Annotated in this window: 62 protein-coding genes, 1 tRNA gene and 1 pseudogene (2 of these 64 running past the window's edge); 37 read left to right on the top strand and 27 right to left on the bottom strand. The window is 66.9% G+C overall.

Annotated elements, in window-relative coordinates:
• Positions 1–506, top strand: partial view of a transcription-repair coupling factor gene (mfd, locus tag EL337_RS22370; RefSeq protein WP_048632878.1) — the 3' end only. The gene continues 3,151 nt to the left of window position 1, outside the view; only the last 506 of its 3,657 coding nucleotides appear in the window; the start codon falls outside the window, past its left edge; the stop codon is at positions 504–506.
• Between the two features lie 19 nt (positions 507–525).
• Positions 526–1,578: a nucleoside triphosphate pyrophosphohydrolase gene (locus tag EL337_RS22365; protein ID WP_048632879.1), complete on the top strand. Its 1,053-nt coding sequence runs from the start codon at positions 526–528 to the stop codon at positions 1,576–1,578.
• An 84-nt stretch (positions 1,579–1,662) separates the two neighbouring features.
• On the opposite strand, the gene efeB is transcribed toward EL337_RS22365, so the two are convergent.
• The 3 genes from efeB to efeU are packed head-to-tail and all read right to left on the bottom strand — an operon-like array spanning position 1,663 to position 5,073.
• Positions 1,663–3,009 (bottom strand): iron uptake transporter deferrochelatase/peroxidase subunit, encoded by a 1,347-nt coding sequence (efeB, locus tag EL337_RS22360; RefSeq protein WP_083443096.1) that lies wholly within the window; start codon positions 3,007–3,009, stop codon positions 1,663–1,665.
• Positions 2,990–4,153 (bottom strand): iron uptake system protein EfeO, encoded by a 1,164-nt coding sequence (gene efeO, locus EL337_RS22355; protein ID WP_048632881.1) that lies wholly within the window; start codon positions 4,151–4,153, stop codon positions 2,990–2,992. Before efeO ends, efeB begins: the two co-directional genes overlap by 20 nt.
• Positions 4,150–5,073 carry an iron uptake transporter permease EfeU gene (gene efeU / locus EL337_RS22350; RefSeq protein ID WP_048632980.1) on the bottom strand — a complete coding sequence of 308 codons (924 nt, stop codon included), beginning with the start codon at positions 5,071–5,073 and terminating at the stop codon, positions 4,150–4,152. The genes efeO and efeU overlap by 4 nt, the downstream gene beginning before the upstream one ends.
• A 184-nt stretch (positions 5,074–5,257) precedes the next feature.
• On the opposite strand from efeU, the gene EL337_RS22345 reads away from it, so the two are divergent.
• The 5 genes from EL337_RS22345 (at position 5,258) to EL337_RS22325 (ending at position 9,565) form a co-directional block, all read left to right on the top strand.
• Positions 5,258–6,007, top strand: coding sequence for a lytic transglycosylase domain-containing protein (locus tag EL337_RS22345; RefSeq protein WP_048632882.1), 750 nt, complete (start codon positions 5,258–5,260; stop codon positions 6,005–6,007).
• 75 nt (positions 6,008–6,082) lie between these two features.
• Positions 6,083–7,372: a phosphopyruvate hydratase gene (gene eno / locus EL337_RS22340; RefSeq protein WP_048632883.1), complete on the top strand. Its 1,290-nt coding sequence runs from the start codon at positions 6,083–6,085 to the stop codon at positions 7,370–7,372.
• Positions 7,373–7,375: 3 nt separating this feature from the next.
• Positions 7,376–8,143, top strand: coding sequence for an FtsB family cell division protein (locus EL337_RS22335; protein ID WP_048632884.1), 768 nt, complete (start codon positions 7,376–7,378; stop codon positions 8,141–8,143).
• Positions 8,136–8,630 (top strand): DUF501 domain-containing protein, encoded by a 495-nt coding sequence (locus EL337_RS22330; RefSeq protein ID WP_048632981.1) that lies wholly within the window; start codon positions 8,136–8,138, stop codon positions 8,628–8,630. Before EL337_RS22335 ends, EL337_RS22330 begins: the two co-directional genes overlap by 8 nt.
• The gene (locus EL337_RS22325; RefSeq protein WP_048632885.1) at positions 8,627–9,565 is read left to right on the top strand and encodes a Ppx/GppA phosphatase family protein; all 939 of its coding nucleotides are present in this window, start codon (positions 8,627–8,629) and stop codon (positions 9,563–9,565) included. Before EL337_RS22330 ends, EL337_RS22325 begins: the two co-directional genes overlap by 4 nt.
• Positions 9,566–9,583: 18 nt before the next feature.
• Here the strand turns inward: EL337_RS22325 and EL337_RS22320 are convergent, their stop codons facing one another.
• Positions 9,584–10,051, bottom strand: coding sequence for a DUF4383 domain-containing protein (locus EL337_RS22320; protein ID WP_048632886.1), 468 nt, complete (start codon positions 10,049–10,051; stop codon positions 9,584–9,586).
• 102 nt (positions 10,052–10,153) lie between these two features.
• On the bottom strand, positions 10,154–12,037 hold the full coding sequence (locus EL337_RS22315) for a propionyl-CoA synthetase (protein WP_048632887.1): 1,884 nt from the start codon (positions 12,035–12,037) through the stop codon (positions 10,154–10,156).
• A gap of 37 nt (positions 12,038–12,074) precedes the next feature.
• On the opposite strand from EL337_RS22315, the gene EL337_RS22310 reads away from it, so the two are divergent.
• The gene (locus EL337_RS22310) at positions 12,075–12,944 is read left to right on the top strand and encodes an alpha/beta fold hydrolase (protein ID WP_048632888.1); all 870 of its coding nucleotides are present in this window, start codon (positions 12,075–12,077) and stop codon (positions 12,942–12,944) included.
• An 81-nt stretch (positions 12,945–13,025) separates the two neighbouring features.
• Here EL337_RS22310 and EL337_RS22305 read toward each other — a convergent pair whose 3' ends face one another.
• From EL337_RS22305 to EL337_RS29200, 7 genes are read right to left on the bottom strand one after another with little or no spacing between them, the layout of a single operon-like run.
• The gene (locus EL337_RS22305; protein ID WP_048632889.1) at positions 13,026–13,724 is read right to left on the bottom strand and encodes a response regulator; all 699 of its coding nucleotides are present in this window, start codon (positions 13,722–13,724) and stop codon (positions 13,026–13,028) included.
• Positions 13,721–16,237, bottom strand: coding sequence for a DUF4118 domain-containing protein (locus tag EL337_RS22300; protein ID WP_126316650.1), 2,517 nt, complete (start codon positions 16,235–16,237; stop codon positions 13,721–13,723). The genes EL337_RS22305 and EL337_RS22300 overlap by 4 nt, the downstream gene beginning before the upstream one ends.
• 7 nt (positions 16,238–16,244) lie before the next feature.
• Positions 16,245–17,111 (bottom strand): potassium-transporting ATPase subunit C, encoded by an 867-nt coding sequence (locus EL337_RS22295; protein WP_048632891.1) that lies wholly within the window; start codon positions 17,109–17,111, stop codon positions 16,245–16,247.
• 1 nt (position 17,112) lies between these two features.
• Positions 17,113–19,257: a potassium-transporting ATPase subunit KdpB gene (kdpB, locus tag EL337_RS22290; RefSeq protein WP_048632892.1), complete on the bottom strand. Its 2,145-nt coding sequence runs from the start codon at positions 19,255–19,257 to the stop codon at positions 17,113–17,115.
• Positions 19,254–20,936: a potassium-transporting ATPase subunit KdpA gene (gene kdpA, locus EL337_RS22285; RefSeq protein WP_048632893.1), complete on the bottom strand. Its 1,683-nt coding sequence runs from the start codon at positions 20,934–20,936 to the stop codon at positions 19,254–19,256. The genes kdpB and kdpA overlap by 4 nt, the downstream gene beginning before the upstream one ends.
• Positions 20,936–21,037 (bottom strand): potassium-transporting ATPase subunit F, encoded by a 102-nt coding sequence (locus EL337_RS22280; protein WP_109860124.1) that lies wholly within the window; start codon positions 21,035–21,037, stop codon positions 20,936–20,938. Before EL337_RS22280 ends, kdpA begins: the two co-directional genes overlap by 1 nt.
• On the bottom strand, positions 21,019–21,114 hold the full coding sequence (locus tag EL337_RS29200) for a potassium-transporting ATPase (RefSeq protein WP_170216901.1): 96 nt from the start codon (positions 21,112–21,114) through the stop codon (positions 21,019–21,021). The genes EL337_RS22280 and EL337_RS29200 overlap by 19 nt, the downstream gene beginning before the upstream one ends.
• Before the next feature lie 223 nt (positions 21,115–21,337).
• Between EL337_RS29200 and EL337_RS22275 the strand changes: the two genes are divergently transcribed.
• Entirely contained in the window at positions 21,338–22,009 is a 672-nt protein-coding gene (locus EL337_RS22275; RefSeq protein ID WP_048632894.1) for a type III PLP-dependent enzyme domain-containing protein, read from the top strand.
• 13 nt (positions 22,010–22,022) lie between these two features.
• Here EL337_RS22275 and EL337_RS22270 read toward each other — a convergent pair whose 3' ends face one another.
• Together EL337_RS22270 and EL337_RS22265 are read right to left on the bottom strand one after the other, a co-directional pair.
• Positions 22,023–22,283, bottom strand: coding sequence for a hypothetical protein (locus EL337_RS22270; RefSeq protein ID WP_048632895.1), 261 nt, complete (start codon positions 22,281–22,283; stop codon positions 22,023–22,025).
• Positions 22,284–22,358: 75 nt separating this feature from the next.
• Entirely contained in the window at positions 22,359–22,634 is a 276-nt protein-coding gene (locus EL337_RS22265) for a DUF4235 domain-containing protein (RefSeq protein ID WP_048632896.1), read from the bottom strand.
• Positions 22,635–22,741: 107 nt separating this feature from the next.
• Between EL337_RS22265 and EL337_RS22260 the strand changes: the two genes are divergently transcribed.
• Both EL337_RS22260 and EL337_RS22255 read left to right on the top strand, forming a co-directional pair.
• Positions 22,742–23,257 carry a DUF6328 family protein gene (locus EL337_RS22260; RefSeq protein ID WP_048632897.1) on the top strand — a complete coding sequence of 172 codons (516 nt, stop codon included), beginning with the start codon at positions 22,742–22,744 and terminating at the stop codon, positions 23,255–23,257.
• A 33-nt stretch (positions 23,258–23,290) separates the two neighbouring features.
• Positions 23,291–24,145, top strand: coding sequence for an SDR family oxidoreductase (locus EL337_RS22255; RefSeq protein ID WP_048632898.1), 855 nt, complete (start codon positions 23,291–23,293; stop codon positions 24,143–24,145).
• 6 nt (positions 24,146–24,151) lie between these two features.
• On the opposite strand, the gene EL337_RS22250 is transcribed toward EL337_RS22255, so the two are convergent.
• Both EL337_RS22250 and EL337_RS22245 read right to left on the bottom strand, forming a co-directional pair.
• Positions 24,152–24,853, bottom strand: a complete 702-nt coding sequence (locus EL337_RS22250) for a pyrimidine reductase family protein (protein WP_048632899.1) — start codon at positions 24,851–24,853, stop codon at positions 24,152–24,154.
• Complete coding sequence (locus EL337_RS22245) at positions 24,850–25,359, bottom strand: flavin reductase family protein (protein ID WP_048632900.1); 510 nt, start codon at positions 25,357–25,359, stop codon at positions 24,850–24,852. Before EL337_RS22245 ends, EL337_RS22250 begins: the two co-directional genes overlap by 4 nt.
• Positions 25,360–25,608: 249 nt before the next feature.
• Here EL337_RS22245 and EL337_RS22240 point away from each other — a divergent pair, with 249 nt between their 5' ends.
• The 3 genes from EL337_RS22240 (at position 25,609) to EL337_RS22230 (ending at position 28,189) form a co-directional block, all read left to right on the top strand.
• Positions 25,609–26,790, top strand: coding sequence for a zinc-dependent alcohol dehydrogenase (locus tag EL337_RS22240; RefSeq protein ID WP_048632901.1), 1,182 nt, complete (start codon positions 25,609–25,611; stop codon positions 26,788–26,790).
• A gap of 48 nt (positions 26,791–26,838) precedes the next feature.
• Entirely contained in the window at positions 26,839–27,861 is a 1,023-nt protein-coding gene (locus EL337_RS22235; protein ID WP_048632902.1) for a DNA topoisomerase IB, read from the top strand.
• 70 nt (positions 27,862–27,931) lie between these two features.
• On the top strand, positions 27,932–28,189 hold the full coding sequence (locus EL337_RS22230) for a DUF7218 family protein (RefSeq protein ID WP_048632903.1): 258 nt from the start codon (positions 27,932–27,934) through the stop codon (positions 28,187–28,189).
• Between the two features lie 94 nt (positions 28,190–28,283).
• Here the strand turns inward: EL337_RS22230 and EL337_RS22225 are convergent, their stop codons facing one another.
• Positions 28,284–28,472, bottom strand: coding sequence for a hypothetical protein (locus tag EL337_RS22225; protein ID WP_048632904.1), 189 nt, complete (start codon positions 28,470–28,472; stop codon positions 28,284–28,286).
• Positions 28,473–28,725: 253 nt separating this feature from the next.
• Here EL337_RS22225 and EL337_RS22220 point away from each other — a divergent pair, with 253 nt between their 5' ends.
• The 9 genes from EL337_RS22220 (at position 28,726) to EL337_RS22180 (ending at position 37,845) form a co-directional block, all read left to right on the top strand.
• Entirely contained in the window at positions 28,726–29,037 is a 312-nt protein-coding gene (locus EL337_RS22220; RefSeq protein ID WP_048632905.1) for a hypothetical protein, read from the top strand.
• Positions 29,038–29,288: 251 nt separating this feature from the next.
• Positions 29,289–29,362: transfer RNA gene (locus EL337_RS22215), tRNA-Leu, on the top strand.
• Positions 29,363–29,483: 121 nt separating this feature from the next.
• Positions 29,484–29,879: a nitroreductase family deazaflavin-dependent oxidoreductase gene (locus EL337_RS22210; RefSeq protein WP_048632906.1), complete on the top strand. Its 396-nt coding sequence runs from the start codon at positions 29,484–29,486 to the stop codon at positions 29,877–29,879.
• Positions 29,880–30,343: 464 nt separating this feature from the next.
• Positions 30,344–30,655, top strand: a complete 312-nt coding sequence (locus EL337_RS22205; protein ID WP_048632983.1) for a DUF3303 domain-containing protein — start codon at positions 30,344–30,346, stop codon at positions 30,653–30,655.
• A gap of 105 nt (positions 30,656–30,760) precedes the next feature.
• Complete coding sequence (locus tag EL337_RS22200) at positions 30,761–32,287, top strand: HNH endonuclease signature motif containing protein (RefSeq protein ID WP_048632907.1); 1,527 nt, start codon at positions 30,761–30,763, stop codon at positions 32,285–32,287.
• Between the two features lie 545 nt (positions 32,288–32,832).
• Entirely contained in the window at positions 32,833–34,650 is a 1,818-nt protein-coding gene (locus EL337_RS22195; protein WP_048632908.1) for an amino acid permease, read from the top strand.
• Positions 34,651–34,652: 2 nt separating this feature from the next.
• Complete coding sequence (locus EL337_RS22190; RefSeq protein WP_048632909.1) at positions 34,653–35,540, top strand: universal stress protein; 888 nt, start codon at positions 34,653–34,655, stop codon at positions 35,538–35,540.
• A gap of 81 nt (positions 35,541–35,621) precedes the next feature.
• The gene (locus EL337_RS22185; RefSeq protein ID WP_048632910.1) at positions 35,622–35,918 is read left to right on the top strand and encodes a hypothetical protein; all 297 of its coding nucleotides are present in this window, start codon (positions 35,622–35,624) and stop codon (positions 35,916–35,918) included.
• A gap of 151 nt (positions 35,919–36,069) precedes the next feature.
• Entirely contained in the window at positions 36,070–37,845 is a 1,776-nt protein-coding gene (locus EL337_RS22180) for a hypothetical protein (RefSeq protein WP_048632911.1), read from the top strand.
• 82 nt (positions 37,846–37,927) lie between these two features.
• Here the strand turns inward: EL337_RS22180 and EL337_RS22175 are convergent, their stop codons facing one another.
• Together EL337_RS22175 and EL337_RS22170 are read right to left on the bottom strand one after the other, a co-directional pair.
• Positions 37,928–38,782, bottom strand: a complete 855-nt coding sequence (locus EL337_RS22175; RefSeq protein ID WP_048632912.1) for an SDR family oxidoreductase — start codon at positions 38,780–38,782, stop codon at positions 37,928–37,930.
• Between the two features lie 37 nt (positions 38,783–38,819).
• Positions 38,820–40,235 (bottom strand): annotated as a pseudogene (locus EL337_RS22170) (wax ester/triacylglycerol synthase family O-acyltransferase).
• A gap of 145 nt (positions 40,236–40,380) precedes the next feature.
• On the opposite strand from EL337_RS22170, the gene EL337_RS22165 reads away from it, so the two are divergent.
• From EL337_RS22165 to EL337_RS22135, 7 genes are all read left to right on the top strand, one after another.
• Positions 40,381–41,604 (top strand): alpha/beta hydrolase family protein, encoded by a 1,224-nt coding sequence (locus EL337_RS22165; protein ID WP_048632913.1) that lies wholly within the window; start codon positions 40,381–40,383, stop codon positions 41,602–41,604.
• 209 nt (positions 41,605–41,813) lie between these two features.
• On the top strand, positions 41,814–42,104 hold the full coding sequence (locus tag EL337_RS22160) for a hypothetical protein (RefSeq protein WP_048632914.1): 291 nt from the start codon (positions 41,814–41,816) through the stop codon (positions 42,102–42,104).
• A gap of 209 nt (positions 42,105–42,313) precedes the next feature.
• Positions 42,314–43,072 carry a hypothetical protein gene (locus EL337_RS22155; RefSeq protein WP_048632915.1) on the top strand — a complete coding sequence of 253 codons (759 nt, stop codon included), beginning with the start codon at positions 42,314–42,316 and terminating at the stop codon, positions 43,070–43,072.
• The gene (locus EL337_RS22150; protein ID WP_048632916.1) at positions 43,069–43,452 is read left to right on the top strand and encodes a hypothetical protein; all 384 of its coding nucleotides are present in this window, start codon (positions 43,069–43,071) and stop codon (positions 43,450–43,452) included. Before EL337_RS22155 ends, EL337_RS22150 begins: the two co-directional genes overlap by 4 nt.
• A gap of 67 nt (positions 43,453–43,519) precedes the next feature.
• A complete protein-coding gene (locus tag EL337_RS22145) occupies positions 43,520–44,374 on the top strand; it encodes a DUF4436 domain-containing protein (protein WP_048632917.1) in 855 nt (284 codons plus the stop codon).
• 11 nt (positions 44,375–44,385) lie between these two features.
• The gene (locus EL337_RS22140; protein WP_232786812.1) at positions 44,386–44,847 is read left to right on the top strand and encodes a GNAT family N-acetyltransferase; all 462 of its coding nucleotides are present in this window, start codon (positions 44,386–44,388) and stop codon (positions 44,845–44,847) included.
• 20 nt (positions 44,848–44,867) lie between these two features.
• Positions 44,868–45,179: a GNAT family N-acetyltransferase gene (locus tag EL337_RS22135; RefSeq protein WP_048632918.1), complete on the top strand. Its 312-nt coding sequence runs from the start codon at positions 44,868–44,870 to the stop codon at positions 45,177–45,179.
• Between the two features lie 3 nt (positions 45,180–45,182).
• On the opposite strand, the gene EL337_RS22130 is transcribed toward EL337_RS22135, so the two are convergent.
• Complete coding sequence (locus EL337_RS22130) at positions 45,183–45,923, bottom strand: DUF427 domain-containing protein (RefSeq protein ID WP_048632985.1); 741 nt, start codon at positions 45,921–45,923, stop codon at positions 45,183–45,185.
• 260 nt (positions 45,924–46,183) lie between these two features.
• Here EL337_RS22130 and EL337_RS22125 point away from each other — a divergent pair, with 260 nt between their 5' ends.
• The 4 genes from EL337_RS22125 to EL337_RS22110 all read left to right on the top strand — a co-directional run bounded on the left by EL337_RS22125 (position 46,184) and on the right by EL337_RS22110 (position 48,478).
• Positions 46,184–47,053: a formate/nitrite transporter family protein gene (locus EL337_RS22125; protein WP_048632919.1), complete on the top strand. Its 870-nt coding sequence runs from the start codon at positions 46,184–46,186 to the stop codon at positions 47,051–47,053.
• A complete protein-coding gene (gene cynS / locus EL337_RS22120; RefSeq protein WP_048632920.1) occupies positions 47,050–47,499 on the top strand; it encodes a cyanase in 450 nt (149 codons plus the stop codon). Before EL337_RS22125 ends, cynS begins: the two co-directional genes overlap by 4 nt.
• Positions 47,500–47,702: 203 nt before the next feature.
• Positions 47,703–48,050 (top strand): CD225/dispanin family protein, encoded by a 348-nt coding sequence (locus EL337_RS22115; RefSeq protein ID WP_048632921.1) that lies wholly within the window; start codon positions 47,703–47,705, stop codon positions 48,048–48,050.
• Positions 48,051–48,100: 50 nt separating this feature from the next.
• Positions 48,101–48,478, top strand: coding sequence for a DUF2752 domain-containing protein (locus tag EL337_RS22110; RefSeq protein WP_048632986.1), 378 nt, complete (start codon positions 48,101–48,103; stop codon positions 48,476–48,478).
• A 66-nt stretch (positions 48,479–48,544) separates the two neighbouring features.
• Here EL337_RS22110 and EL337_RS22105 read toward each other — a convergent pair whose 3' ends face one another.
• From EL337_RS22105 to EL337_RS22100, 3 genes are all read right to left on the bottom strand, one after another.
• Positions 48,545–48,841, bottom strand: coding sequence for a DUF732 domain-containing protein (locus tag EL337_RS22105; RefSeq protein WP_048632922.1), 297 nt, complete (start codon positions 48,839–48,841; stop codon positions 48,545–48,547).
• Positions 48,842–49,321: 480 nt separating this feature from the next.
• On the bottom strand, positions 49,322–49,480 hold the full coding sequence (locus EL337_RS28790) for a hypothetical protein (RefSeq protein WP_170216931.1): 159 nt from the start codon (positions 49,478–49,480) through the stop codon (positions 49,322–49,324).
• A gap of 93 nt (positions 49,481–49,573) precedes the next feature.
• Positions 49,574–50,002, bottom strand: a complete 429-nt coding sequence (locus EL337_RS22100; RefSeq protein ID WP_048632923.1) for a hypothetical protein — start codon at positions 50,000–50,002, stop codon at positions 49,574–49,576.
• 284 nt (positions 50,003–50,286) lie between these two features.
• On the opposite strand from EL337_RS22100, the gene EL337_RS22095 reads away from it, so the two are divergent.
• Positions 50,287–51,642, top strand: coding sequence for an acetamidase/formamidase family protein (locus EL337_RS22095; protein ID WP_048632924.1), 1,356 nt, complete (start codon positions 50,287–50,289; stop codon positions 51,640–51,642).
• On the opposite strand, the gene EL337_RS22090 is transcribed toward EL337_RS22095, so the two are convergent.
• Positions 51,615–52,487, bottom strand: coding sequence for a sigma-70 family RNA polymerase sigma factor (locus EL337_RS22090; protein ID WP_048632925.1), 873 nt, complete (start codon positions 52,485–52,487; stop codon positions 51,615–51,617). The two genes, EL337_RS22095 and EL337_RS22090, sit on opposite strands and share 28 nt — an antisense overlap.
• A 112-nt stretch (positions 52,488–52,599) precedes the next feature.
• Between EL337_RS22090 and EL337_RS22085 the strand changes: the two genes are divergently transcribed.
• Positions 52,600–52,980, top strand: coding sequence for a DoxX family protein (locus EL337_RS22085; RefSeq protein ID WP_048632926.1), 381 nt, complete (start codon positions 52,600–52,602; stop codon positions 52,978–52,980).
• A 316-nt stretch (positions 52,981–53,296) separates the two neighbouring features.
• Entirely contained in the window at positions 53,297–54,064 is a 768-nt protein-coding gene (locus EL337_RS22080; RefSeq protein ID WP_048632987.1) for a TMEM165/GDT1 family protein, read from the top strand.
• Positions 54,065–54,076: 12 nt separating this feature from the next.
• Here EL337_RS22080 and EL337_RS22075 read toward each other — a convergent pair whose 3' ends face one another.
• From EL337_RS22075 to EL337_RS22065, 3 genes are all read right to left on the bottom strand, one after another.
• Positions 54,077–54,325, bottom strand: coding sequence for a hypothetical protein (locus EL337_RS22075; protein ID WP_232786813.1), 249 nt, complete (start codon positions 54,323–54,325; stop codon positions 54,077–54,079).
• Between the two features lie 109 nt (positions 54,326–54,434).
• Positions 54,435–54,740: a hypothetical protein gene (locus EL337_RS22070; protein WP_048632927.1), complete on the bottom strand. Its 306-nt coding sequence runs from the start codon at positions 54,738–54,740 to the stop codon at positions 54,435–54,437.
• 153 nt (positions 54,741–54,893) lie between these two features.
• Positions 54,894–54,929, bottom strand: the 3' end of a protein-coding gene (locus EL337_RS22065; protein WP_048632928.1) for an MFS transporter. It continues 1,296 nt past the right edge of the window; the window shows 36 of its 1,332 coding nt (coding positions 1,297–1,332); the start codon falls outside the window, past its right edge; its stop codon occupies positions 54,894–54,896.

Raw genomic sequence — 54,929 nt, 5'->3', positions numbered from 1 at the left:
ATGTGCGGATCGATCTGCCGGTCGATGCACACTTCCCGCCCGACTACATCGGCAGCGACCGGCTGCGGCTGGAGGCTTATCGCCGACTGGCCGCGGCCGCCGACGACAGGTCCGTGGACTCGGTGATCGAGGAGCTGGTCGACCGCTACGGGCCGCTACCCGAGCCGGCGGAACTTCTGATCGCGCTGGCGCGCCTGCGGCTGCTGGCACGGGCGCACAACGTGACCGAGATCGGCGCGTTGTCGGCGTCGACGGTGCGGATCTCCCCGCTGACCCTGGCGGACTCCGCGCAGTTGAGGCTCAAGCGCCTCTATGCCGGTGCCAACTACCGCGCCACCACGTCCACCGTGCAGGTGCCGATCCCGCGCGCGGGCGCCGGGGTCGGAGCCCCGCGGATCCGCGATCTCGAACTCGTCGCGTTCGTGGCAGGGTTATTGCTGTCCATCGACGGGAAACCGCAGGAGGAAGTTGATATAACCAAGTTCGGAGGTGTCGCAGCGAAATGATCGACATGAGCTGGAGCCGATGACGGTCGTCCTGGTCGACCCGCGCCGTCCGTCGCTTGTCCCGGTCGAGGCGATCGAACTCCTGACCGGTGACGTGCAGTACACCGAGGAGATGCCGATCAAGGTGCCGTGGTCGCTGCCGTCGGCGCGACCCGCCTACACCGGTGATCCCGCAGAGGTGCTGCTGTCCTCGGATCGCGCCCATCCGTCGGTCGCGGCCCGCATCGCGGCGGGGGAGCGGGTGATCAGTGCGCCCGCGGCGCAGTCCGGTGAACGCCTGGTCGATGCCGTCGCGATGATGGACAAGCTGCGCACGGCCGGGCCGTGGGAGAGCCAGCAGACCCACGATTCGCTGCGGCGGTATCTGCTGGAGGAGACCTACGAGCTGTTCGACGCGGTGCACGGTGGTGACCTGACCGAGTTGCGCGACGAGCTCGGCGACGTGCTGCTGCAGGTGCTGTTCCACGCGCGCATCGCCGAGGACGCCCCCGAGAACGGGTTCGACATCGACGACGTCGCCGATGCGCTGGTCCGCAAGCTGGGCAATCGGGTTCCCGCAGTCCTTGCGGGAGAGTCGATTTCGCTCGAAGAGCAGTTGGCTCAGTGGGAGCAGCGCAAGGCGCTGGAGAAACTGTCACGCGAATCGATCATGGATGACATCCCGACCGCCCAGCCTGCGCTGGCGCTGGCGCAGAAGGTGCTCGCCCGGGCGGAGACCGCCGGCCTGCCCGTCGATCTGTTGCCAGCGTCCATCACATCGGTCACGGTGAGCGCCGAGATCGATGCCGAAACTGCCTTGCGTTCAGCGGTTCTGGAGTTCATCGCGGACGTCCGTGTCGCGGAGCGCGCGGTCGCGGCGGCGCGGCGAAGCGACGAGGTGGCCGAAGAGCTCGACGACGCCCCGCACGGCGTGATCTCCGCGGACGAGTGGCGCGCGGCCTGGCCCACGGTCGTCGAGTCCGAGGCCGCCGAGGCAGCCGAGCCGGTGGACGATGACCCCGCTGACGACGAGGCCGAGCCCGCTGACGATGACCCCGCTGACGACGAGGCCGAGGCCACAGACCGGTCCTAGCTCGTCGAGATCAACGTTGTGCAGGCCTGCTCTCGCACGTAGTCTGCACAACGTGGATTTCGACGATGGCGCCGCGGCCCGACGTCAGTAGAAGAGCGTCGAGCCCCAGAACGTCGACGTGTCGCCCTCGGGAATGCCTGGCGGACAGGCGAACACGGCGGAGCTGGTGGGCGTCACGTACTCGTTCATCGCATCGTGGCGCGAGATCGCATTCTGCATCGGGATGAACTGGGTGATCGGGTTGCGCACGAAGGCGATGAAGAACAACCCGGCGTCCAGATGTCCGAAGCCGTCCGACCCGTCGGTGAAGTTGTAACCGCGGCGCAGGATCTCGATGCCGCCCAGGTTCTCTGGCGACGCCAGCCGGACGTGGGCCAGCGTGTCGATGACCGGCTCGCCCTTGTCGTCGGTGAGGTCGAAGTCGAGATCGTCGAACTCCTCGGTCAGTCCCATCGGCGCGCCGGAGCCCTTCTGCCTGCCGACGACGCGTTCCTGCTCCAGCAGCGTGGTGCGGTCCCACTGCTCGATGCGCATCCGGATGCGCCGCGCCACCAGGTAGGAACCACCGTTCATCCACGCCGGCCCGTCTCCGTCGGCGACCCACACGAAATCGCGCAGCTTCTCGGCTTCGTCGGAGCGCAGGTTGGCGGTTCCGTCCTTGAACCCGAACAGATTTCGCGGTGTGGACTGCTCGCGCGTGGTCGACGAGGTGCGGCCGAAGCCCAGCTGCGAGTACCGCACGGCGACGGTGCCGAAGCCGATCCTGGCCAGGTTGCGGATAGCGTGCACGGCGACCTGCGGGTCGTTGGCGCAGGCCTGGACGACGATGTCGCCGCCGCTGCGGGCGGGGTCGATCTTCTCGTTCGGGAACTTGGGCAGGTCCACCAGTTCGGCAGGCTTTTTGTCGGCGATGCCGAAGCGGTCGACGCCGTCCTTGAGGAAGAACGACGGCCCGAACCCGATGGTCAGCGTGAGTTGTGACGGCGGCAGCCCCAGAGCTTCCCCGGTGTCCGATGGCGGCGAGTACGGGTTCTGGCCGGTGGAGCCGTTGGGGAACGCCTCCTTACCCTGGGTCATCCGCTCGGCCATCTCGGTCCAGTCCGCGAGCATCTTCACGACGTCGTCGCGACTCTTCGTCGTCACGTCGAACGTCGCGAAGTGCATGCGGTCCTGGGCTTCGGTGACGATGCCCGCCTGATGCTCGCCGCGGAACGGCACCGCCGTGTGCAGGTGGCCCTCCGGTGTCTGCGCCGCGGAGGCCCGCCCGGCGAGCGCTCCCGCGCCTGCCGCACCGACCACCGCGGCCGTCACCCCGGCGGCACCGAACAGCTTGCGGCGGCTCAGCCCGGACCGTTGAGGTTCGGGCTGAGCCGGCTGCGACACATCACTCACGCCGGATTGTGAGCGTCGCTCACTGGGGGGCAATGACACCTTGCACCTGGCTGACTTCCTTGCTCAGCGCGTCGATGGCGCGCGAGAGTTCCTGACGTTCGGGCTCGGTGACCTTGTCGTAGAGCACGAACCCGTCGCCCTCACGGTAGCGCTCCAGCAGCGCCTCGACTTCCTCGAAGCGCTGGTCGACGCGCTTACCCAGGTCAGGGTTGCGCTCGTCGAGGATCGGCCGCACAGACGCCACAGCGGTCTGCGAGCCCTGCAGGTTCGCGTTGAAGTCCCACAGGTCGGTGTGGCTGAAGATGTCCTCTTCACCGGAGATCTTGCTGGTGGCGATCTCGTCGAGCAGCCCTTGGGCGCCGCCGGCGATCTGGGTGGAGTCAACCGTGAAATCGGGTACGGAGACGCCGGTCTGGAGTTCCTTGACGTCGGCGACGAGCTGGTCCGCCAGCGCATTGGCGTCGGGCTGCAGGCCCGTCACCCAGAGCTGCTTCTCCAGGGCGTGGAAGCCGGTCCACTTCTGGCCGGGCTCCAGGTCCGCCTCACGCAGGTCGATCCGGGGGTCGAGGTCGTCGGGGAAGGACTCGGCGACGGGCTCGATGCGCTCGTAGTAGGTGCGCGAAACGGGGAACTGCGTCTTGGCCGCCTCGACGTCACCGGACTTCACGGCCGCCGCGAAAGACTCGACGGCGGGCACCAGCGCCTCCACCTGGCTGTTGACGTAGCGCTTGTAGTTGTCGGCGGCCTCTTTGAACTTGCCGTCGGTGTCGACCTGCACCTCTTCGCCGCTGACCGTGTACTCGCCGCGGATGCCGTCGCCGATCATGCCGGGCTTGCACGCCGTCTGGTAGGTGCCCGGCTGGGTGAGCTGCACGATCAGCTTGCGCTGCAATCCGGGGGAGATGTTCTCCACCTCGCCCATCACCCGCTCGCCCTCGTCGTAGACGTAGAACTCGGTCACCTTGTTGCCGTTGTTCGTGATCACGAAGGTGTTGGCGCCGGTGCTGCCCTCGGTGCCCGACAGCGTGCACGCCGTGTCAGAGGCGTCGACGGTGATCTCGGCGGGGGCCGCGCCACCGTCGTCGGAGGCGGCGGGGGCCGCCTCCTCTTTGGCCTGGCAGCCGGCGAGTGTCAGGGCGGCCAGAGCGGCCGCGACGGCGGCGACGGAGGAATGGACCTTCACGTGGTGGACCTTTCGGTAGAGGGACTGCTCGTGGGTTCAGGGGACGGCGGGGTGGGCCGTGCGGGCGTCGCGGTCGGGCGCAGGAACAGTGCCAGCACGACGACGAGGTAGGTCAGGTAGCCGGCCAGTTGCAGCACCGTGGGGGTCGGCGTGACGTTGAAGATGCCCTGGATGATCTCGCCGTACCAGGCCGACCAGTTGAACCAGGTGCTGATGTCGAAGGCCCTGGTGGACAGGCCGGGCAGCCAGCCCACCGTCTGTAGCGCGCCGACGCCGTAGGACAGGATTCCGGCGGCGACGACGATCAGGAAGACTCCGGTGTAGGTGAAGAACTTCGCGAGGTTGATGCTCAACGCGCCGCGATACATGCCGTAGGCGATCAGCCCGGCGATGGCCACGCCGACGATCAGCCCGAGCAGGGGCCACGCGGTCTGCGCTTCGGCGTACCCGACCATGAACAGCGCGGTCTCGACGCCTTCGCGGCCGACGGCGAGGAAAGCCAGTGCCGTCACCGCCAGCGGCCCGGTTTCCAGGGCGCGGGACATCCCCCCGCGCAGCTCGCCGGAGATCGACGCGGCCGCCTTCTTCATCCACAGGACCATCGTCGTGACGATGGCGACGGCGATCAGCGACGCGACGCCGGCAATCGCCTCGGCGCCGAGCCCGCTGATGGTGTTCTGGCCGAACTGGATGGTCAGGAACACGATGACGGTCATCGCCACCGCGGCGCCGACACCCAGCCACACCCACTTGAGGGCGTCCCGGCGATCCGACTTGACCAGGAACGCCACCAGGATGGAGACGACGATCGCCGCCTCGAGGCCTTCCCTCAAACCTATGAGTCCGCTGCCGAAAAGCTGTGAGGTCACGTTCGGCGCCGCGTAGTACGTACTGACCGCGAGGTCTGTACCAGCAACCATCACATTGTCCTTCACTACGCCTTGCCCCACCCCAGCCTTGGCTACCCATAGCAAGGTGTGGCTCACCTCATTTCCTGAAGCGCACGATGAATGTACACCCGTGTCCGTCGGCCCGGGGTCAGACTTCAGTCGGTGAACGCGTGGCAGCATGGGCTAAGACCAGAGTGGGTTTTGAGGGAGTCCGGTGACACGGGTGCGTTGGCTACAGGCGATGGCCGTGATCGGTGCGACAGCGCTGCTCATGGCCTCCAGCTGTTCGTGGCAGCTCGGCGTCCCCATTCCCGACGGAGTTCCACCCCCGCCCGGAGACCCCGTCCCGCAAATCGACACGTACGCATCCGGCAGGCCCGCCGACCAGCTGCACGAGTGGGCCGCCGAGCGGGCACCGGCGCTGGGGATCCCGGTGACTGCGCTGGAGGCCTACGCCTACGCCGCCAGGGTGGCCGAGGTCGAGAACCCGGACTGTCACCTGGCGTGGACCACGCTGGCGGGCATCGGTCACGTCGAGAGCCACCACGGCACCTATCGCGGCGCCACCATCTCACCCGAGGGCGAGGTGACGCCGCCGATCCGCGGTGTCCTGCTCGACGGCACCGGCGGCAACCTGGAGATCCTCGACCACAGTTCGGTCAGCCACGACCCGGCCATCGAGAACAAGGGTGACGAGCCGTACGCCCGGGCGATGGGTCCCATGCAGTTCATCCCGGAAACCTGGCGGCTCTACGGCGTCGACGCGAACAACGACGGCGAGGTCAGCCCCGACAACATCGACGATGCCGCGCTGTCGGCCGCGGGCTACCTGTGCTGGCGGGGAAAGGATCTGTCCACGCCGCGGGGCTGGATGGAGGCACTGCGGGCCTACAACCACTCCGATCAGTACGCGCGGACGGTGCGCGACTGGGCGACGGCCTATGCCGACGGACATGCGCTCTGAAGGCGCCCGCCGACCGGCCACGCTCTAGGCTGAGTACGTTTCCGCACGCCGCGACCACAGACCAGGAGGCAACAAGTGCCCATCATCGAGCAGGTCGGAGCCCGCGAGATCCTCGATTCCCGGGGAAATCCCACCGTCGAGGTCGAGGTGGGCCTGCTGGACGGGACTGTCGCGCGTGCTGCCGTCCCCTCTGGTGCCTCGACAGGCGAACACGAAGCGGTCGAGCTGCGTGACGGCGGCTCCCGTTACCTCGGCAAGGGCGTGGAGAAGGCCGTCGAGGCGGTGCTCGACGAGATCGCACCCGCGGTGATCGGGCTGGGTGCCGACGAGCAGCGCCTGGTCGACCAGGCGCTGGTGGATCTGGACGGCACTCCCGACAAGTCGCGACTGGGGGCCAACGCGATCCTGGGCGTGTCGCTGGCGGTGGCCAAGGCCGCGGCGCAGTCCGCCGAACTTCCGCTGTTCCGCTACCTCGGCGGACCCAACGCGCACATCCTGCCGGTACCGATGATGAACATCATCAACGGCGGCGCCCACGCCGACAGCGGCGTCGACGTCCAGGAGTTCATGATCGCCCCCATCGGTGCGCCCAGCTTCAAGGAGGCGCTGCGCTGGGGTGCCGAGGTGTACCACTCCCTGAAGTCCGTGCTCAAGAAGCAGGGCCTGTCCACCGGCCTCGGCGACGAGGGCGGTTTCGCGCCGGATCTGCCCGGCACCACGGCCGCACTCGACCTGATCGCCGCCGCCATCGAGGGCGCCGGCTACAAGGTGGGCAGCGACGTGGCGCTGGCGCTCGACGTGGCCGCCACCGAGTTCTACACCGAGGGAACCGGTTACGCGTTCGAGCGGGAGACCCGCACTGCGGAGCAGATGGCGTCCTTCTACGAGAACCTGGTGAGCACGTACCCGTTGGTGTCGATCGAGGACCCGCTGTCCGAGGACGATTGGGACGGCTGGGTGGCGCTGACGACTGCGATCGGCGACAAGGTGCAGATCGTCGGCGACGACCTGTTCGTCACCAATCCCGAGCGCCTGGAGGATGGCATCGACAAGGGTGCGGCCAACGCGCTGCTGGTGAAGGTGAACCAGATCGGCACGCTGACCGAGACCCTTGACGCGGTCGCGCTCGCCCACAACAGCGGCTACCGGACGATGATGAGCCACCGCAGCGGTGAGACTGAGGACACCACGATCGCCGATCTCGCCGTCGCGGTCGGCAGCGGTCAGATCAAGACCGGCGCCCCGGCCCGCAGTGAGCGCGTCGCGAAGTACAACCAGCTGCTCCGTATCGAAGAGGAACTCGGCGACGCCGCCCGCTACGCAGGCGACCTGGCCTTCCCTCGATTCTCGGTGGAGACCAAATAGCCCGTGCCCGAAGCAAATCGGCCTGACCCGCGCCGGAGGTCCTCCGCGGACGCGAGGAGCAAGAAGGCTCCCGCGTCGCGGCCGGGCAAGTCCGCCAAGGCCGGCGACTCCGCGCGGGGAAAGCCGCGCGGGACGGGCGCGCGCCGCGAGATCCGCAGCGCAGAGCCCGGACCGCAGAAGGCGATCACCGCGGGTCCGGCCGGCAGCGCGCCGGACGACGACGCCGGGTTGATCGACGACGACCGCGACGGTGGCGGCTCGATCCGGGAGTCGATCATCGCGTCTGCCGAGGCGGCCGCGGAGCAGCGGTTCGGTTCGGCCGCTCGGCGGGCGGCCATTCTGGCGGCGGTGGTGTGCGTGCTGACGCTGACGATCGCCGGTCCGGTGCGGACGTACTTCGGGCAGCGCACGGAGATGAAGCAACTCCAGGCCAGCGAAGCCCAACTGCGGCAGCAGATCTCGGAATTGGAGGAGCAGAAGGCCAAGCTCGCCGATCCGGTGTTCATCGCCGCGCAGGCCCGCGAACGTCTCGGCTTCGTGATGCCCGGTGAGATCCCGTACCAGGTGCAGCTTCCCCCGGGGGCCGAGGTGCCCAACGCCCCGACCGACGAGCTGACCGAGGCGACCAACACCGACCCCTGGTACACGTCCCTGTGGCACACCATCGCCGATGCGCCGCACGGCGCACTTCCGACGGCTCCGCCGCCGCCCCCCGGTGCGCCCAGCGCGCCAGAACCCATCGCGCCGAGTGCGCCGCCGCCCGGTGGTTGAGCAGTCCGATCTCGACGCCGTCGCGCGGCAGTTGGGCAGGGAGCCCCGCGGCGTGCTCGAGATCGCCTATCGATGCCCCAACGGCGAGCCGGCCGTGGTGAAGACGGCGCCGAAACTGCCTGATGGAACACCGTTTCCGACGCTGTACTACCTGACCCATCCGGTGCTGACGGCCGCTGCCAGCCGGCTCGAATCGTCGGGAATGATGCGCGACATGACCGAACGTCTCGGGCAGGACCCCGAGCTTGCGGCTGCGTACCGGCGTGCGCACGAGTCCTTTCTCGCCGAACGGGATGCGATCGAATCCCTGGGCACGACGTTCTCCGGCGGCGGTATGCCGGACCGGGTCAAGTGCCTGCACGTGGTGATCGCGCATGCGCTGGCGAAGGGGCCGGGCGTGAACCCGTTCGGAGACGAGGCGCTGGCTGTGCTGGCGGTAGAGCCCGAGATGGCAGGAATCCTCGACAGGAAGGTGTGGGTCTCATGAGTCGCGTAGCCGCGGTCGACTGCGGGACGAACTCGATTCGGTTGCTGGTCGCCGATGTCAGCGACGGCAGGTTGCGCGACGTGCACCGGGAGATGCGGATCGTGCGTCTCGGTCAGGGGGTCGACGCCACCGGAGAGTTCGCGCCGGAGGCGCTGGCGCGCACGCACGCGGCGCTCGTCGACTATGCCGAGGTGATGCGCCGCCACGGCGTCGGCGCCGTCCGGATGGTCGCGACGTCGGCGGCGCGGGACGTATCCAACCGTGAACAGTTCTTCGCGATGACGTCGGAGGTCCTCGGCACCGTCGTGCCCGGCGCGGTGGCCGAGGTGATCACCGGCGCCGAAGAAGCGGAGCTGTCCTTTCGGGGCGCCGTCGGTGAACTCGATTCTGCTGAAGCACCTTTCGTCGTCGTCGATCTCGGCGGCGGCTCGACCGAGGTGGTGCTCGGTTCCGGGGATGTGACGGCAGGCTATTCGGCGAACATCGGCTGCGTCCGGCTCACCGAACGCTGCCTGCGCTCGGATCCGCCCACCGATGACGAGATCACCGCAGCGCGGCAGGTGGTGCGCGACGCGCTGGCCGACGTGCTGGCGGCGGTGCCCGTGGAACAGGCGCACACCTGGGTGGGGGTGGCGGGCACGATGACCACGCTGGCTGCGCTGGCCCACAAGATGACCACCTACGACGCCGACTCCATCCATCTGTCCCGGGTCCCGTTCGACGACCTGCTCTCCGTGTGCGCGGAGCTGCTGGCGATGACCCGCCAGCAGCGGGCGGCTCTCGGCCCGATGCACGAGGGCCGCGTCGACGTCATCGGCGGCGGAGCGCTGATCGTGCAGGAGCTGGCCGCGGTGCTGGGGGAGCGTGCCGGTATCTCGGAGCTGGTGGTCAGCGAGCACGACATCCTCGACGGCATCGCGCTGTCCATCGCGTAAAGCGCGGGTGGGCGAGGGTCAGTGCGACGCGGCGCGCCGCATCCTGGGTCGCCGCTTCGTCGGGTCGTGCTGTCCTGCCAGCGTGACCGCAAGCAGCGCCATCACCGCGCCCAGTCCCAGGTGCAGCCAGTTGGTGGCAGAGTTGAGTGGGATCACGTGGGCATCGCTGCCGAACTCCACGAGCACACCGTAGAGCCACAGTCCGAGGTACAGCGCGCCACCGGCCAGCAGATAGGCCCGGGAGCCCGCATAGGTCCTGGCGAAGTAGAACCCCGCCGCGCCCATCACCAGGTGTACGAGGTTGAGCACCGCGCACACCGCGAACGTGCCGAAAAGCCTTGCGCCGGAATGATGGCCGAACCAGGAGAGTTGGTCGAGATCCGTGGTCGCGCCCGGCACGAAGCCGAGCGCCCCGATCACGATCAGCACGACCGCCATGATCACGGCGGCGCCCTGTACTGCCATGTATTTGGGAGTTCTCGACATCCGGCCCTCCCTCGCATCATCGGCACGCCCTGCTTATTGACGAACGTGCTGGGGGAGATACCCATCCTGCGCCCGGTGTAACACCCGGGCGCAGGCGAGCTGTCACGAACGCAGAATGGAGGCGAGCGCGTCGAGGACGGCGGGGTCTTCGATGGTCGACGGCACGGGCTCGTCGCGGCCCGCGGCAATCCCGCGCATCGTCTTGCGCAGGATCTTGCCCGACCGGGTTTTCGGCAGCGCCGGGACGACGTCGACGAGTTTGAACGACGCCACCGCGCCGATCTCGTCGCGTACCAGCTGGACGAGCTCGTCGGCCAGACCGTCGGTGGTGGCGCCTGCTTTGACGACCACCAGGCCGCGGGGGGCCTGCCCCTTGATCTCGTCGGCCACGCCGATCACCGCACACTCGGCCACCGACGGGTGCGTGGCCAGCACCTCTTCGATGGCTCCGGTCGAGAGGCGGTGCCCGGCAACGTTGATGACGTCGTCGATGCGGCCCATCACGTACAGGTAGCCGTCCTCGTCGAAGTGGCCGCCGTCTCCGGTCAGGTAGTAGCCGGGATGCTCGGTCAGGTACGACACCTCGAAACGGTCGTCGGCGTTCCACAGTGTCGGCAGAGTGCCGGGCGGCAGCGGCAGCCGAATGCAGATCGAGCCCTCTTCGCCGGTGGCGCACTCGTGCCCGTGGTCGTGCATGATCCGCACATCGAAACCGGGCATCGGCACGGTGGGAGAGCCCGCCTTGATCGGAAGTTGTTCGATCCCCATCGGATTGGCCGCGATCGCCCACCCGGTCTCGGTCTGCCACCAGTGGTCGATCACCGGCACGCCGAGCTTCTCCGACGCCCAGTGGTAGGTGTCGGGATCTGTCCGCTCGCCGGCCAGGAACAGATACTTCAGCTGCGAAAGGTCGTGCTTGGCGTCGGGGCCGTGCAGGTAGGTGCCGTCGGGGTCTTCCTTGCGGATCGCGCGGATCGCCGTGGGCGCGGTGAACAGCGCCTTCACCCCGTGCTCGGACGCGACCCGCCAGAACGCTCCCGGATCCGGGGATCCCACCGGCTTTCCTTCGTAGAGCACCGTCGTGGCGCCGAGCAGCAGCGGCGCGTAGACGATGTAGGAGTGGCCGACCACCCAGCCCACGTCGGACGCCGCCCAGAACACCTCACCGGGCGCGATGTCGTAGATGTGGCGCATGCTCCACAGCAGCGCGACGGCATGCCCGCCGTTGTCCCGGACGATGCCCTTCGGCTTGCCCGTGGTGCCCGAGGTGTACAGCACGTACAGCGGATCGGTCGCGGCCACCGGCACCGGGTCGACGGGATCGGCGTCGGCCATCACGTCGGCCCAGTCCAGATCCCGGCCCTCGATCAGGTCGCAGCGCAGTCGATCCCGTTGCACCACAACGCAGTGCGCGGGCGGATGCTTGGCCATCCCGATCGCGGCGTCGAGCATCGGCTTGTACTCGACGATGCGCGACGGCTCGATGCCGCAGGACGCGGACACGATCACCGTCGGCCGCACATCGTCGATACGCACCGCGAGCTCGTGGGGCGCGAATCCGCCGAACACCACCGAATGCACGGCGCCCAGCCGGGCGCAGGCGAGCATCGCGATGACGGCCTCGGGGACCATGGGCATGTAGATGACGACGCGGTCGCCCTTGCCGACGCCTAGGGCGCGCAGACCGCCGGCGAACCGGGCGGTCTGGTCCAGCAGCTCGGCGTAGCTGTAGGTGCGCTTCGTGTCGGTGACGGCCGAGTCGTAGATCAGGGCCGCCCGTTCGCCGTGACCGGCCTCGACGTGCCGGTCGAGCGCGTTGGCGCAGGTGTTGAGCTCGGCGTCGGGAAACCACCGGTAGAACGGCGGATGGCTGTCATCGAGAATGCGCCCGGGGGGCTTCACCCAGGTCACAGCCTTGGCGGCCTCGGCCCAGAACGCTTCCGGGTCGTTGGTGCTGGCGTCGAAGAGGTCGCGATATCCGGGCATAGCAGCACCGTAGCCCCTTCCCATTAGTCTCAGGGCCATGACAAACCAACCCCCGCCGATCGGAGGGGTACGCCGCAGTCATGTCCCCGTCCACGGGGTCAATTTCCACGTGACCGAGGCCGGGCCGGAAGACGGCCGGCCTGTCCTGGCGCTGCACGGCTGGCCCCAGCACCACTGGGTGTACCGCGATCTGCTGGCGAACCCGCCCGAGGGGCTGCGCATCATCGCTCCCGACCTGCCCGGCTACGGATGGTCGGGGCCGCCGCCGCACCGGTGGGCCAAGGAGGACGTCGTCAGCGATCTGGTGGCGCTGCTGGACGCGCTGGGGGTGGACCGGTTCCTGCTCGTCGGCCATGACTGGGGCGGCTACATCGGGCATCTGCTGACGCTGCGTATCCCTGAGCGCATCGACGGGTACCTGGCGCTGAACATCGCCCACCCGTGGGTGCCGCCGAAGGTGATGGCACCGCACATCTGGCGCTTCCTGCAGTACCAGCCGTTCGTGGCGTTCCCCGGGGTCTACCTGCAGCGCAAGACCAATTACCTGACGAAGATCTACAAGCGCGCGGCGCCCAACCTCGATCCGCAGACCGTGCGGGTGTACACCGAGCGGTTCCGCGATCCGGTGGTCGCCCGCACCGCGCGCGACACCTACCGGACGTTCCTGCTGCGCGAGGTTCCGGCGAGTGTGCGCAACGGCGAGCGGCGCCGGTCCACGGTGCCGACGCGGGCGCTGTTCGGTCGCGAGGATGCCGCCATCCATCCCGATCTGGCCGCAGCCGAGACGGCCCGCAGCGAGGACTACACGCTGGAACTGGTCGACGGCGGCCACTTCATTCTCGACGAGCAGCCACACCTGGTGCGCGCCAAGCTGATCGCGCTCGCGGAGGAGTTCCCCGCCAAGTAGCCGTGGCACCGCGAAATATCATTCCGGGTCGTTGAGAGGCCCCCAATCGCAGCCTGGAATGATATTTCGCGAGCGAGGGGCCTACTGCTGGAAGCGGTAGCCCATGCCGGCCTCGGTCAACAGGTGCACCGGGTGTGACGGGTCGTCTTCGAGCTTGCGCCGCAACTGCGCCAGGTACACCCGCAGATAGTGGGTTTCCTTGGCGTAGGCGGGTCCCCACACCTCTTTGAGCAGTTCCTCGCGGCCCACCAGCTTGCCGCGATTGCGCACCAGCATCTCCAGCATCCCCCACTCGGTGGGCGTCAGATGCACCTCGGTGCCGTTCCTGGTGACCTTCTTGGCGGCGAGGTCGACGGTGAACGACGACGTCTCGATCACGGGTTCGTCGGTGTCGGCGGCACTGACGCCGCGCCGTACCGCGGCCCGCAGCCGGGCCAGGAACTCGTCCATGCCAAAGGGCTTGGTGACGTAGTCGTCGGCGCCGGCGTCGAGCGCCTCGACCTTGTCCGACGAATCGCTTCGGGCGGACAGCACGATCACCGGCGCCGTGAGCCATCCACGCAGGCCGCCGAGAACGTCGATGCCGGACATGTCGGGCAGGCCGAGGTCGAGCACGATCACGTCCGGTCGGCGTTCGGCGGCCAGGCGCAGGGCATCGGCACCGGTGGCGGCGGTGAGTACCTCGTAGCCGCGCACCGACAGGTTGATGCGCAGGGCGCGCAGGATCTGCGGTTCGTCGTCGATGACGAGGACGCGGGTCTTGTGCTGTGGTTCGGTCATGGCGCTGCCAGATCGATCTCGACGGTCAGGCCGCCGCCTGGGGTGTCGGTCGCGGAGATGGTGCCCCCCATGGACTCGACGAATCCTCGGGCGACCGACAATCCCAGGCCCACACCACTGCTGGTGTCCTGGTCGCCGAGTCGCTGGAACGGCGCGAACAGTTCCGTCTCGGCGCCGCGCGCGATGCCCGGCCCTTCGTCTGCCACCCTGATGAGCACGCGATCACCGATCCGTCCTGCCGTCACCCGCACCGGACCATCGTGGGCGTAGCGCAGCGCGTTGTCGATGACGTTGGCCAGCACCCGTTCGAGCAGTCCGCTGTCGGCCATCACGACGGTGCCGTCGACCTCCAGCTTCACCCGGTCAAGGCCGCCACGTAAACCGGTGTTGCCGTGGCTGATCCCCACCAGGGCGCGCGGAACGGCTTCCTCGAGGTAGACCTCGCGCAGCTCGGGGCGCACCACCCCGGCGGCCAGCCGTGACGAGTCCAGCAGGTTGCCGACCAGCGCGGCGAGCTGATCGAGCGACTCCTCGACGGTCGCCAGCAGCTCGGCGGTGTCTTCCGGGGAGAAGCCGATGTCGTCGCTACGCAGGCTCGACACCGCGGCCTTGGCGGCGGCCAGCGGCGTGCGCAGGTCGTGGCTGACGGCCGAGAGCAGCGACCGGCGCAGCTCGTCGGCCCGGGCTATCGCCTCCGCTTTGCCGGCCTCCTCGGTGAGTTCCTGCTGCCTGGCCAGGCCTGCCGCCTGGTTGGCCACCGCGCTGAGCACCCGCCTGTCGCGCGCGGTCAACGTGCGGCCGGCCATCACCAACCAGAAGTCGTCGGGGTCGGCGTCGGTGCCGACTTCGATTGCGGTGTCGGCCTCCTCGACCGTGACACACGGATCGGCACCCGCGCAGCCGACCACGCCGCCGTCGCCGCGAACCAGGCTCACCGACCGCTGGGAGTACGCCTCGCGGATGCGTTCGAGCAAGGTGTTCAGATCGGCACCACGCAGCACTGAGCCGGCGAACAGCGCGAGTAGCTCGGCTTCCTGTGCGGCGCGCCGGGATTCGCGTGCCCGGCTGGCCGCTCCGTCGACGAGTGCCGCGACGGCGACGGCGACGGCCAGCAGCACGATGATCGTGATGGCGCTGTCGGGTTCGGAGATGGTGAACGTGTAGCGTGGGTCGACGAGAAAATAGTTGAGCAGTATGCCGGACAGGAAGGCCGAAAGGGCAGCGGGCGCAACGCCTCCGAGAAGAGCGACGACCAGGACGCCGATGAAGAAGATCGCGCTCTCGCCGCCGATGCCCAGCAGCGGGTCGAGCAGGACTCCGGCTGCGCAGAAGACGGACGGGACGATCACGGCGGCGAGCCAGGACGCGACGTGGCGCTCGCGCGGTGAGATTCTGGCCCACAGCGACGGTCCGCGCGCCTCGTCGTGGGTGACCATGTGGACGTCGATCTTGCCGGACTGCTGCACCACCGCGGCGCCGATGCCTTCGTCGAAGATCCTGGCCCACCGTGAGCGGCGCGACGTGCCGATGACCAGTTGGGTGGCGTTCATCTCGCGCGCGAAATCGAGGAGGGCGCCCGGCACCCCGCCTGCGTCGGCACCGACGACGGTGTGCAGCGTCGCGCCGAGCGACCCGGCGAGTTCGCGTACCCGGCCCATCATCGGCGCCGACACCCCGGACAGCCCGTCGCCGCGTGCCACGTGGACGACCATCAATTCGGCGCTGGACTTCGATGCGATCCGGGATGCCCTGCGTACCAGCGTTTCCGATTCCGGGCCGCCGGTGACGGCGACGACAACCCGCTCGCGGGCCTCCCAGGTTGCGGTGATCTTGTTGTCGGCGCGGTACTTCTCCAGCGCGGCGTCCACCTGGTCGGCCAGCCACAGCAGCGCCAGTTCCCGCAGCGCGGTCAGGTTGCCGCGACGGAAGTAGTTGGACAGGGCCGCGTCGATGCGCTCCGGGGCATAGACGTTTCCGTGCGCGAGCCTGCGTCGCAGTGCTTCCGGCGTGATGTCCACCAATTCGATCTGGTCGGCGGAGCGCACGATCTCGTCGGGGACCTTCTCCTGCTGCTCGATGCCGGTGATCTGGGTGACGACGTCGTTGAGGCTCTCCAGGTGCTGCACGTTGACGGTGGTCACCACCGTGATGCCGGCGGCGAGCAGTTCCTCGATGTCCTGCCACCGCTTCGCATTTCTGCTGCCCGGCGCGTTGGTGTGGGCGAGTTCGTCGACCAGCACCACCTGCGGGTCGCGCCGCAGCACCGCGTCGATGTCGAGCTCGGTGAAGCTTCGGCCGCGGTATTCGAGGATCTTCGGCGGCACCGTTTCGATGCCCTCGTACAGCTCGGCGGTCTTGGCCCGTCCGTGGGTTTCGACGACCGCTGCCACCACGTCGGTGCCGCGCTCCATGCGCCGGTGCGCCTCCCCGAGCATCGCGTACGTCTTGCCGACGCCGGGAGCTGCGCCCAGGTAGATGCGCAGCTCCCCACGTCTGCGGTCCGGCGAGCTCATCTGCCCATCATCCACCCTGCCGGTCCAGGGCCAGGTTGAGTTCCAGCACGTTGACCCGGGGTTCGCCGAGGAAGCCCAGGCCGCGGCCCTCGGTGTGCTCGGCGACCAGAGCGCGCACCTGGTCGGGGGATTCACCGCGGGCGGCGGCGACGCGGTCGACCTGCAGCTCGGCGTACTGCGGCGAGATGTCAGGGTCCAGGCCGCTGGCGCTGGCGGTGACGGCGTCGGCGGGCACGGCCGGATCGGCGGGCGCCGCACCGCGGATCGGCACGAGCTGGCCGATGCTGTAGTCGTCACCGGACTCCGCGCACTCGACCCGGACGCCGTCGTAGGTCTCCACGAACGGGGCCGGGGTGGTATCGCACGGTTCGTTCACGCTGACCACCCTGGCGGGGTCGACGACATTGCCGCGGCTGTCGCGCGGTCCGATCACCGACAGCACGGCGCCCACGCCCTCACCGGTGCAGAACGGCCGCGCGCCGCTGACGCCGTCCCGCTCGCCGACCTCGGCGCTGCGCGAGCACACCAGGGTCAGCAGGCTCGGCTTGTCCGGGGCGTCGACCAGGCTCTCCGGGCCCAGGTTGCTCGCGCTGGTGGCCATGGGGTCGTATCCGTCGCCGGCGGCGGACGGCCGCCCCTGGAAGTACTGCGGCAATGGGTTGCCGTCGGCGTCGGTGTAATTCTGCCCGATCAGGCTGCTGCCCACCGCCTGCCCGTTGGCGTCGACGATCGAGCCGTTGGCCTTGTCGGACAGGAAGGGCGCCTGGGCAATGAGCCACACCAGTAGCGGATACGCGAGCCCGAGCACGACGGTGAAGACGAGCAGCGCACGTAGCGCGGCCCAGTGCTGTCGAACGATGGTGGAGAAGTTCATGTCACATCCCAGGTAGGAGTTGGATGACGAGGTCGATCAGCTTGATCCCGATGAACGGGGCGACGATGCCGCCGAGCCCGAAGATGCAGAGGTTGCGGCTCAGTAGCTTCGAGGCGCTGCTCGGGGTGTAGCGAACACCCCGCAGCGACAACGGGATCAGCGCGATGATGACGATGGCGTTGAAGATGACCGCGGACAGGATCGCCGACTGCGGACTGTGCAGCCGCATGATGTTGAGCAGGTCCAGGCCGGGGAACAAGCCGACGAACAGCGCCGGGATGATCGCGAAGTACTTGGCGATGTCGTTGGCGATCGAGAACGTGGTCAACGCGCCGCGGGTGATCAGCAGCTGCTTGCCGATCTCGACGATCTCGATCAACTTGGTCGGGTCCGAGTCGAGGTCGACCATGTTGCCGGCCTCTTTGGCCGCCGACGTGCCGGTGTTCATCGCCACGCCGACGTCGGCCTGGGCCAGGGCGGGCGCGTCGTTGGTGCCGTCGCCGGTCATCGCGACCAGCCGGCCGCCGGCCTGCTCCTTCTTGATCAACGCCATCTTGTCCTCCGGCGTCGCTTCGGCGAGGAAGTCGTCCACGCCGGCCTCGTCGGCAATCGCTTTGGCGGTCAACGGGTTGTCGCCGGTGATCATGACGGTGCGGATGCCCATCCGGCGCATCTCGTCGAACCGTTCCCGCATACCCTGCTTGACAACGTCTTTGAGGTGGATGACGCCGAGCACTGTTGCCGTACCGTCTCTGATCTCGCCGACGGCCAGCGGCGTGCCGCCGGCCGCGGAGACGCCGTCGACGATGTCGCCGAGTTCGGTGGGCACGGTGCCACCTTCGGAGCGCACCCATTCGGCCACCGCGCTGGTCGCGCCCTTCCGCAGCCGGTGCGCGCCGACGTCGACTCCCGACATCCTGGTGGTGGCACTGAACTCGATCCATGTCGCGTCCGCCAGCTCGCCCGGGGTCCTGGCCCGAAGTCCGTACTGCTCCTTGGCGAAGACGACGATCGAGCGGCCTTCCGGCGTCTCGTCGGCGAGGCTGGACAGCTGCGCGGCGTCGGCGAGTGCTTGCGGTGAGACGCCGGCGAGCGGGATGAACTCCGAGGCCTGCCGGTTACCCAGGGTGATGGTGCCGGTCTTGTCGAGCAGCAGGGTGTTCACGTCGCCTGCTGCCTCCACGGCGCGGCCCGACATCGCCAGCACGTTGCGCTGCACCAGTCGGTCCATGCCGGCGATACCGATGGCGGACAGCAGCGCCCCGATGGTGGTCGGGATCAGGCACACCAGCAGCGACACCATCACGATGCCGGTGATGCCGTTGGCGTTGAGCGCCAGGCTGTCCGGCACGCCGGGGTTGTTCATCTTCGAGTAGATCGCCAGCGGCTGCAGGGTTGCGACGGCGAAGACGAAGATGATCGTCAACGAGGCCAGCAGGATGTTCAGCGCGATCTCGTTCGGCGTCTTCTGCCGGTCGGCGCCCTCGACGAGGGCGATCATCCGGTCGATGAAGCTCTCGCCCGGCTTCTGGGTGATCTTGACGACGATCCGGTCGGACAGCACCGTGGTGCCCCCGGTGACCGCGGACCGGTCTCCGCCCGACTCGCGGATCACCGGTGCCGATTCGCCGGTGATGGCCGACTCGTCGACCGAGGCGATGCCTTCGACGACGTCGCCGTCGCCTGGGATGGTCTGGCCGGCTTCGACGACCACGATGTCGCCCTGCTGCAGCAGCGGTGCGGCCACTTCCTCCTCGCGTCCGGCGGAACCCGGGGCCCATCCGTCGAGGCGGCGCGCCATCATCGAGGTCTTGGCTTTCCGCAGGCTTTCGGCCTGGGCTTTACCGCGGCCCTCGGCGACGGCTTCGGCGAGATTCGCGAAAATCACTGTCAGCCAGAGCCATCCCACGATGAGCCAGGCAAACCATGACGGATCCAGGAACGCCAGGACGGTACTCCACGCCGCACCCACCTCGACGATGAGCATGACAGGGTTACGCCACAACGTGCGTGGGTCGAGTTTGCGCAACGCCTCCGGCAGCGCTGTCCACAGCATCGCGGGGTCGAGTAGGCCGCCACTGATCTTGCCGGACGGCGTTGCGGCCGAATGCTTTCGGTGGGCGGATTCGATGGTGGTGACGGTCATGAGTGGATTCCTTCAGCGAGGGGTCCGAGCGCGAGCACGGGCAGGAAGGTCAGGGCGACCAGGATCAGCGTCACGCCGGCGACCATGCCGACGAACTGCGGCCGGTGCGTGGGGAGTGTGCCAACGGATTCCGGCGTCCTGCCCTGCTTGGCCAATGCGCCGGCCAGGGCGAGCGCAAAGATGATCGGCAGGAACCGGCCGAAGAGCATCGCCAGACCCAGTGCGGTGTTGTACCAGGTGGTGTTCACGCTGATGCCGGCGAACGCCGAGCCGTTGTTGTTGGCCGCCGAGGTGAACGCGTAGAGCACTTCGGACAGCCCGTGCGGGCCGGTGTTGAGCATGCTGGCGCGCTGTTCGGGCATGGCCATGGCCACCGCGGTGCCGGTGAGCACGATCAGCGGTGATATCAGGAAATAGGTTGCCGCCAGCTTGATCTCGCGTGGGGTGATCTTCTTGCCGAGGTACTCCGGCGTACGACCCACCATCAGGCCCGCGACGAAGACGGTGATGATCGCCAGGATCAGCATGCCGTACAGGCCGGAACCCACGCCGCCGGGCGCGACCTCGCCGAGCATCATGTTGAACATCGTCATCATGCCGCCGAGGCTGGTGTAGGAGTCGTGGAACGAGTTGACCGCACCGGTGGACGTCAGGGTGGTCGCGGCTGCGAATACCGCCGAATTGGCCACGCCGAAGCGCTGTTCCACGCCTTCCATCGATGCGCCGGCGGCGGTGGGGACGGTGCCGTGGTGCTGGAGCTGGAAGAACATCGTCAGGCTGACGCTGACCAGCGCGATGATCGACATCACCGCGACGATCGCCAGTCCTTGTCGGCGCCCGCCGGGTTCGCCCACCATGCGCCCGAAGGTGCGGGGGAGGGAGAAGGCGATGACGCTGAGCAGGAAGATCTCCACCCAGTTGGTCCAACTGGTGGGGTTCTCGAACGGGTGCGACGAGTTGGCGTTGAAGAATCCGCCACCGTTGGTGCCGAGCTCTTTGATGACCTCCTGGCTGGCGACCGGCCCACCGGGGATGGTCTGCTGGACTCCCGTCAGCGTGTTCACGATCTGATCGTGAAGGTGGAAGTTCTGGATGACGCCGCCGGAGATCAGGATGACCGCGCCGATGACGGACAGCGGCAACAGGATTCGGAATGCGCCCCGGACCAGGTCCACCCAGAAGTTGCCGAGCTCCCCGGTGCTGCGCCGGGTCAGGCCGCGGACGAACGCGATCGCCACCGCGATGCCGACGGCGGCCGAGACGAAGTTCTGCACCGTCAGCCCGGCCATCTGCACCAGATGGCCCTGCGTCGATTCACCCGAGTAGGCCTGCCAGTTCGTGTTGGTCACAAAGCTGACGGCGGTGTTCCACGCCAGTGCCGGCGTCATCTCGGTGCCGGGGTCGGTCAGCGCCAGCGGCAGCGTGCCCTGGACCAGCTGCAAGACGAACAGGAACAGGATGCTCACGGCCGAGAAGGCCAGCACGCTGCGCGCGTACGCGCCCCACGTCTGCTCGGCCTTCGGGTCGGCGCCGATGAGTCGGTACACCAGGCCTTCGGCACGTGAGTCCTTGGTGGTCGTGTACACGCGGTACATGTAGTCGCCGAGCGGCACGTGCACGGCGGCGAGGGCGATGACGAGCGAGAGCAGGAACAGGACTCCCGCGGCGGTGGTGCTCACTAGAACCTCTCCGGGAACAGCAGCGCGACGAACAGGAATACGGCGATCACGGCGGCGAGCGCGAGGCCGATCAGGTTCTGGGTCACAGGGTCTCGACCCATTTCTGAATCAGGCCGAACAGGGCGAAGACCGCCACTGTCAGCGCGATGTAGATGACGGTCGTCACGACTATCAGCACTCCTGCATTCGTTGACGCACCCGCCGGAAGTGGCGGGCGCGGACGCCAACGTATGCCCGTCAAGTGCCCCGTGAGCTGGGCGTTGACGGTTTCTTGACACCCTGACCCTGCGTTTTTACGGACTTCGTGCGGCTGTCAGGGGGCCGTCAAAGTCTGGGAGTCGAATGTCAAGAAACCGCATGGATCGATGACTGCTCCCAGATTGTGCGCGTACACCGAATGCATGACCGTTCTCGACGTCCCGCTGGCCCCGCACCGCCTGGTCTCCGCCATCCGGTCGGTGCGACGGATTCTGCCCATGGCCGGCTGCGCCGTGCCTGCGGCGGCCCTGCGGGATCCTGCTGTCGCAGCGTGGGTTCGAGCGCAGGGGCTCGCGGTCACCGCCTGTGGCGACGACGAACTCGACCTGGTGAGGGCCGGCGGGATACGCCCGGTGCACGTGGTGTTGCGCTGCTGCCCGGAGACGACGACGATTCGCCGCGCCGCGGCCCTTGGTGTGGTGCGCTACGTCGTGTCGGCGGACAGACACGTCGACGTGCTCACTGAGTGCCCTGCGCCCACCAAGCACGTCTATCTCGACGACCGGGGGCCTGCGGTTCTCGGTGAACGCCGACTCGATGTCGTCGGGATGCATTGCGACGTCGACGTTCGGCGAGGAGTGGACGAGTGGGCCGCGGCTACGGAACGGCTGCTGGCCCGAATCGCGTTGATGCGCGAGTGCGGGCTGACCCTGACCCGGGTCAGCCTGGCAGGTGGGCCGGTCGGCACCTGGCTTGCGGGCGGCGGTCAGGAGCTGACGGCCATCGCGACGGCTGTCGACGAAGCGCTCGATGACGGATGCGCGCGGTGGCGCCTGCCCCGGCCTGCGGTGGCGTTGGCCCCGCTGGGGACATGACCCGCCGGGCGGGTCAGCGCGCGACGACGCCGGCAGCTCGGGCGCTGGCGACCCACCCTTCCCAGGCGTTCTCGCCGGCAACGAACACGATCAGGACCGTCGCCATCGCGATCGACGAGACGATCCAGTACACCAGCGGGGACACCGACCCGGGCGTTGCCGACAGCATCATCCCGAGGCTTGCCACGACGGCGAGCACGGCCGTCAACCAGGTTCGCCGCGTCTCGCGCGCGATGGAGGGTCGTGCCTGAGGAAACTCAGTGGTTCCAGCCATGGCTCCACGGTGGGGCTGCTGCCTAAGAGGCTCCTCACCGATAGCTGTGGAATGGCTATGAAGTGTGCGGTGTGGCTAGGACGGCGGCCGTTCGTGGGTGACGGCCTGGTAGCCGTGGGCACTGGCCCGCTGCACGAGAGCACGAACGATGCCGACGACGAGGCCCTGGATGGCCGCCGCGGCGATCACGGTCTTCATGGATTGACTGAGGTCTTTCGGGTCCGGTGGCTCAGCGTCGTTCTCGCCGACGCGCTGCCATATCTGCCCGAAGATCGCGCCGGCAAGCAAACCCCCTCCGATGCCTGTTGCCACCGACAGCGGCGTATACAGCGACCGTGCGATCTTGCTCATCGTCACTCCAAATCTTTTCCGGCGCGGGGACGGCTGCGGGACGTCTACCCCCGTAGCCCCTGGTCAAACTCGGTGCACCCGGTCAGACCGGGTGGGAGTATCAGCCGATGGATGCCAACCCTGCGGACCCTGACGCGGACTGGGATCGCCGCGAGCGGCACGAGACCGGCACCGAGCGGCTGGACCGCAACTGGGCGAGCCTGCTGCAGGAACTGCGGGTGGTGCAGACCGGGGTGCAGCTGCTGACGGGGTTTCTGTTGACGTTGCCGTTCCAGCAGCGATTCGACATCCTCGACGACGGCATGCAGGCGGTGTATCTGGCGACGGTATGCGCGGCGGTCGTGTCGACGGCGCTGCTGGTCGCCCCGGTGGGAATGCACCGCCTGCTCTTTCACCGGCATCGACTCGCGGCTCTGGTGCGTGCCGCGCACCTCTGTGCCTATGCCGGCCTGCTGCTGCTGGGCGTCGCGGTCACCGGGATGACCGTGATCATCTTCGACGCAGTGGCGGGCCTGTATCCGGCACTGATTGCGGGGATCAGCGTGCTGGTGGTGTTCACTGCGTTCTGGCTCGTCCTCCCGCTGGCGATGAGGAACGGAGCACGTCAACCACCGGCGCCGTAGTTTTGGCCGGTCGGTCCCGGGTACGCACGCACGGTGAGCAGCGACGTGACGCCCGAGGCCGTGATCCCCTACCCCGGTGAGACCGCCGACATGAGTGAAAAGCCCCGCGACGAGATGCGGGACTATGTCGGCTCCGGGCTGCTGGCCGGCAAGCGGGCGCTGATCACCGGTGGCGACTCCGGCATCGGAAGGGCCGTCGCGGTCGCGTTCGCCAAGGAGGGCGCCGACGTGTCGATCGCGTACCTGAACGAGACGTCCGACGCCGCCCACACCGTGTCGCTGATCGAGGCGGCAGGCCGACGCGGCATTGAGCTGCCCGGCGACCTCGCGGAACCGGCACACTGCCGCAGCATCGTCGAACAGACGGTGAAACAGCTTGGCGGACTGGACATCGTGGTGAACAATGTCGCTTTCCAGTCGCCGCAGGACGACCTTTCGGAGATCTCCGACGATCAGTGGCGCCGCACGTTCGCGGTCAACATCGACAGCTTCTTCCACGTCACCAAAGCGGCGTTGCAGCACCTCCCGGACGGGTCGGCGATCATCAACACCGCATCCATCAACGGGCTGCGCGGCAACAAGTCCTTGATCGACTACTCCGCCACCAAGGGCGCTGTCATCGCGTTGACGTACTCGTTGGCGCAGTCGTTGACCTCGCGCAAAATTCGGGTCAACTGCGTCGCACCGGGCCCGGTGTGGACCCCGCTCATCCCGGCCACCATGGACGCCGAGAAGGTGGAGAACTTCGGTGCTCAGGTGCCGATGGAGCGGGCGGCGCAGCCCGATGAGATCGCACCGTCGTATGTGTTTTTCGCGGCCTCACGCATGTCGTCGTATTACAGCGGTGAGGTGCTCGCTCCGATCGGCGGCGAGACACTGCCCGGCTGAGCGTGGTCAGACGCGCTGATACTTCAGGTACAGGTAATCGGACGCCGCCAGGACGTGGGCCAGTCGCAGGCTGGTAGGCGCGGCGATGCTCGCAGGCGCGCCGCCTCCGAGTGGCTGACTCCCGGCCAGACACGGCGCCAGGGTCACGCACAGCTCGTCGACGAGGTCGTTATCGACCAGCTCGTCGAGCAGCGTCGGACCGCCCTCGCACAGGATGCGCTCCATCCCTTGCTCGTTGAGTAGCCGTATCGCCTCCGGCACGTCGACGGCGTGGTCACCGGCGGCCAGGACGCGACAGGGTGTCTCGCGCTCTCGGGCGCTACGCGTACTGGTGATCAGGATCGGTGGCGTGGGCGACTCCAGCAGGCGGTCCGGAAGCCGTCCCGACTGCGACACCACGGCAATCGGCGGCGGCGTGTCGCCCAGTCCCAGTTCGCGGCGCTGTTCGAGGTGGTCGGACCGTAGCCGGACGGGCCCGTAGTTCTCGGCGCGCGCTGTGCCCGCCCCGACGAGGACGACGTCGGTGTACGCGCGTAACGCGAGCAGGAGTTGATAGTCCGCGGCGTTCGACAGCGGTCCCGCGCGACCCTGGAACGCGGCGGCGCCGTCGGCGCTGAAGATCATGTTTGCGCGCAATCCCGGTGGCGCCGGACGATATCCGTGGTCCTCGATGGCGCCGCCGTCGTCGATCGTCGTGACCGCGGTCATGCGTTGTGACCGGGTTCCAGATCGCGGACGTCGGAGAAGGTGATCAGGTCGCCCAGTTCGTCGGGCGCATTGCCGGCGACGGGCTCGATGAGATGTCCGACGTGATCGCCGAGATCGAACCTGTCGATGACGTGCCCGACGAACCACGCCGGCGCTGCGTCGAGGATCGGCATCCCCTGCGGGCCGGAATGCCATGCGCATTCGGCGAACTTGTCTTCTGTGTCACCGGTCTTCTCGCCGAACAACTCGGCGAGAGCCAACTCCTCGCGGGGCAGCAGGTGCACTGCCAGGTACTCGGCGTCCTGTGCGACGGCGAAGGTGTGGTTCCGTCGGGACAGTCCGACCAGGAATCTCGGCGGGTTGATGCTCGTCTGCGAGGTGAAGCCGACCAGACATCCGGACCGGTGGCCATCCGCCATCGTGGTGACGACGAACATCGGGTAGTCGAGCAGCCCCACCAGGCTGTCGAATGACGCCGCGCCACCATCGCCGCCCTGGTCGCCCATAACTGGCAACGTTACCGCCACTTCGGCGCCTCAAACGCCGTATATCGTCGTCGGTGACGGCGGTTACATCGCGGTGATGCCGCGGATGCGCGGTGAACCGCCGAATCGGTTGCTGCAGAGCTTATTCGGTTTTGCGTACGGTCGATATCCGCCCCTATGCCGGCCAGAACCGCGGCAGCGAGGGTGAGGGGGTCGTGATCGTCGGCGCTCGGCGCGTTTGGGTGACCGATCCCCGGGTACGTCGTGGGCATGAAGGCAGTTACCTGGCATGGCCGCAGAGATGTACGAGTCGACACCGTCGCAGACCCGAAGATCGAGGAACCTACCGATGCGATCATCGAGGTGACCTCCACCAATATCTGTGGATCCGACCTGCATCTGTATGAAGTACTCGGTGCATTCATGAACGAGGGCGACATCCTCGGCCACGAGCCCATGGGCATCGTTCGCGAGGTGGGGTCGGCAGTGTCCAACCTTGCGGTGGGGGACCGGGTGGTCATCCCGTTCCAGATCTCCTGTGGCCATTGCTACATGTGCGACATGCATCTCTACACCCAGTGCGAGACCACGCAGGTGCGCGACCAGGGGATGGGCGCTGCACTGTTCGGATTCTCCGAGCTCTACGGTTCCGTCCCCGGCGGGCAGGCTGAGTATCTGCGAGTCCCGCAGGCACAATTCACTCACATCAAAGTTCCTGAGGGCCCGGCAGATTCGCGCTTCGTCTACCTCTCGGATGTCTTGCCGACCGCCTGGCAGTCGGTGGCGTACGCCGACATCCCCGACGGCGGGACGGTCACCGTGCTCGGGCTCGGCCCGATCGGCGACATGGCGTCGCGTATCGCGCAGCATCTGGGATACCAGGTGTTCGCCGTCGACCGTGTCCCGGAGCGACTCGCCCGGGCCGCCGAGCGCGGCATCCACACCATCGATTTCTCCAACGTGGACGGCTCGGTGGGCGACGAGGTTCGTCGCCTCACCGGTGGCCGTGGAAGTGACTCGGTGATCGACGCTGTCGGCATGGAAGCCCACGGGTCGCCGGTGGCGCGTGCCGCCCAGACCGCGGCGACATTCCTGCCGGACGCGCTCGCGAAGCCCTTCATGCAGAAGGCGGGTGTGGATTGCCTGGACGCGCTGTACACGGGCATCGACGCGGTGCGACGCGGAGGCACCTTGTCGCTGATCGGCGTGTACGGCGGCATGGCCGATCCGCTGCCGCTGCTGACGATGTTCGACAAACAGATTCAGGTGCGGATGGGCCAGGCCAACGTCAAGAAATGGGTGGACGACATCCTGCCGCTGCTGACCGACGCCGACCCGCTCGGTGTGGACAGTTTCGCGACGCATGTGCTGCCGCTGGAAGATGCTCCGCACGCCTACGAGATCTTCCAGAAGAAGCAGGACGGTGCGGTGAAGGTCATCCTTCAGCCGTGAGCTGCAGTGACGGTGTGAGCCGGGAGTTTTCGGGGTAGAAGACTGGCCGTGAGGCTCACCCGCAGCAAGCTTGACGGGCCCGGGATTGCGCGCAAGCGCCGCGGGAAGGGATTCGCCTATTACGGCCCCGACGGTGCGCTGCTCGACGACCCCGACGCCGAGCAGCGCATCAAGGATCTGGTCATCCCGCCGGCCTGGAAGCACGTCTGGATCAGCCCCCGCCCGTCGGGCCACATCCAGGCCGTCGGTGTCGACGCCGCCGGCCGAAAGCAGTACCTGTACCACGAGAAATGGCAGCAGGAGCGGGCCGAAGAGAAGTTCGACCGGGTTCTCGAACTCTCGGAGCGCCTGCCGCAATGGCGTGCCCAGATCTTCAAGGATCTGCGCAAGCGCGGGCTCGTCCGCGAGCGCGTGTTGGCGCTCGCGCACCAGCTGCTCGATCGCGGCTATTTCCGGGCCGGGGGTGAAGCGTCGGCCGAGGAGTTCGAACACTACGGACTGGCGACCTTGCTCTGCGAACACGTGACGTTGCGTAGCACAGCAGTGGTCTTCGATTTTCCCGCCAAGAGCGGTGTGCAGCGCTACATCGAGATTGACGATCCCGAGGTCGTGCGTACGGTGCGCGCCCTGGTGCGCCAGGACGGACGCCCGGACCGATTGCTGGTGTGCCGCGGTGGTTCTGGCAAAGACTGGATCGACCTGCGCGCTGACGACGTCAACGCGCGTTTCAAGGAACTGGTCGGCGACGAGTACACCATCAAGGACCTGCGCACCTGGCACGGGACGGTCCTGGCCGCTGCGGCATTCGCCGTCGCCAAGGAGCCGACGTCGAAGACGGCGGTCAAGCGGGAGGCCTCGGCGGTGATGAAAGAGGTCGCTCACGAGTTGGGCAACACCCCGGCGGTGGCCAGGCAGTCTTACGTCGATCCGCGGGTGGTCGACGGATACGCCCGGGGCATCACGATTGCGTCGGCGGTGAAGCGGGCCGGAAAGTCTGACGATCCCGACGAAGGGCAGGCGATTCTGGAGAAGGCCACCAGGTCGCTGATCCGCCGCGTCGCCAAGGGCTAGTTGTCGGTTTTGCCTGCGAGTGGGCGGGGAAGCCAATAGCACAGCATTTCCGACGGAGGAGGTAGGCGTTATGCCGAACTCATCGATCAAGAACGAAAAGATGTACGACGATCTTCGCCGCGAGGGTAACTCGAAGGAGAAGGCGGCGCGGATATCTAATGCCGCCGCGGCTCGCGGCGCGTCGTCAGTCGGCAGGAAGGGCGGCAAGTCCGGGTCGTACTACGACTGGACGGTGGGTGATCTGAAGCAGCGCGCCAAGGAACTGGGTATTTCCGGATACTCCCATTTGACCAAGGACAAACTCATCGCCACCCTGCGCGAGCACTGAGGCGGCGTCGACTGCACGCGCTCACGGCCTGTCGGCAGTAGCGAATTCGACTGGCGTTCCGCTGCTTATCGAGTGATCAGTCGTCCGAAGCCTGTCAGCTGTCGTCGCTGCGCGCCTCGGCGCCGGACTCACCGGCGTCGAAATCGTCATCGGAGCTAGAACGCCCAACGTAGGGCCCACTGGCTGAGTCTTGCTCGCCCTCATCATTGGACGCGCGTGAACCCGCCACTTTGGAGTCCACCTCGACGTCGGATTCGGCCTTCTCGGAACCTGGATCACTCATGGTGCCCAGATGCCCTGACACAGGGCCGCTGAAACGCCTACATGTATTACGGCAAGTATTACGTAACATGGCTAACCGTTTGCGCGGGTGTTCGCAGGGCTATTCGGCCGACGTAGAGGACGCGGGTCACAGAGGCCCGCCGCGCACCTTGCGTTCGCCCTGCGACGCATAGCGAATTGCCGCGTCTGAGCGCGTAATGCTCGGTCGCGATCGGCCTGCGCGAGTTCTACCGACGAGCTCGGAAGGAGTCTCCATGCCCGACACATCGAAAGATCCTGTCGACCACGCACGTACCACTCGCCAGCATGCCGGCGAAGCGATGAAGGCCGGGATCAATGCGCCGGGCATCATCGCGATCGGCCTCGGTTTGGTGTGCGTCTCGATCGGGTTGTTCTCCTTCGCCAACGGAGTCACCGTCGGCGGGGTGATCGGTTCTCTGCTGGCCGTCCTATTGATCGCCGGCGGGCTGACGTGGCTCAATCGCGCGCACCACAAGGTGCAAAAGGAGCAGCGGGAGTGGCACCGCAAGCATCCCGAGGCGCATTACGAGCCGCCCACCAGCTGACGCGCGGCGCGCGCGGCGCTCGATCTGCCATAGGCGCTATCGGCGACTTCACTTGTGTATCCGGGCGTCTGGCCGTCAAGAAGCCAGCTGCGGGGAGGCCCGGCGTGCCGGGCATTTCCGGTCGCTAAGGGTCGCGGATGTGAAGTGTCGGGGGCGAATCCTGGTCGGATGGTGCGCTCGGGCTGGGGCCATACTTTGGAAGCCGGCGCACGACCGGCTGTGGTCTCGCCGATAGGATCGGCGGCGGCAGCGCCCCCATAGCCCAATTGGCAGAGGCAGCGGACTTAAAATCCGCACAGTGTCGGTTCGAGTCCGACTGGGGGCACCGAGAAAACAGCAGCTAGGACCAATTGCGGCTCGAACGTTCGCGCGGTCACTGTCGTTGGCGGCTTCCCGCGTCAGCACCGCGTCAGCGAGGAACTTCGACCTGTACCTAGACTCCGAGAATGCGCGTGCCTCGCCGAGTCGCAGAGTTCAACAAGCGAGTCACCAATCCGGCGGCTCGAACGATCACACCGTGGCTTCCGAACCTCGGGACGCTCGAGCACGTCGGGCGGAAGTCGGGTAGGCGATATCGAACGCCCCTTCTGGTCTTCCAGACCCGTGATGGCTACGCCATCCTTGTCGGCTACGGCCTGCAGACGGACTGGTTGAAGAACGCCCTGGCGGGCGGACAGACGGTGCTGCACAAGCGTGGGCGGGCTATCGCGCTGGTCAACCCTCGGGTGGTGAGCAAGGCCGAGGCCGAGGCCCTCGTCGTACCGCGTTCTCGCCTGCTCTACCGAGGCTTTCCCTACAACGAGGCGGCCGTGCTGCTGACGAAAGTGGGCTCGGCGGGCTGACCTCGGTACCGCACCGGGCAGAGCGCCGAGGAAGCGGCTCAAAACTGCCAAGTTTCGGTTCGAGTCCGACTGGGGGCACCGCCGGTCGCATGAATGGTCGGCAGTGCGGTACGCAACCCCGAGCTGATCCTCGATAGTGACCAGCGTGGCGCAGAGTTGGGTGTGGGCCGTGGCGCGATCGATGGGTTTCGCCGCGTGAACCGCCTCCGTGCTGGTCGACCGCTACCGAATGCCCACACCTGCCGACTACGGGCGAACGCCAACAACCACGATGTGGCACAGATCTGCGCTCTTTGATCTGACGGCGCCCGAGTGCTGGCAAAGAATGCTTTGTGGGGCTGAGTGTTTCGTCCGGAAGCACCCCCGTCTGAGATGTGCGTTCCGCCTCGGGTGGTGCGGTTACGGGTTCACCATCGGTGTATCCGATCTTGATTATCGAGATGGATTCCGTGAAGGAGACGGCAATGAAGTACGTAGTGTCGATGGACTTTCGACTGAACGGATCGGCTGAGGAGAACGAAGCCGCTGCCAGTCGGATTCTGGATCTTTACTCGAAATGGAGCCCGCCGGCGAGTGCCACATTTCATCAGTTCGTGGGGCGGCTCGACGGCGGCGGCACATTCGCCGTGATCGAGACCGACAACCCGGCGGACATCGCGAGCACCACAGCCAAGTTCGGCCCCTACGTCGAGTACCGGGTGTACCCGGTGCAAGACATCGCCGACACCGTGGTCTCGGCCCGGGAGGGCCTCGCCTTTCGTGAGTCGGTGAGCTGACCTTCGGCGGCTCGTACAGCCCGAGGGCATGGGCCCTCGGTCCGGTAGACGCCGAGGCGGCGTTCTACGACCTCCGTCGAGGGCACCACATTTGTCGGTGGTCGAATGTATGTTCGAACTATGTCGAAAGGCGAGTTGGCGGTGGCGGTTTCCGCGCTGCGCGCCGCCTTCGACACCGTTGCCGGCTGCGATATCGATCTGCTCGATTGGATCGAGCTCCTGAGTGCACTTGATGAACTGGAAACGCTGTCTTGTCAGTTGCCCTCGGCATCGCAGCGTCTGCTGGCCCGGTTGCGCGCCGAGACGACACCGCAGGCGATGGGCGCCAAAAACTGGAAAGAAGTCCTGGCCGTGCGCTGGCGGATTTCCACCTCGGAGGCCAACCGTCGACTGACCGAAGCTGATCTATTGGCGCCGCGGTCCTCGCTGACCGGCCCACCACTGCCTCCGGTGCTGCATGCCACAGCGGTCGCCCAAAGTCTGGGTCTGATCACCGCCGAGCATGTCGAGGTGATCCGCAAAGCAGTCAATAAACTGCCCGGCTTCGTCGATGCGACCACCCGGGACCAGTTCGAGGTCGATATGGTGCGCACCGCGGTCGGCAACGGTCCCAAAGAGGTCAAGGACTTGGCCGACTTGACCCTGTTCCTGCTGGATCAGGACGGCCCCGAACCCGATGACACCGAACGGAACCGCAAGCGCGCACTGTCGATGGGTAAACAGGGCGCCGACGGCATGACCCATCTTGTCGCCGACATGACCCCGGAGGCGCGGGCTGTGTGGGAGCCGCTGTTGGCCCGCTTTGCAGCCCCGGGAATGTGTAACCCGGCTGATCCCGAGCCGTGCACCTCGGGCACGCCCACCCAAGGGCAGATCGACAGCGATCACCGCAGCCTGGCCCAGCGCCAACACGATGCGATCGTCGCGGTCGGGCGGATCGCGTTGATGAGTGGGGAACTGGGCCAACTCAACGGATTGCCGGTGATGGTGATCATCCGCACCACTCTGCAAGATTTGGAGTCCCGCGCCGGTGTCGGTGTCAGCGGCGGCGGCACCGTCGTCCCGATCGCCGATGTGGTGCGCATGGGCGCCCATGCCCACCACGCGCTGGCGGTCTTCGACAAACCCACCGGGTCAGCGCTGGAGCTGTTCCGCGCCAAACGCATCGCCTCGCCTGCGCAGCGGATCATGCTGATATCCCGTGATGGCGGCTGCACCAAACCCGGCTGCACTGTCGGGGCCTACGGCTCCCAGGTCCACCACGTCGTCACCGACTGGATTGATGGTGGCAACACCAACGTCGATGAGATGGGCCTGGCATGCGGACCCGACAATCGCAGCGTCGACCGTGACGGCGGCTGGGATACCCGTATGAACGAGCGCCACGAGGTCGAGTGGATCCCACCACCGAACCTCGACACCGGCCAAGCCCGTGTCAACAACTACCATCGCCCTGAACGCCTCCTGCGCCCGCAGGATGAATTAGAGGTTCACGGCGGCAACAACTCTGATAGTCCGCCGAGATCCGCGGGTGATGATCGGGTCGACGATGCCGAAACCGGTACTCCGCGGCCGGTCGATGATCCCGGTGAACCGGGAGGGCCCGCGCCTCCCGGCAATCAAGCGGCCTGACAGCCGTAAATCGACGCGGCCCCACCGCACGTGCCCACCGTTCACACTCGTGAATGTGATTGCTGAGGATGGGTATTGGGTGCTGAGCAACCAGTGCTGCGAGGGGATCTCGTCGCCAGTCGGTGAAGTTACCTGCTCAGGAAGTCGCCCCAAAAACTAGGCGCGCCTGCGTGGCCCGGCGTCCAACCCGGTCTCGCAACCAGTTGTCGGCCATGCAGCTGACGAAAGGCGCCGTCTGACCCTGGTCGCCCTCCAGCTTGCCGATCACGGTGAGGACGCCGCGCGGGCAACCGCCCGCGTCCACTACGCCTGCCATGACTGCCGTAGGTGCGGCCGCAGGAACTCCAGGCTCGCCGTGAAGACGCGACCTGATTGTCGGCGCTGCAGACCGCTGGTTGCTTCGGGTCGATCGGGCAGTTGACGTCGTGCGCGAGCCACCCTTCTCGGCGGACCAACCGCCTTCCACCTGGCACAACACCGTTGCGTGAGGTGGATCACATCGGGGTACTCCGTCGGGTCAGGTTCCATCGGCGACGGAGGTCCACATGAGTGCGGAACCAACTCTGAAGAAAGCCCTCAATCAGCGCCAGCTGACGATGATCGCCATCGGCGGCGTCATCGGGGCCGGCCTGTTCGTCGGTTCCGGGGTGGTCATCGGCGACACCGGGCCCGGCGCGTTTCTGACCTACGGCATGGCCGGCGTGCTGATCATCATGGTGATGAGGATGCTGGCGGAGATGGCCGTGGCCAACCCGTCCACCGGCTCGTTCGCCGACTACTCACGCAACGCTCTGGGCCACTGGGCCGGGTTCTCTGTCGGATGGTTGTACTGGTATTTCTGGGTCATCGTCGTCGGTTTCGAGGCGATCGCGGGTGCCAAGATCGTGCAGTACTGGTTTGACGTTCCGCTGTGGTTGTCCGCGTTGATCTTCATGGTGCTGATGACGGCCACCAACCTGTTCTCCGTGGCGTCCTACGGCGAGTTCGAGTTCTGGTTCGCGGGAATCAAGGTCGCGGCGATCATCGCCTTCATCGCACTCGGCGCCGCATTCGTCTTCGGGCTGTGGCCGGGTAAATCTGCGGACTTCTCGAACCTCACCAGTCACGGCGGGTTCATGCCGTTGGGCTTCAGTGTGATCACCGTCGGCATCGTGACTGTGATCTTCTCGATGGTCGGCGCGGAGATCGCGACCATCGCCGCCGCCGAGTCCTCCGATCCGGAGAGGGCCGTCGCCAAAGCCGCCAACTCCGTGATCCTGCGCATCCTGGTGTTCTACGTCGGCGCCGTGCTGCTGCTGGTGACCATCTTGCCGTGGGACGACGAAGGGGTGGCCGCATCGCCGTTCGTCGCCGCCTTCACCGAGATGGGCATCCCGTATGCCGACCACATCATGAACGCGGTCGTGTTGACCGCGGTGCTGAGCTGCCTCAACTCGGGCATGTACACCGCGTCGCGGATGCTCTTCGTGCTCGCCGCCCGCCGTGAGGCGCCGCCGGCTCTGGTCAAGGTCACCCGTCGTGGCGTGCCGGCCAACGCGATCCTGGCGTCGTCGGTCATCGGCTTCCTCTGCGTCATCGCCGCGGCGGTGTCGCCGGACACCATCTTTGCGTTCCTGTTGAACTCCAGCGGCGCGATCATCCTCTTCGTCTACCTCCTGATCTCCATATCTCAAATCGTGCTGCGATACCGCACACCGGATTCCGAACTGCGAGTGAAGATGTGGCTGTTCCCCGTGCTGTCGATCCTCACCGCGCTGGGAATCGTCGCGATCCTGGTGCAGATGTTCATTGACACCGAGCTGCGGTCCCAGCTGGTGCTCAGCCTGTTGTCGTGGGCGGTGGTGCTGCTGCTCTTCGTCGCCAACAAGTGGTTCGTGAAGAAACGGCCGACGCGCGATGATGACAAACCGACCGGCACGCCGCACCGTGTGCTGGTGCTGGCCAATCAGACTGTCGATTCTGACGAACTGCTCGCCGAGCTCAACCAGATCGGGGTCGACAAGGAGACCGAGTATCTGGTGGTGGTCCCCCGCAGCCCGGTCGACACCGGTGCCGCGGCCACACACGGTCCGCGAGATGTCTCGGAAGCCACGGAACAGGCCGCGACCGAGAGGCTCGAAACCACGCTGGCTGCATTGCGGTCCGACAGTGGTTCAGCGGAAGGCGAATTGGGTGACGAACGACCGCTACGGGCTCTGGCGAGCGCGGTCGAGAAGTTCGGCCCGGACCAGATCGTGATCTCGACGCTGCCGCCGGAGTTCTCGGCATGGCAGCGCTTCGACCTCGTGGAACGGGCTCGCGCTCAGTTCACGATTCCGGTGACCCATGTCGTCGCGAAATCCGTTGCGGGCAGGGGGGTGTGACGATGACGATCATCGCGGGCTTCAGCGCCAGCGGGCACGGCCCGGCGCCGCTGCACCTGGCGGCCCAGCTGTCGCGGTGCACCGGAGACCGGATCATCGCGGCGGCCATCGTCGAGCGGCCATGGCCGCGGAAGCCGGATCCTTACGAGAACGAATACCTGAGTTACCTTGCCGAGCAGGCGCAGAAGTCTGTCCAGCAGATGGTCGACCAGCTTCCCGACGATGTCGATGTCTGGCCACTGGTGCACCAGGCGCCCTCTGTGCCCGTGGGATTGACCGACCTGGCGGCGGAGATGCACGCAGACGTCGTCGTCGTCGGATCGTCGTCGTCCGGTTTACTCGGCAGGATCGCGCTCGGCAGCGTGACCGATCGGCTCGTGCACACCGCGGCGGTTCCGGTGGCCATTGCGCCGCGCGGTTATCCGGCGCAGAGCGGCAAGATCGAGCGGTTGACGGTTGCCTACGGTGGACACGCGGACGCGGTCGGGCTTGTCGCCACGTGTGCCGAACTGGCGCAACGATGGTCGGCGCGACTGCGCATCGCGTCGTTCACCGTGCGGCCCGTGGCCATGTTCAGCGGCGCCATCGAACCGGAGAACGAAGACCTCGTGGTCAAGCAGTGGGCGCAGCGCACACAGGACGGGATTGCGGCGCAGTTGGAGCAGCTGCGTTCGGGAATCGACACCCTCGATGCCGAGGTGACCATCGGCGAGGGGGCGACGTGGCGCGATGCGGTGGAGGCCATCGAGTGGGCGGAAGGCGACGTCCTGGTCCTGGGGTCCGGCGCGGCCGGACAAGTTGCCCAGGTGTTCCTCGGCTCGGCCGCGGCTAAGATCCTGCGGCATGCTCCGGTCCCGACGATGATCGTGCCGCGCCGACCAACAGCGTGATTCCGGTGCGCAAGTCACGAGCGGCGCCGGCCAGGTAGCAGCCGACGATCTCCACCCGATCTCTACCTTCACTCCAAGTTTGTGAGTGCACCGCTGACGATGCTCGTCGGCATGACAGAACACGCCTGCACAATGCCTTCCGCTGTCCGCGGCGCCGAGGACGCGACGCCTCGGACCTCAGACGACATCGTCGTCATCGCTGTCGCGGAGGTGATGCTGGGCACCGCGGCTGCGTCGTCGGCCGCGCGGCCGCGCAGTGCCCTCCGCCTCTGGTGGGCACGGCGCTGCGACGCCCGGGCTGAGCGACGCCGGACGGCGCGGCGTCGACCGGACTATTTCGAGAACGCGGCCATGGCGCGGGAGATGTACCGCCTGTGATCCTTCCGGCGCTGTTCAGTGGGGGCCGCGCGCGACAAACCGTGGAACAAAAATGACCAGATCTCAAAATCTGTCCAGCGGAGCCCGACGATGCTCTACGGTGAGCCGCGGCCGATATTGACGGCCGTCAAAATTCTAGATTGGGAGACCGATGGCACAACTGTCAGCGTGGATGGGTGCGAGCGTCGTTGCGGCAGGGGTGTCTGCCGCGCTGATCGCCGGAGTCGACACCGCGAGCGCGGATACCGGATCGGACACCTCGGGTTCCGCCAGCGCCAGTACGTCTGACAGCGCCGATCGCGGCCCCCGCCGCGACGATGACACCGCAGGGGAGAACACCAAGACAAGGGGGCCGAGTCATGGCAACGCCTCCGACACCGACGACGCCTCCGACACCGACGACGCCTCCGACGACGCCGGCGACGGCAATCAGGACGACGCGGACGGCACGGACACCGCCACCGACGTCGGCGACGATGCCGAGACCGAGGAGACCGCCGATCCGTCGGGTGCAGACGTCGACGACCCGGACTCGGATACTGCACCCGAGCCCGGCGCCGACAACTCGTCCCCGAATTCGGAGGGCGTCCCAGCCGTCGACCCCGATGTCACCGAGCCGCAAGAGCAGATCGAGGTCACCCCGGTTGCGCCGGGATCCGCGGAGGCCGAGCCTGCCGCCGGCCCAGGCGCAAACACCGACTCCCCGATCATGTCGACCGGCACGGCCACCAAGACGGGAGCAGCTGTCGACACTGCTGCGGCGCAGCAAGTTTCGACGACGGTCACCGCTCCGGCCACACTCGCTGCCGCGCAGCCGCGAACATTCCAAGACATCGTCCAGTCGTTGGTCATGGAGATCATCGGCGCGGCCGTCCGATTCGTCTCCGGGCCGCCGGTGGTGCCGCCCGGCAGCCATGTCACCGTCCGCAGCTCGCGGCTGGAGATCGCCGAGGGCCACACCATCCGCGCCGACTGGTACTACCCGGAGGGCACCGAACTGCCGCAGCGCATCATCTACCTGCAGCACGGCTACCTCGGCATCGGCCCGATGTACAGCTACACCGCGGCCTGGCTGGCCGAACGTACCAACAGCATCGTCGTCGCCCCGACGTTGTCGTCGAATCGCTATGTCCGCGACGGTTTCTGGCTCGGTGACGACCAGGTGTACCGCGCCACCGCCGACCTCTTCCTCGGAGACCGGGACGCGCTGACCGCCAGTGCGGTGGCCGCCGGCTTCGCCAGGAAGTACGGCCGCGACGCCGCGCTGCCGGACAGGTTCACCCTGGTCGGGCACTCCCTGGGTGCCGGAGTCGCCGCGGGAGCAGCGGGGTACTACGCCGACAAGGTCACCGCCAGTGGTGGCACCAATCAGCTGGCCGGGATCGTCCTGCTCGACGGAGCTCCTCCCGGAAATGTGCTTCCTGTGGCACTGGACAAACTCGACGGCCTGGACGCGTACATCCCGGTGTTCGAACTGGGGGCTCCGAAGGACCCCGACCCGCGCCGGGTGGACGCGGCCCTCAACGAGCACCGGCCCGGGCACTTCAACGGGGTGGTCCTCGACGGCGGCCAACACCTGGATTCCATGCAGGGCGGAAGCTGGCTCATTCAGCTCGTCTCGCACCTGTACCAGGGCTTCCCGACGGAGCAGAACCAGGCTGCCGCACAGACGCTCATCGCCGGTTGGGTCAACGACATCTTCGCGGGCCGCATCGATCCGTCGACCGGTGCCTGCGCGGGTGCCGACTGTGACGGCATCTATGGCGAGCCCGGGCAGACCCTGAACCTCGAGACCCCGAAGGGTCCTGCCAGCGGTGTGGTGATCGGCACCGCGGTCGTCCCCACCGTGACCGAGTTCCAGCCGCGGTCGGTCATCTCGCTGGTGTCCCGGCGGTCCCCGGCGGTGCGCCTGCTGATCGAGGGGTGACCCCGGGCCGTCCGAGGGCTTGGCTGCTCACATCGTTGCGGCACGTGTCCGGAAGGTGCCAGACACGTGCCGCATCCCCCGGTCATTGACGCCCGGCGCCGGCCCGGAAACGCCTCCAGTACGGCAGCAGCCGATGCACCGGCACCGGTTTGGGCCAGTCGTCGGCGCGGAAGTACGCATCCGTGCCGCCGTCGACGAATATGACGCTCCCACAGAGGAAGTCCGCGGCGTCGGACAGCATGAACAGTACCCATTCGGCCAGCTGGTCGGCATCGCCGAACGCGCCTGTCGGAACGGGGAAGGACCGCACGAGTTTCGCACGCCTGCCGTCTGAGAGCTGTTCCTGCAGCAGCGGTGTCATGATGGCTCCCGGCGCCAGCGCGTTCAGCCGTATCCCGGCGCCGGCCCACCCGCTGCCGACTGCTTCTCGGCGCACCCAGCGGCTCACGGCGATCTTGGACGCGGCGTAGGCCATCACCGACGCACTGCCCCCGAAGAGCCTGACGGCGCGCACCGCCTTCTCGGCGTCGTGCGCCAGGAAAGCGCGCACGGCACGGGCGGGCACCGCAGGTGTCGTCGTCGTCGAGTTACTGGAGAACACGACCACTTTCGCGCCGTCGGCGGCAGCGAGGAGGGGTTGCCACGCCTCGAGCAGGTCGACGACGCCGAAATAGTTGACCTGCGCGATCAGCCGCGGCCGATCGCGCCCCGGGCCAGGGCCCAGCCCGGCCGCCAGAACGGCGCCGTCGAGGCTGCCCTTCGATGCCCTCCGCACGGCGTCGGCGGCTGCCCGGCGTCCCTGGACGTCGGACAGATCCGCGACGATGTCGGCGTCCTTGACGTCCACACCCACGACGGTGTGACCGTCCCGGCGCAACTTCTCTGCGACGGCTCGACCCATGCCGGAAGCCGATCCGGTCACCGCGTAGATGCCCATGTATTGGTCTCCTCACTGGTGATTCGCGGTGGCGGCATCACGACGCCGGGGCCGACGAGTTCTCCAGAGCGCTCAGTGACCGCTCTGTGAGCTCGACCAGTGATCCGATGTCCGGCATGATGGTGCGACCGGATACGTAGCCGATGGTCACCCGCTGGGCGTAGGAACAGATGGTCACGTTCAGAGCCTGTCCGGCAATCGCCACCGACACCGGGTAGATCTCGTCGAGATGTGCTCCATTCCAGTACATCTCGTGCTCCGGTCCTGGGACGCTGGACAGCGACACGTTGTAGCCTCTCCGAAACCGGGGAGCGAAGGGGAGTGCCGGCAAAAGCACCGTCGGCGCGATGCTCAGCGCAAGAAGGACCAATGTCGCGTCGGCGCCGAGGCTCTTCACCTGGTGTTTGGCCCGGGACATGGCTCGGTGGATGTAGAACAGACGCTCGGCAGGGTCGGCCAGATGGGTACCGAGAGAGCACAATTGAAGGCCGAACAGATTTCCGTGCCTGTCCTCGTCGGCATTTCGACCGCGGCTCCGCACCGTCACGGGGCAGATCGCCACCAGAGACTTCTTCGGCAGTTCCGCGTGCTGCAGAAGCCAATCCCGCAGCGCTCCGGCCACCACGGTGGTCAGCACATCGTTGGCCGTGACCCCGAAGGTCTTCTGCACGGCCCGTATCCGTGCCTTCGGCCAGGAGGCGCCAGTGCACAGGCGGTCGTGTCCGATCCGACCGTTGAAGCGGGTGTAGGGCGCACCGACGGGCGGCACCGCAGTGCCTGTCACCAGGCTGGCTGCCACGTCGGACACCTGGCCGAGCGACACCCGCCCGGCGAGCCCGAGACCGGACACGACACCGGAGAACGCGGCCCGCAGGGCGGACAGCGGGCTGGTCAGCAGTCCGTGCGCCCTGGCGCCCCGCTCGTCGGTGTGCGCCGGTGCGGCAGCATAGATCGGAGGCATCGACCTGCGGTCCGGGTCGGTGCTCAACGCGTCGCCGATCATCTTCAATCCTGCGACGCCGTCGATCACGGTGTGATGGACCTTGATGTACATGGCAAAGCGGCCATCGGCCAGGCCGTCGATGAGGACGGCCAGCCACATGGGTCGCGATCTGCTGAGAGGGTCGGAGTGCAGTTCGCTGATGAGTTCCCACAGCGCCTCCTAATCGGCACCGGCGGGCAGTGTGCGGCGCAGGATATGTCGGCTCATGTCGATGGTCTCGTCGGTCTGCCACACCCAGATGCCGCCCGTGTCCACACCGGCGTGCGGATGTCGGCGAAAGCGCGGGTCCAGTGCGCCGTGGTGGCTCAGCGCATCGCGGTACAGGCCGTCCACGTACCCGGGCCCGGCACCCGGCGGTGCAGACATGATCAGGAGGGCGGCAGCATGCAGCGGATCAGACAGCAGATCCGCCGTGATCATCGCCGCATCCAGTGGTTCCAGCGGGTCCATCGCCAGACCCCCCAACACTTCGAACCGATCGGTACAGCGACAGCGTGACCCTCGTCGGCGAAGTCTCACAAGTGTCCACCGACCGCCGCGAGCAGGACCTAAGTCCCTATGCTCGGCCACCGCAGCGGAACTAGCGTCGCCCACCATGGCAGCCACTGGCAGCGACGATGGTGCGCTGGCGGTTCCACCTCCGTCCGCGAACCGCGGACCCGGTGCGCTCGACTACGTCGTCCGGCCCCTCCGACGCGCGGGTGGTTTCTACGCGCGATCCTGGCGGGACTATCTCGACGCCGAACGGGCCGAACTTCCGCTGGCGCGGCCCACCCTCGCGCTGGCGGTGCAGGCACTGCGTGACGAGATCGTGCTCACCGGCTTCCGACTGATTCGCCCCCTCAGCGACACGCAGGTGTTCCAACGGATCAGTCAGGAAGTGCAACAAGCCATCGAGTTCTACGGAGCGCGTGGATATCTGGACACACCGGAGCAGTTCTTCGCGGCGCCGCCACCGTTGACCGATGTGACGGTCCGGCCGGTGAAGGTGCGCGGGCGCTCGTTCGAGCGTCTGGTCTTCGACAGCGGCTACGAGCCCGCGGTGGGAGAACCTGGCCGCGATCGATGGATGGGGTACGCCGCCAACCGCCGCGAATATGCTCTGCTCCTGCGCCACCGGAGCCCGAGGCCGTGGTTGGTGTGCGTGCACGGCGCACTCATGGGACGGGGTTTTCTGGACCTCACGCTGGTCCGCGCGTGGCATCTTCACGAGGATCTCGGTCTCAATGTCGTCCTTCCGGTTCTCCCGTTGCACGGGCCGCGAGGGGCCGGCCTGCCCAAGGGAGCCGCGTTTCCCGGCGAGGACGTGCTCGACAACGTCCATGCCGCCGCGCAGGCGGTGTGGGATGTGCGGCGACTGCTGTCGTGGATTCGGCTGCAGCAGAACGATGCTCGGATCGGGTTGAACAGCATCTCTCTCGGTGGCTACGTGTCGTCGTTGGTGGCCAGTGTCGAGGACGGTCTCACCGTCGCAATCCTGGGCGTGCCGGTCGCCGATCTGACCGGCCTGCTGAGCCGCCACGCAGGTATCGGCCGCAGCGATCCGCGCCGCGAAACGGTGACGTTGGCCGAACCGCTCGGGCGGATGGTGTCGCCATTGTCGCTCAGTCCTCGGGTGCCCGACAGGGGCCGCTTCATCTATGCAGGGGTGGCCGATCAACTCGTGCACCCCCGCGAACAGGTCGTGCGTCTCTGGGAACACTGGGGGCGACCCGAGATCGTCTGGTACCAGGGTGGCCACACCGGGTTCTTCGAGTCCCGGCCCGTGCAGCGGTTCGTCGACTCTGCGCTCGTCCAGTCGGGGCTCATCGACGCGTAAAGCGGGTCGCGGCGACGCGGGAGGGCGCGCGATTTCCGCGGGCCGGCACGGCGCGGTTCGTATCTTCAGCCAAGTGGTGGGCGATGGCGCGTCGGAGTGTGAGCGAAGCGCTTGTTGCCATGAAGTGGGGACCTTCGTCCATAGTCCAGTCCACGCGCGCGCCATACCTTTGGTGTCGCGAAGCCATCTACACACAGAAAGGAACGACCATGACAGAAGTATCTGAGAAGCAGACGGAAACAACGTCTTCGGCGGCCCTGCTCGACGAGGTGCGCGAATCGGCGACCATGGGCCAGCATGCCGCGGCAGAGGCGGTCCGGACTTTCCGGCGCACGGTCAACGACGCGTTGCCAGAGGCGATGCAGCCACTGCGCACCAAGCTGGTGGACGCCGCGATCGAGTTGGCGGAAAAGCTCGTCGCAGCGCAGTACCAATTCAATCGCAACCTGATTCGAACAGCGGACCGCGCGCTGAGTACATCCGACGAAGAAGACAAGTGATCGACAGCCGATGACCGGTGTGGGCAGCCCGTTCGGGCCGCACCTACCCGTCACGGTCGTCGCCAGGTTGCATCGCACGCTCGCCGCCACAATCACGGGCGGGTCATCCTGCACTCTCAGCCCACGTCATGCGCAGCGGTTGCGCACCCGGCGTCCGTGCCTCGGCGCGCCAGGCTCCATGATCGCCCGTCGTCGGGGATGATACGAAAGTGGCTTCTGATGCAGATGTGATCAATGGGAATGAAGCAGCGCAGTCGCCGGGCCAGCAGCCGACGGCGCCGGCCCCGCAGGCCGAGCCCACCGTCGCGCCGGTGCCCACGACACCGCGGCAGTCGTGGACGATGCCGAAATCCCCGATCACCCGTGAGCACGTCGACACAGTGGGGCGAGCTGCGACCAAGGCCGTCATCGGCGTCGCCAAGGCCATCGCAGCGGTCGCGCGGTACGGCGGGGGAGTCGTCAGGCAGATCTGGCGCGCGATCGATCAGGTTCCCCCGGCGCTCCAAGCACTCTCCCTCTGCGGCGTGCTGATGCTCCTGGGCGTTGTCGGGTCGATCGCCCTGTCGGGCACCGCCGGTCTGCTGTGCGCCATCGTGGTGGTACCTGTGTGCTCGATCGCCGTCGGAGCACTCGGGCACCGCTGGTTCGGCCGACACGACGCGGAACAGGCGGACGACCGGGGCCACGCCGCGGCGGAAACCTCGGAGCTTGAGCGGTCGGTCGCCTACGTCGACAAGAAGCTCACGTTGGCGCTCAACTCCTTCGGCTCAGAACGGCACCAACAGGCAGTCATCGCCCTCTTCCAGGCCAAGACCGCTGTCGAACTCGCACTGGGCACCGAGCAGGACACCGCCAGCCACATCGACGAGCCCGTCTCGGTAGACGACTACGGGCTGCGGCCCCGCATTCAGGCCGGCCCGGCATCGAGATCTACTCTGCCGGAGAGCAACTCGCTGGCGGCGTCATGACCGAGCGGGCGGTGACGGGACAGGTCGCGCTCATCGAAGACGACTACACGCTGGTGATCAACCGGGGTGCAGAAGCCGGGGTGGTATCCGGCATGATCTTCGCGGTGCACTCCGGTGCCGTGCGAGTGGTCACCGATCCGGAGTCAGGCAGAGAGCTCGGCAGACTCCGCCGGGAGAAGCTGCGCGTGCGGGTGTTCGACGTCCAGCCGCTGTTCGCCCGAGCGCACACCTTCGTCCAGACCAACGACTTCCACGGCCTGCTCCAGCTCCCATTCGTCGCCCAGCAGCAGGAGGACGTCGTCACCGTCGATGTGGGCGACGCGGTCGAACTCGTCGGCGCCGAACAACCCTCGGCACAGGCCATCTGGTCGAACGGCTGACTCCGAAAACCAGACACACGATCTGGCGTACCGGCGAGTGCCCTTTCTGAGCATTAGCATCTGCACGGTGTCCGATCGACGCCCGCTCCGTACGCGGCTCCGCATCACCTCCAGCCTCGCCATCGTCGGGCTGATCTATGTCGCCTCGCTCGTCGGATACTGGTGGGTCAGTAGCTCGTACGCTTCACTGGAGCCGTTCGATCCGACTCCGGCGGACCAGCCCGTCGTGTCGATCGACATGGGAACGGTGCACACCGCAACCAATGAACTCGAGGTCTCGGTCCTGCTCATCGCGCCGGAGCGATACATCGACCCCGAACTGGGGGTGCTCACCACCGATATCGCCGTCCGCATCTACCCGTGGGTCGATCTGGGTGAGCTGAAGTTCCCCAAGGGCCAGACCCCGGCCAGCATCGACGCGACTGTCGAGGCCGACGGGGACGCGGACTACTGGCCGTTCGACACGTACAACACCAAGCCGCTGACCGCCGACGCGCTCATCGGTTCGGGCGACAGCCGCACACTGGAGCCGGCCGACATCCGGGTCAGCGGCGGCATCGAGGGCTGGAACGTCCACATCCAGACCACCGACTCGGATCCACCGGCGTCGATCATTGAGCTCAGCCGCCACCGCGGCACGTTGGCCTTCGACCTGGGCATCTGCCTCGTACTCATCGCGCTACCTGCGATGGCCATGCTGGTGGCGATCGAAACCCTGCGAGGCAGAAGGCAATTCCTGCCGCCGCTGTGTACGTGGTTCGCCGCCATGCTGTTCGCGGTCGTCCCGCTGCGCAATATCCTGCCGGGTGCACCGCCGCCCGGGGCGTGGATCGATCAGGCGATCGTGCTGTGGGTCCTGATCGCGCTGGTATCGGCGATGGGTCTGTACATCATGTCCTGGTACAAGTACTACAAGCAGTAGGCAGGCGGCCCGTGAGCGCACTGCCCTCCGTCCGGGCCGCAACGGTCGATGACGTCGCCGACATAGGCGCCATCGTCGACGCCGCCTACGCCCGCTACCTGCCGCGCATCGGCCGGCGCCCCGCTCCGATGACAGTCGACTACCACCAGGTGGTCGCGCACACGGACCACGCCCACGTGCTGGTCGACGAGCACGTCCTGGTCGGGGTGCTGATCGTCGTCGCCCATGCCGACCACCTCCTGATCGAGAATGTGGCGGTGGCCCCTGACGCCCAGGGACGCGGATACGGAAGGACCCTGCTGGCCCACGCCGAACACATCGCACGCACACGCGGCCTGGCCCAGATGCGCCTCTACACCAACGCGGCGATGACCGAGAACCTCACCTTCTATCGCCTCATCGGTTACCAGGAGGTCGACCGGCGCTCCGAGGACGGGTTCGAGCGGGTCTACTTCCACAAGCAACTGGGCTGATCGTCACTATCGTGGGTGGGATGAGCTCCGAGACGCCTCCCGATCGCACCGGTGCCGCGACCACCGTGACCCACGAACCCGGACGGTTCCTCATCGAGGTCGAGGGCCGCACCGTCGGACTCGCCGACTACCACGACGGCGACGGCCGCCGAGTGTTCCCGCATACCGAGGTCTCGCCGCAGTACCAGGGACGCGGCCTGGCAACGATTCTGGTGGCCGAAGCGCTGCGGGCCACGCGGGCCGAAGGACTGCGTATCGTGCCGACCTGCTGGATGGTTGCCGAGTACATCGACAAGAACCCTGAGTACGCCGACATCACCGACCGCAGGTAGCGGTCAGCCGAAGTGGGTCTTGGGCCGCGCCAGCGGGACGCCGTCGACGGTGATGTCGACCTTCTCGTTGTAGAACGCCACCAGATTGGCGATCGGTGCGACGGCGAGCAGTGGCGCCTCATAGCTCCACGCGAGGTCCGCATGGACCGCGTCGCCGAGACGCACGGACCAGTAGCCCGACGTCACCCCCTTGTACGGGCAGAGGGTCTGCGTGTCTGACCGCTCCATGTGGTCGAAGGCGACGTCGGTTCGGTCGATGTAATACCTTGTCGGCAAACCGGTTTCGAACAACAGGACGGGACTGACGGTGTCGGCGAGCGTCACGCCGCCGAGTGCGACGGTGACGTGCTGATGAGAGCGCAGCGCGTCGACGCGGGTATACGGGTTGCGCGGATGCCCGAAGATCGGCTCGTCCTCCTCGAACCAGTCCACCGCGTCCCACTCGAACCTGACCAACCCGGCGACCGCGCTGTCCCCGGCGTCGAACACCCGTGCAGCCGCCGCAACCGTTCCGGAATCGGTGACCAGCGAGAAGATGCGGGTCGGACCGAACTGCACTCGTTGCGGGTGCTCGTCGTCGCTCAGCACGCCCGGCGTCACATCGGAGAGCGGGATGTAGTACTGCGGGTAGTACGGCACCTCCCACACGTATCTGGCCGCAGTGGTGTCGAAAACCAGATGTCGGCCGATGAAGCCCCGGACCCGCCGCGGGGAGGGTTCGACGCGACCGCGCTGCGCGGCCATCTGCGGATAGTCATGGGGCGTGCTGCTCACAGTCGGGACTCCTTGCTCGCGAACGCGTCCGGCGTTGTCAGCGACTGTAGGTGGGACCAAGGCAAAGCCTGACACGGCTTCACAGTTGCGCAGGTCACAGCAGGGGCGCCCTCACAGCGGCGTGCCGTCCCTGTGAGCAGGAGGCAACACACGCGCATCGACCTTGTTGCCAATCGGCAATACGCAACGGGAACTCTGCGGGAGGTCGCCCACACTCGGAAGGTTCACTCATGTCCTACGTCAGTCCTCGCGACTTTGTCGGCAAGATGATCGACGCCGGCGAAGCGAAAGCCCTCATGTCCACCCGGGACACCCTGATCCGCGCCTTCATGGCGGGTGCCATCCTGGCGCTCGCCGCGGCGTTCGCGGTGACGATCACGGTGCAGACCGGAAACGCGCTCTTGGGCGCGGTGCTGTTTCCCGTCGGCTTCTGCCTGCTCTATCTTCTCGGCTTCGATCTGTTGACCGGGGTGTTCACGTTGGTCCCGCTGGCCCTGCTCGACAAACGCCGGGGCGTCACCGTCCGTTCGATGATGCGCAACTGGGGGCTGGTCTTCGTCGGCAATTTCGCCGGCGCGATCGTGGTCGCGCTGATGATGGCGGTGGTGTTCACCTTCGGCTTCAGCGTCGATCCCAACGAGGTCGGACAGCGGCTCGGCGAGATCGGACACAGCCGCACCGTGGGTTACGCCGAACACGGAGCTGCGGGCATGCTGACGCTGTTCATCCGCGGAGTGCTGTGCAACTGGATGGTCTCCACCGGCGTGGTCGCCGCGATGATGTCGACAAGCGTGTCGGGCAAGGTGATCGCGATGTGGATGCCGATCATGTTGTTCTTCTACATGGGTTTCGAGCATTCGATCGTGAATATGTTCCTGTTCCCCTCCGGCCTGATGCTCGGCGGTGACTTCTCGATCGCCGATTACCTTCTCTGGAACGAGATCCCGACGGTTGTCGGAAACCTCGTCGGCGGTCTGGCGTTCGTCGGCGTCACGCTGTTCGCCACCCACGCCCGTACCGGCGACACCAGGTTCATCGCGGAGCCCTCCGGCGAGCGCGCCGACGAGCGCGCACTGGCGACGAACGGGAGCGCGCGATGACACCGATCATGGCGAAAAGCCAAGCAGCCGAACTCGTTGTCGCCGCGAAGATCCGGAAGAAGCTCACGTGGTCGGCGATCGCGGAGGAGATCGAGGCCCCCGTCGTGTGGTGTGTGGCCGCGTTGCTCGGCCAGCACCCGATGTCGGCGGGGCAGGCCGACCGGGTCTGCGCCCTGCTCGATCTCGACGGCGCGGTTGCAGAGAGCCTGCAACTACAGCCTTCTCGGGGGATCGAGCCTGCATTGACCTCCGATCCCACGATCTACCGATTTCACGAGGCGCTCGCGGTGTACGGGCCCGCGCTCAAGGAACTGATCCACGAAGAGTTCGGCGACGGCATCATGAGTGCCATCAACTTCAAGGTCGACATCGCCCGACGTGCGGATCCCGACGGAGACCGGGTGGTGGTCACGTTCGACGGGAAGTTCCTCGACTACCGATGGTGACCCGCTCGCACTGACCCGGCGGTGTGCGGTTCCAGCAACGTGATGGCAGATCGAGGTCCGTCATTCGGCGCGGCGATCGGCGGCCGCGGTGCCGCAGCACGGAGATTGTCCGGACCGATCTTGATTTTTGGTCCTTGCACTGGGCTTTTCTTCGATACCCTTAGCTCGCTTTTCCGAGCACGTGGCCTTCGAGGGAGCCGACCATGACACAACCGCCGCCGGGAAACTATCCGCCTCCGCCGCCTCCGGGCGGCGGAGGATATCCTCCGCAGCAACCGCAGGGGCCGCAGCCGAGCTCGAATCTGGTGCTCGGCATCCTGACGACGATCTTCTGCTGTCTGCCCTTCGGCATCGTGTCGATCGTCAAAGCGAGCCAGGTCAACGGGCTGTGGGCGCAGGGGCGCGTCGCCGAGGCGCAGGCATCCTCGGCCGCCGCGAAGAAGTGGGCGATCTGGAGCGTCGTCGCCGCCGTCGCGGTCTGGATCATCTACGCCATCCTCTTCGCCCTCGGCGCCGTCAGCTTCGACATGGACACGTCGACGAGCTATTGATCGCGTTGCCGCTGCGGCAATGTGCGCCGGCCCGCCTGGGTGGCCCGTTGATGACGGGTGCCCTGGCGGCGGGCGCATGCGCAGTCGTGTGGATTGCAGACCCCACCACCCCGGGTGGTTTTCTTCCAGTCTGCCCCACGAAAGCCCTTCTGGGCATTGACTGTCCCGGGTGCGGCACGCTGCGGGCGATCTACTCGCTCCTGCATGGAGATGTGCTGTCCGCGCTCCACTTCAACGCCTTGGCAGTGGTGGCGTTGGGGTTCGTGATCGTGGCCTACGTGCTGTGGACCTACGGACGCGTCGTCGATCGCACGATCGTCTCGTGGCAGCACCACCGCTGGGCGGCGCCGGTGACACTTGCCGTCGTCCTACTGTGGTTTGTGTTGCGAATTCTGCCTTTTGCGCCGTTCACCGCCCTGCGGGTTTGAGACCGTTCGCAATCGTCCTCGGGCGCAGGATGTTTCGGTGAGTTCAGCGCGGCGGTGCCGCGACGGCTAGGGGCAATACGACTGGGTGGCGGCCCCCACGAAAAATCCGCTCTGCTCGGCGCTCCAGCCGGCGGGCCCCATGATCTCGACTGCAATCTGTGCGGGGTCCTGACCGGCGGCGGCGTACTCGCAGACCGCCCCCGCCAGCTGGATGGCATTGTCGGCGGTGGAGAACGGGATGCCCTCGCTCTGCAGCGCCGAGATGAAGATGTCGTCCGTCTCGTCCGCGAATGCCGGTGCCGCCAGCGCGGTGGCGAGGCCGGCGGCGGCTATGGCCGCGGTGACGATGAGTGTGCTGCGCATGTGCGCACCTCCCTACTGGTTTGCTGACGGCGTCACGCTACGCCCACGGTCAGAATTCCGTCGTTGATTGTCCGAAATCTGCGTGACGGATCCCGGCAAAACAATCGACGCCTGCCGAAATTGCGCCGAGGGTTATCGCCCACGAAGTGCGCGGCGATGCCGCGCGACGCAGCGAAAGCGGAGTTGCAGCACGCCGCACCCGGTATTGACTGCAACGTCAAGATGGCTGTGTGCTGCAGTTTGGTTTCTACCGGGAGACAGCCGAAAGCGCGTTGTTCGATCGTGTGAGTGGTTGGCGCACCGACGTTCTGGGGGAACCGGTTGCGCATCGCTCACTATCCGTTGAGCGAATACGGACGGAATGTTGTGGACGCGAGCAAACAATTCTCAAACCGTTTGCGTCGGCAAATTCATCCGGCGGAAGGAAGGTTAACGCGGTATTTGCTGCGGCGCGAGGAGAAGTGGAGGCCGCGGAGGTCGTCAGCTCTCGTCGGGAATCTGACGGTAGGTCTGTGACCGTGCAGGGGCATCGGGGTCGTCGTCTGCGTGTTCCAGCTTCTCCTGCAGCTCGCGCTGCTCATCGCTGGCCTTGGTGGCGTCCTCGGGTGTCGACGGCGGGAAGTTGGTGCTCTGTTCCATGGATCCTCCAAGGTCGACGAATGTGCACTGTGGGGGTTGTCCGATTGGTGCGCGATAAAACCCCGTGCACGTGGAGGCGCCGCCGGGGCCTGGTCACCGAGTTGGGTCAACTCCTGGCGAGGCGCCTTCGGGGACCGCTGCGGCGGACGAGAACAGCCACCCGGTGAGCCAGATGGTTCCCGCCACGATCAGCAGTGAGCCCGGGACATGGATGGCGAGGGTGGTCCCCTCGCCCAGGGCTGCCTGCACGAACGAGTAGACGAACACCACGCCGGCGACCACGGCTGCCCACCACCCGCTCTGGCGGCTGTACGCCAGCCCCGCCAGCGCGACCATGAGCCCGCCGCTGACCACGTGGAGCACGATCGCGGCCGCTCCGTGGACTTCTTTGAGCTCGCCCGCCTGAACCAGCGCGCCTGCGGTGCCGAAGAGGCCGACGATGACGAGCACCGTGGCGACGGCGAAGACCCGGGCGGTGATGAGAAAAGGTCGCGACGACGGGCGTGGGTCTGTTGATTCCATGACTGTCCTCTCGCCGTTGCGGCACGACGCCGCAGGTGCTGACTATGACAGTACGCGCGCACCTGTAGGCAGTATCGGTGAAAACCGTTGGCGTGGGCAACAACCGAGTTGCGGGGCGGGGTGGCTGGCCGTCGCGCAAACGGGGAAGGGCGACGGTTCGAAAACCCGCATCCTGGCAGCCGCCTGTGAGGAAGCGGCAACACGGTGTTATCGAAGTGGTTTCGCCACGGAAATGCCCGGTGGGAACACCTCTGGCGTAACTGTTTCCACTGGAAGGTGCCTCCATGACCGATGCCCGACAAGCCGCCGAAGCTCTGTGGACCGGACTGGGTAGGAGGGATTTCATGCGTGCCGTCGCGGCCGTCAGCGCGGGCGCGGGTGTTGCCGGGGTGGCTTCGGCGTGTTCGTCGGGAACGCCCTCGTCGCAGTCGCCGTCCGCGACGTCCTCGAGCTTTTCGATCCTGCAACCGGGCGCCGGCGATCCTGTCGGGGACCACTACGTACAGTCCCTGCCTGACGAAGTGCTGTGGGGTTACGTCCCGACGGTGCACGCGGCGCCGGTCATGCGGATGGCCTCGGGCCAAACGGTGACCTTCGACGCGGTCAGTCACGAAGGCATTCTCGAAGACCAGGGGCGCAACCCCATCGAGTATTTCGGCGGCCAGGGTGTCGCTGAATCCGACATCCTCCAGGACGCGATCGCGATCGCGTCCGACTACAACCGGACCCCGAGAAATTTCGACAAGGACGGGCCCCACATTGTCACCGGCCCGGTGTTCGTCGAGGGTGCCCAGCCCGGTGACGTCCTGAAAATCGATATCCTCCAGGCGATTCCGCGGGTGCCGTACGGGGTGGTGTCGAGCAGGCACGGCAAGGGGGCGCTGGGGCTCACCGCTGACGGGGCGGCACCTGCGGGCATCGCGCTCGCGGAGGTCATGCCGCCGGCCGACACCGACGGCCGGCCGAACGCCGACCCCACCCGCTATGGCAACGTCTCGACCTTCACCGCGGTCGAGGACGGCCACGGGATCATGACCTATGGCAACGCCCAGGTGCGGTTCCCCCTTCAGCCGTTCATGGGAATGATGGGTGTGGCGTTTTCGCAGGACACCGATCCGACGTCGGCGACGGCCAACTCGATCCCGCCCACCGTCGGCGGCGGCAACATCGACATTCGACTCCTCGGCGAGGGCGCCACGTTCTATCTGCCGGTGTTCGCCGAAGGTGCGCTGTTCTACGTCGGCGATCCGCACATGGCTATGGGTGACGGCGAAGTGGCCCTGACGGCGATGGAAGGCTCCCTGCGCGGCACCTACCGGCTCTCGGTGTGCAAGCCGGGATCGGGGGATGCGCCGTCGGTCGCCTACCGCTATCCGTTCGCGGAGACCGCCGAAGCGTGGGTGCCGATCGGGCTGTCCGATCCGGACGGCTCCATCGGCGGGCAGGGCAGCGATCTGGACATCGCGATGAGGCGTGCTGTCGTCAACGCGCTGGATTTCCTGGAGACCGACCGCGGTATGGACCGTGCAACGGCGTACGCCTACCTGTCGGCCGCCGCGAACTTCTCGGTGTCACAGGTGGTCGACCGCACGGTCGGTGTGCACGGCCAGGTCTACAAGTCGCACTTCCCGCAGGCCTGATCCACCGCCGCTTCCAGGACGTCGGTCGCCGCCACTGGCCGGATGGCGATGCCGGTGACGACGCCCGCATGGGTGTCGACGTCGACGACGGCCAGGGCATGTCCTCCGGGCGCGATGACGCGGGCGGTGCGCCCGTTGACGCGCATCGGTTCGCTGGACCGGATGCGGTCGACGAAGTTCCGGGTCTCCTCGGCGACGGCGGCGGCGCCGGACACCCGGGTCGGGGTGCCGGCGGGAACCAGGGTGTCGTCGACCACCCGCACGCAGTCGGGTGCCATCAACTCGACCATGCGCGCGATGTCGCCGCCCGCGGCGGCGTCCATGAAGGCCGAGACGACCTTCTGGTGCTGCGCGTCGTCGCCGGGCGCCACCGCAGTCTGGTCGGGTCGCACGCGGCCGCGTGCCCGGCTCGCGTGCTTCTTGGCGTTGGCGGGCGTTGTACCCAGGATCGCGGCGATGTGATCGAACGGCACCGCGAACAGGTCGTGCAGCACGAAGGCAACACGTTGCGGTGCCGTCAACCGGTCGAGGAGCACCATCAGTGCACGTGAGACGTCCTCGCGGACCAGGATCTCCTCGTCGGCCGCCAGTTCGACATCAGGCACCGACTCGGCCCGTCGGGCCAGGATGTCGCGGCGCCTACGGTCACGCAACTGGTCCAGACACACCCGGGTGACGACGGTGGTCAGCCACGCCGGCGCATTGTCGACCCCGCGGTCGGACGCCGCCTGGACGTGCAGCCACGCCGTCTGCACCGCGTCCTCGGCGTCGTGCACCGATCCCAGGATCCGGTGGGCGATGGAGATCAGGCGGCCGCGTTCGGCCACGAAGTCATTCAGCGTCATTCGGCAGCACCGGCTGTCACCTTTCACGCGTTCTGATCGTCAGGAGTGAGGAGAGCAATTGACCGATCGACACGGGAGGCAACGTGACGAGCATACCGAGGGCGGGGAGCCGATGAACGGCCCAGCGACGACGTTTCTTGCGGCGATGACCGTCGCACGCCTGATCGCCAACACCGGCATCGCCATAGCGGACCTCGGCCGTGCCAGGTTCGTGTTGGCGAACTCGGCGGAGGTGGGCGTACCCGCCCGGTGGATCCCTCGCCTGGCGGCGCTGAAGCTTGCGGGAGCGGCCGGGTTGCTTCTCGGTCTCCTCGCAGTACCGTGGCTGGGCCTGGCGGCCGCGACCGGACTGGTGATGTTCTTCATCGGGGCAGTTGGCGTGCACGTACGGACGAAGGTGTTTCACAACCTGGCGTTTCCGGTGACGTTCCTGCTCCTGGCTGTGGCTGCATGTGTGTACTTCGCCGGTGCGGTTGCCTGGCCAGGTGAATGAGGACCCTCGACGCAGGAATTTGGGATACCCGAACTTCGGTGGGAGTAGTTCCCAAACTTATTGCGCCAGAGCCTATTTGGCGCTGCCCGGGTTGCGGGTATCGCGGACGGGCGTGTACGGTGGTTGCAACGAAGGGGAGTAGCCCCCAATCGGCAATCGACATACTGGCTCAGCGGCGATCACCGCCGGGCCCGGTTGTCCGAACCGGCCTTTTTGACCGGTGGGCGAGACCTTCGGCCGCACAGACCATTTGGGGTGCCGGCCGGAGGTGTGTCCACATTCTCCGAACGGCAGCCACTGACACCGAGGGGTTATGGTGTTCGCCGCACTGCTGCTGAGTTTCGCCGTCATTTTCGTCGCCGAGCTGGGGGACAAGACCCAGCTCGTCGCGATGATGTTCGCGCTTCGGTACCGGTGGTGGGTGGTGCTGTCGGCGATCGCCGTCGCGACCACCGCGGTGCACGTCCTGTCGGTGGCGATCGGCCACTACCTCGGGGCGGCGCTGCCCACGCATCTGCTCGGGCTCATCGCCGGCGCGATGTTCATCTTCTTCGGGCTGTGGACACTGCGCGGTGACAGCCTCTCCGACGAGGAGGCCTCACGAGCCGCCAAAGCCACCGCACCGGCATTCTTCGTGGTCACCTCGGCGTTCGTGCTCGCCGAACTCGGCGACAAGACCATGCTCGCGACCATCACCCTCGCCGCGGACAACAACTGGCTCGGCGTCTGGATCGGCTCGACCATCGGTATGGTCGCCGCGGACGGGCTGGCCATCCTGGTCGGGGCCGTTGCAGGCAAGCATCTCCCCGAACGGCTGATCCAGATCACCGCTGCGGCGTTGTTCCTGTTGTTCGGGGCCTACATGCTGCTGGAGAACACCTTCCAGTCCGCGCCTGTGGCTCTGGTCGGCGGCATCGCGCTGGCGCTCGTGCTGGCATTCGGTGGCATCCTGCTGGCTCTGCCCGACCGCCGTCGACCCGCGGTGCTGCGCAGCACAGTGGTCCACGACAGCGATGACCGGGAACTCGACACCGATCATTCGCCGGAGAGCGAGATCGGTGCGTCCCGCCGCCCTTCGGAGTGACCCGGGGGGCCGTCAGATGGCGACGACGGACCTGATCGCGATCTGGGCCGTCTCACAGTGGCGGCACGTCAGTGGCCGGACCTTCAAGCGGACATTGGCGATTCGCAACGCGCGCTGACACATCGGATACGGACACCCGCAGGACAGCGTCACCCACCACTGCGCGGGATGGGCCAGCGGACCGCAGAACTTGCGGCAGGTGCACTGGATTTCGGGCTCGAAGTCCAGCTCCGCGAGCGACGGCTCGTGCAGGGTGGTCACGGGGACCAAGGCTAAAGTCAGGGTCGAGAGTTTTCCGGTAGGCGCGCGCGAACTGTGCGAACTCGCGTCCGCCGGGGCGTTCGCGAGTCCGCACAGTGGGCCGGGCGGGCTACAGGCGAATCCAACGGCCCAGGAACCAGAAACCCCAGCCGTCTCCGTTGCCTGCCGGCAGCGGCTGCACCCGTTGGCCTTCGTGCATGAACGGCTGGTGGTCCTGGCGAGCGGCGTTGATGTCGCGACGCTGCCAGTCGTTGTTCTGCTGCTGCTGCGGTGCCGGCTGGCACGCAGCGGTGCCCGGCTGCCCGCACGGTCGACCAGGGTCGGCGCCGGCCACTCCCGCACCGGAGGAGAACAGACCCGCCAAAGCAATTCCGGCGGCCACCGCCGAGGTGCCCACGGCGCGGGTGAGTTTCATGATTGCTCCATTCGTCATCGTCACTGTGAGGCGCGCTGCCGCACCGGGACGACGGTAGGAACGCAGTGTTGGTCGCGCCTGTGGTGGTATTAGGCGCCGGCTGTGCGGCCGCTCACGATCTCAAAATGATTGACGCCAGCGAAGATTGAATGTTCAGCGCGGTCTGCTGACGTGAGCGCCCGCGTCGCC

It is taken from the genome of Mycolicibacterium aurum (genome assembly GCF_900637195.1).
Lineage (GTDB): Bacteria > Actinomycetota > Actinomycetes > Mycobacteriales > Mycobacteriaceae > Mycobacterium > Mycobacterium aurum.
The sequence above is the reverse complement of the archived record's forward strand: the minus strand, read 5'-3'. Positions and strand labels throughout refer to the sequence as shown.

Bases quoted from the DNA above. Each gene is read 5' to 3' on its own strand.
- EL337_RS22220 (WP_048632905.1), top strand. From the start codon at position 28,726: ATGCCCGACACATCGAAAGATCCTGTCGACCACGCACGTACCACTCGC.
- EL337_RS22125 (WP_048632919.1), top strand. From the start codon at position 46,184: ATGTCCTACGTCAGTCCTCGCGACTTTGTCGGCAAGATGATCGACGCC.
- EL337_RS28790 (WP_170216931.1), bottom strand. From the start codon at position 49,480: ATGGAACAGAGCACCAACTTCCCGCCGTCGACACCCGAGGACGCCACC.
- EL337_RS22315 (WP_048632887.1), bottom strand. From the start codon at position 12,037: ATGCCCGGATATCGCGACCTCTTCGACGCCAGCACCAACGACCCGGAA.
- EL337_RS22175 (WP_048632912.1), bottom strand. From the start codon at position 38,782: ATGGGCATCTACGCGGTGACCGGATCGGCTTCCGGCATGGGTCGAGCC.
- EL337_RS22195 (WP_048632908.1), top strand. From the start codon at position 32,833: ATGAGTGCGGAACCAACTCTGAAGAAAGCCCTCAATCAGCGCCAGCTG.
- EL337_RS22260 (WP_048632897.1), top strand. From the start codon at position 22,742: ATGGATGCCAACCCTGCGGACCCTGACGCGGACTGGGATCGCCGCGAG.
- EL337_RS22165 (WP_048632913.1), top strand. From the start codon at position 40,381: ATGGCAGCCACTGGCAGCGACGATGGTGCGCTGGCGGTTCCACCTCCG.
- EL337_RS22245 (WP_048632900.1), bottom strand. From the start codon at position 25,359: ATGGGCGACCAGGGCGGCGATGGTGGCGCGGCGTCATTCGACAGCCTG.
- EL337_RS22295 (WP_048632891.1), bottom strand. From the start codon at position 17,111: ATGAACTTCTCCACCATCGTTCGACAGCACTGGGCCGCGCTACGTGCG.
- EL337_RS22115 (WP_048632921.1), top strand. From the start codon at position 47,703: ATGACACAACCGCCGCCGGGAAACTATCCGCCTCCGCCGCCTCCGGGC.
- EL337_RS22090 (WP_048632925.1), bottom strand. From the start codon at position 52,487: ATGACGCTGAATGACTTCGTGGCCGAACGCGGCCGCCTGATCTCCATC.
- EL337_RS22160 (WP_048632914.1), top strand. From the start codon at position 41,814: ATGACAGAAGTATCTGAGAAGCAGACGGAAACAACGTCTTCGGCGGCC.
- EL337_RS22275 (WP_048632894.1), top strand. From the start codon at position 21,338: ATGACCGTTCTCGACGTCCCGCTGGCCCCGCACCGCCTGGTCTCCGCC.
- EL337_RS22100 (WP_048632923.1), bottom strand. From the start codon at position 50,002: ATGGAATCAACAGACCCACGCCCGTCGTCGCGACCTTTTCTCATCACC.
- EL337_RS22105 (WP_048632922.1), bottom strand. From the start codon at position 48,841: ATGCGCAGCACACTCATCGTCACCGCGGCCATAGCCGCCGCCGGCCTC.
- EL337_RS22135 (WP_048632918.1), top strand. From the start codon at position 44,868: ATGAGCTCCGAGACGCCTCCCGATCGCACCGGTGCCGCGACCACCGTG.
- EL337_RS22270 (WP_048632895.1), bottom strand. From the start codon at position 22,283: ATGGCTGGAACCACTGAGTTTCCTCAGGCACGACCCTCCATCGCGCGC.
- EL337_RS22230 (WP_048632903.1), top strand. From the start codon at position 27,932: ATGCCGAACTCATCGATCAAGAACGAAAAGATGTACGACGATCTTCGC.
- EL337_RS22320 (WP_048632886.1), bottom strand. From the start codon at position 10,051: ATGTCGAGAACTCCCAAATACATGGCAGTACAGGGCGCCGCCGTGATC.
- EL337_RS22225 (WP_048632904.1), bottom strand. From the start codon at position 28,472: ATGAGTGATCCAGGTTCCGAGAAGGCCGAATCCGACGTCGAGGTGGAC.
- EL337_RS22240 (WP_048632901.1), top strand. From the start codon at position 25,609: ATGAAGGCAGTTACCTGGCATGGCCGCAGAGATGTACGAGTCGACACC.
- EL337_RS22190 (WP_048632909.1), top strand. From the start codon at position 34,653: ATGACGATCATCGCGGGCTTCAGCGCCAGCGGGCACGGCCCGGCGCCG.
- EL337_RS22070 (WP_048632927.1), bottom strand. From the start codon at position 54,740: ATGAAACTCACCCGCGCCGTGGGCACCTCGGCGGTGGCCGCCGGAATT.
- EL337_RS22205 (WP_048632983.1), top strand. From the start codon at position 30,344: ATGAAGTACGTAGTGTCGATGGACTTTCGACTGAACGGATCGGCTGAG.
- cynS (WP_048632920.1), top strand. From the start codon at position 47,050: ATGACACCGATCATGGCGAAAAGCCAAGCAGCCGAACTCGTTGTCGCC.
- EL337_RS22325 (WP_048632885.1), top strand. From the start codon at position 8,627: ATGAGTCGCGTAGCCGCGGTCGACTGCGGGACGAACTCGATTCGGTTG.
- EL337_RS22365 (WP_048632879.1), top strand. From the start codon at position 526: ATGACGGTCGTCCTGGTCGACCCGCGCCGTCCGTCGCTTGTCCCGGTC.
- EL337_RS22180 (WP_048632911.1), top strand. From the start codon at position 36,070: ATGGCACAACTGTCAGCGTGGATGGGTGCGAGCGTCGTTGCGGCAGGG.
- EL337_RS22210 (WP_048632906.1), top strand. From the start codon at position 29,484: ATGCGCGTGCCTCGCCGAGTCGCAGAGTTCAACAAGCGAGTCACCAAT.
- EL337_RS22300 (WP_126316650.1), bottom strand. From the start codon at position 16,237: ATGAGCTCGCCGGACCGCAGACGTGGGGAGCTGCGCATCTACCTGGGC.
- kdpB (WP_048632892.1), bottom strand. From the start codon at position 19,257: ATGACCGTCACCACCATCGAATCCGCCCACCGAAAGCATTCGGCCGCA.
- efeU (WP_048632980.1), bottom strand. From the start codon at position 5,073: ATGGTTGCTGGTACAGACCTCGCGGTCAGTACGTACTACGCGGCGCCG.
- EL337_RS22310 (WP_048632888.1), top strand. From the start codon at position 12,075: ATGACAAACCAACCCCCGCCGATCGGAGGGGTACGCCGCAGTCATGTC.
- EL337_RS22305 (WP_048632889.1), bottom strand. From the start codon at position 13,724: ATGACCGAACCACAGCACAAGACCCGCGTCCTCGTCATCGACGACGAA.
- EL337_RS22200 (WP_048632907.1), top strand. From the start codon at position 30,761: ATGTATGTTCGAACTATGTCGAAAGGCGAGTTGGCGGTGGCGGTTTCC.
- EL337_RS22280 (WP_109860124.1), bottom strand. From the start codon at position 21,037: ATGGGTCGAGACCCTGTGACCCAGAACCTGATCGGCCTCGCGCTCGCC.
- EL337_RS22265 (WP_048632896.1), bottom strand. From the start codon at position 22,634: ATGAGCAAGATCGCACGGTCGCTGTATACGCCGCTGTCGGTGGCAACA.
- EL337_RS22130 (WP_048632985.1), bottom strand. From the start codon at position 45,923: ATGGCCGCGCAGCGCGGTCGCGTCGAACCCTCCCCGCGGCGGGTCCGG.
- EL337_RS22095 (WP_048632924.1), top strand. From the start codon at position 50,287: ATGACCGATGCCCGACAAGCCGCCGAAGCTCTGTGGACCGGACTGGGT.
- EL337_RS22250 (WP_048632899.1), bottom strand. From the start codon at position 24,853: ATGACCGCGGTCACGACGATCGACGACGGCGGCGCCATCGAGGACCAC.
- EL337_RS22150 (WP_048632916.1), top strand. From the start codon at position 43,069: ATGACCGAGCGGGCGGTGACGGGACAGGTCGCGCTCATCGAAGACGAC.
- EL337_RS22110 (WP_048632986.1), top strand. From the start codon at position 48,101: ATGACGGGTGCCCTGGCGGCGGGCGCATGCGCAGTCGTGTGGATTGCA.
- EL337_RS22085 (WP_048632926.1), top strand. From the start codon at position 52,600: ATGAACGGCCCAGCGACGACGTTTCTTGCGGCGATGACCGTCGCACGC.